This is a genomic window from Micromonospora noduli (assembly GCF_003264365.1).
In the GTDB taxonomy this organism is placed as follows: Bacteria; Actinomycetota; Actinomycetes; order Mycobacteriales; family Micromonosporaceae; genus Micromonospora; species Micromonospora noduli.
Map to the genome: position 1 here is coordinate 1 of NZ_PYAK01000038.1, position 53,897 is coordinate 53,897.

Below are 53,897 nucleotides of genomic sequence, written 5' to 3' on the forward strand. Positions count from 1 at the left end.
GCCGGTGCGGGCGGCCAGCGCGGCCGCGGCGGGGGTCGGCGGGGCGGGCGGTGGCGCGTCCAGCCCGAGGGCGCGGGCGACAGTGTCGAACCGGCCGCCCAGCGCCAGGGTCGCCGACGTGGCCACGACGGTGCGTTCGTCGTACAGGTGGGTGGCGAGGGTGCCGGCCACCGACAGCGGCGCGACCACCAGTGCCCGGCGGTTGCCGCTGTCGTTCTTCTCCACCCAGGCCACGTCGTGGTCGCCCTCCTCCAGTAGCCGCTGCGCGGTGGTGGAGAGCTCGTCCAGGGCGGCCTTGGCCTGCTGCTTGCGGACCGGGTCGGGGTCGTCGGCCTTGATGTCGCCGATCGCGTCCAGGGCGGAGCGGGTCGCCGCGTCAAGCAGCGTGCACGCCTCCCGCAGTGGCGTCGGCAGCCCCGCGGTGATCCGCCCGGCCGGCGCCTCGGCCAGCCCGACCGCCAGGGCGTCACCGGCGGCGGTGAGCGCCTCGGCGGTCTCCGGGCGCAGCAGCGTACGGGCCCGCCGGGTGGTCCGGTCGATCAGCTCCGGCACCAGCTCCGCCTGCGCGGCGGAGGAGACCCGGTCGGCCAGCTCGTGCGCCTCGTCGACGATGAGCAGCTTGTGCGGCGGCACGATGTGCCGGTCGGCGAGCATGTCGACAGCGAGCAGGCTGTGGTTGGTCACCACGATGTCAGCCTCCCGGGCGCGGGCCCGCGACGCCTCGGCGAAGCACTCCTGCCCGAACGGGCAACGGGCCGCGCCGACGCACTCGCGGGCCGGCATCGACACCAGCCGCCAGGCCTGGTCTTCGACGCCCGGGTCCAGCTCGTCCCGGTCGCCGGTGGCGGTCTTCTCGGCCCAGTCGCGCAGCCGCTCGACCTGCTTGCCCAGCCGGCCCGCCTCACCGAGCCACTTCGTCCCGCCGCCGGGGCGCGACGCGGGGGCGTCGAAGAGGGTGTCCTCCGGCTCCTCCTCGGTGGAGTTGTCCAGTCGGGCGAGGCAGAGGTAGTGATGGCGGCCCTTGAGCACGGCGAAGGTGGGCCGACGGCCGAGCACCGGCTCGACCGCGTCGGCGAGCCGCGGCAGATCGTGGTCGACCAGCTGGGACTGCAACGCCAGGGTGGCAGTGGAGACCACCACCGGGCCGTCCACAGTGAGAGCCGGCGCGAGGTAGGCCAGCGACTTGCCGGTGCCGGTGCCCGCCTGCACGAGCAGATGCTCGCCGCCGGCCACGCACTCCTCGATCGCCGTGGTCATCTGCAGTTGGCCGGGACGCTCCGCGCCGCCGGGCACCGCGCCGACCGCCGCCGCCAGCAGCTCCGTGCCACTGGGTCGGGCACCCCGCCGCCGGCCCTTGGCACGGGCCGACGGGGTGGCGGAACCGGTGGCGGTGCGGGGCGGAGTCACCGTGCGACGGTACCCGGCGCCGCCGACACCGGCCGCGCCCATCCGCCGCGTGGCGCGATGCCGACCGGGGCGGGCGTTGCGGCCGACCCCGTCCGGTTACGGCCGCGCTACGACGCGTGGGTGGTATCGGTTAGGGTGCGAATCATGCCGAGCGACATGGTCCGCGTGATCTACCGCAAGTACGACGGCAGCGCCCACCGCGACTACCCGGCCCGCCGGCTCACCGAGGACGATCTCGGCATCTGGCTCGGCGTGCCCGAGGGCACCGAGTCGGTCTACCACGGCCGGCCCTCGGTGGAGAAGATCCCGTTCGTGCTGTTGGTGCCACACCGCGCCTGGTGGACGGCCATGTTCAACCCCCCGCCCCGCACCAGCGAGGTCTACTGCGACATCACGACCCCGGCCCGCTGGGAGTCCGACGACACGGTCCACCTGATCGACCTTGATCTGGACGTCGTCCGGCGTCGGGCCACCGGCCTGGTGGAGCTGCTCGACGAGGACGAGTTCGCCGAGCACCGGGCCCGGTTCGGCTACCCGGACGACGTGGTGGCCGAGGCCGAGGCCGCGGCACAGCGGCTGTTCGGGGCCCTGGGTGACGGCACCGAGCCGTTCGCCACCGCGTACCGCAAGTGGTTGGCTCTGGTGGTCTGAGGCCGCCTGCCCGGTCGGGCTGGCTCACCAGCGTGGCGGCCAGCCGTCGTCGGCGTCCAGCGGCGGCAGGGCGGTGAGCTTCTCGGGGTTGAGCTGGTTGTAGATGGCGGTGATCCGGCCCTGGTCAACAGCGAACGCGGTGACCAGGCGGATCGGTCGCCCGTCGCTGTGCGTCGTCTCCAGCTGTAGGCCGAGAATGCCGTCGACGAGCACGGGCCGAGCCAGCACCCGGTCGACGTACCGGCCGGTCCGGCCGAACAGGCCGAGCGTGAGGCGAGCCACGGAGTCCGCGCCGAGCACCGGCCAGCGGGCGGCCGGGAAGTGCCCGCCCGAGTCGCCGACGAAGACCACGTCCGGCGCGAGCACCTGAAGCAGCTGGTCCAGCTCGCCGGACTCGGTGGCGGCGACGAACGCCTTGAGCACCCGGCGTTGCTCGGCCGGGTCGGCGGTGTGCCGGGGTACGTCCGGCGAGGTGACCGCCCGTCGGGCCCGGGAGGCGAGCTGCCGGGCCGCCACCTCGGTGGTGCCGAGCACCCCCGCGACCCGGGCGAACGGCAGCGCGAACACGTCGTGCAGCACGAGGGCGACCCGTTGCTCCGGCGCGAGCCGCTCCAGCACCACCAGCAGCGCCGTGCCGACCTGGTCGGTGCGCACCGCCCGTTCCGCCGGGTCGGGGGCATAGCCGTCGGCCGTCGGCCGGCCGTCCAACGGGCTCACCACCGGCTCCGGCAGCCACTGCCCCGGGTACGCCTCCCGGCGGACCCGGGCCGAGCGGAGCACGTCCAGGCAGATCCGAGCGCAGGTGGTGGTCAGCCACGCGGACAGGTCCCGGATCTCGGCGCGGGCCGCCGGGTCGGACAGCGCCCCGGCGTAGCGCAGCCAGGTCTCCTGCACCGCGTCCTCCGCCTCGCTGCGGCTGCCCAGCATCCGGTGGGCCACCGCGAGCAGTCGGCCCCGCTCGGCCTCGAACTCCGTCGCCAGCTCCCGCACGACCCACCACCCCTTCCGGTCGCCGTCCCGGCCTACATCCTCCCGCCGAGTCGGCCCGCCGGCAGCCCCGAAACGGCCCGGCAGACCGGTGCCTGCCGTGGGCGGAGGTCGGTCGGTGCCGATCAGCGGGCCCAGGTGCGGAGGTGGCTCTCGGCGGGCGGAACGGCGGTGGGTGGGCGATGATCCGTGCATGAGCGCACCCGAGCAAGGGCAGATCGTGGCACCGGACGGCGGTTCCGTGCGGGACCTGCTGCGGGTCACCGCGCCGGTGGATCTCAGCGCGATCGACCCGCGGTCCATGCCCGGCCTGCCGGAGCCCGCAGGCCGCGGCGAGCACCGTAAGACCTGGGCGCGGGAGCAGGTGGAGCTGCTCGGCGAGGAGTTGGGCCGGCAGCAGGAGATGCTCTTCGCGATGGCCAAGACCGGGTCGGAGCGGCCGGCGCACCGGGTGCTGCTGGTGCTCCAGGCCATGGACTGCGGCGGCAAGGACGGCACGATCAAGCGGGTGGCCGGCGCGATGAACCCGCTGGGCCTGCACATCCGCTCGTTCGGGCCGCCGACTCGCCAGGAGCTGCGGCACGACTTCCTCTGGCGGATTCGCCGGGAGCTGCCACCGCCGGGGTACGTGGGGATGTTCAACCGTTCGCACTACGAGGACGTGTTGATCGCCCGGGTCGGCTCGCTGGTGCCGGAGACGACCTGGCGAGCCCGCTATGACGAGATCAACTCGTTCGAGCGGGAGCTGACCGAGGGCGGCTTCACCCTGATCAAGGTGATGCTGCACATCTCGTACGCCGAGCAGGGCGAGCGCCTGATGGACCGGCTCACCGACCCGCGCAAGCACTGGAAGTACAACCCCTCCGACATCGACTCACGCGGGCACTGGGACGACTACCAGGCCGCGTACGCCGAGGCCCTGAGCCGGTGCGGCACGGACGCCGCGCCCTGGTTCGTGGTGCCGGCGGACCGCAAGTGGTACCGGGACTGGGCGGTGGCCCACCTGCTGCGTGAGACGTTCGACACGCTCGATCTGGGGTATCCGGCTGCCGATTTCGACGTGGCGCGGGAGCGTAAGCGTCTGTTGGCTGGGGGAGCGGGTGCGGGTGGGGCAGCCGAGATGAACGGCAGGTGAACGACCGGTGAATGGTGCCTGGCCAGGGGTGGGCCGGCGAATTCCCGGTTCTGCCGTTTTCTAGCATTCACCGAGCGGGCGCTCTCGGGCGCCGCCACCCTTCCACCGACGCGACGAGGTCTGTGCTGTGAAGTTTTCCTTCCGCCCCACCGAGGGCGCCTTCTACGAGCTCTTCACCAGGGCCGCGCAGAACCTGGTCCGGGGCACCGCGCTGCTCAACGAGCTGGCCCTGCCCGGCGTGGACGTGCAGTCGGTCAGCGAGCGGCTGACCGAGGTCGAGCACGACAGCGACCAGATCACCCACGAGCTGTACAAGAAGATCAACTCGACGTTCATCACCCCGTTCGACCGGGAGGACATCTACCGGCTCGGCTCGCTGCTGGACGACGTGATGGACCACCTGGAGGCGGTCGGCGACCTGCTCTACCTGTACGGGCTGACCGAGCTTCCGGCGCTGCCCCGCGAGTTGCACGAGATGGTCAACGTGCTCGACCAGCAGGCCAAGCTGACCGCCGACGCGATGCCCCGGCTGAAGTCGATGAAGGATCTCGAGGACTACTGGATCGAGTGCAACCGGCTGGAGAACGAGGGCGACCGGATCAACCGGCAGCTGCTCGTCCGGCTCTTCTCCGGTGAGTACGACGCGTTGACGGTGCTGAAGATGAAGGAGGTCGCCGACGAACTGGAGGCCGCCTGCGACGCCTTCGAGCACGTGGCCAACACCGTCGAGACCATCGCCGTCAAGGAGTCCTGAGCCGGTGTCCCCTGAACTCATCGCCGTGCTGGCGGTGATCGCGGTGGCCTTGGCGTTCGACTACACCAACGGCTTCCACGACGCCGCCAACGCGATCGCCACAAGCGTCTCCACCCGGGCGCTGACACCCCGGATCGCCCTCGGGCTCGCCGCGGTCGGCAACTTCGTCGGCGCCCACTTCGGCGCCGGCGTGGCCAAGACCGTCGGCGACGGTCTGGTCACCCTTCCCACCGGGGTGAACAGCCTCGGCGTGGTCTTCGCCGGGGTGCTCGGGGCGATCGCCTGGAACCTGATCACCTGGTACTTCGGTCTGCCCTCGTCGTCCTCGCACGCGCTCTTCGGCGGTCTGGTCGGCGCGACCCTGCTGTCCACCGGCGGCATTGTGCAGTGGGGCAACATCGGCGAGAAGGTGCTGCTGCCGATGGTGCTGTCGCCGATCGTCGGCCTCACCCTCGGTTACCTGCTGATGCTGGCCATCCTGTGGCTGTTCCGGAAGGGGCAGCCGGGCAAGCTCAACCGGGGCTTCCGCTGGGCGCAGACCGCCTCGGCGGCCGCCATGTCGGTCGGCCACGGCATGCAGGACGCCGCCAAGACCATGGGCATCGTGGTGCTGGCGCTCTACACCGGTGGTTTCCAGGAGAGCAAGACGCACATCCCGGGGTGGGTGTTCTGGACCTCGGCGACGATGCTGGCCCTCGGCACGTACGCCGGCGGTTGGCGAATCATCCGCACCCTCGGTCGCAAGATCATCGACCTGGGGCCGCCGGAGGGCTTCGCCGCCGAGACCGTCGCCAGCGCGGTGCTCTACTTCAACGCACTGGTGCTGAAGGCACCGATCTCCACGACCCACACCATCACCTCGGCGATCATGGGTGTGGGCGCGACCAAGCGACTCTCCGCGGTCCGCTGGAACGTGGCCGGCAACATCGTGCTCGCCTGGATCATCACGTTCCCGGCCGCCGCGCTGATCGCGTGCGTCACGTACCTGCTGGTCCGGCCGCTCTTCGGCTGAGTTTCCGGAAGGGCCCCCGGTCACGGTCTCGCCGTGGCCGGGGGCCCTTCCGCTGTTCAGATGTAGCGCACGCCGATCTGCTCGCGGACCGTGTCCAGCAGGGTCATCACCTCAAGGGTCGTGGTGTGCGGCACCACCGGGCTCTCGGTCAGGCCGGCGGCCAGGCAGCGCTGCACCTCGATCGCCTCGTACTGGTAGCCGTTGCCGGCCCCGTCGGCGACGATCGTCTCCGGCTCCGCGCCGGCCCGGTGCACTGTCACCGAACCCGGCCGGAAGAACGGCTCCGGCAGGTCGATCCGCCCCGTGGTGCCCGTTACCGAGGCGGTCTGCCCGCTCAACCCGACCATGCCGCAGCTCAGGGTCGCCAGGGCTCCGGTGTCATAGCCGAACAGCATGCCGGTGTTCTCGTCCGTCCCCTCCGGGCCGAGCTGCGCCCAGGACCGGATGTGCTGCGGCACCCCGAGCAGCAGGTGGGCCAGGCTGATCGGGTAGATCCCCAGGTCCAGCAGAGCACCCCCGCCCAGCGCCGCGTTGCGCATCCGGTGCTCCGGCGGGAACGGCCCGGCCACCCCGAAGTCGGCCCGGACGCCGGTCACCGTGCCGATCGCCCCGTCCGCGATCAACTCGACCACCCGCAGGATCATCGGATTCAGCCGCATCCACATGGCCTCCATCAGGAAGACCCCGGCGGCGCGGGCGGTGTCCACCAACTCCGTGCTGGTGGCCAGGTCGAGGGTGAACGGCTTCTCCAACAGCACCGCCCGCCCGGCGGTGAGGCAGGTCATCGCCGCCTCGTAGTGCGCGGAGTGCGGGGTCGCCACGTAGATCGCGTCCACCTCCGGGTCGGCGGCCAACTCCACCCAGGAGCCGTAGGCGCGCTTCGCGCCGAACGTGTCGGCGAAGCGCCTGGCGCTCTCCGCGGCGCGGGAACCGACCGCGACCAACTCGGCGTCCGGCACCAGCCGGAGGTCTTCGGCGAAACGGCTGGCGATGTGGCCGGTGGCCAGGATGCCCCAACGAGTCATGCCGGAACGCTAGCCGAGCCAGGTGAACCGCCCGCTGCCCGGCCTCCTGCTGCCGGGCTTGCTGGGGCCCGGTGCGCGCTACCCGGCCAGCTGGGGTCCCAGCTCGCTGGTTCCGGCTCGCACTGCCCGGCCATGCGCCCTGCCCCGACGCCATCTCGTTCGGCGGCGAGCGCGACCGCGCCCCGACCGGCGCGCGCCTCGGCCTTGCCACCCTGACGAGGGGTATACCTCTGAGGCATAAATATGCCCCAGAGGTATACCGCTCAGTCGTGGACCGGGCCGACCGGGTCTTGGACCGGGCTCGACGAGTCCTGGACCGGGCCGGCCGGGTCGTGGACCGGGCCCGACGAGTCCTGGACCGGGCCCCGACCGAGCCGACCGCTTCGTGGCTTGGCGCGCGGCAGGCAATCGCGCTGTCGGGAACTAGGCTCGCGGGCATGACGATCGACAGTGACGGCTTCGCCGCCCCGGCCGCCCTGGTCGAGCACGCCCGCCGGTTCCAGGCCGAGGGTGGCACCCCGGCGACGCCGCGGGTCGCGGCCACCGTGCTGCTGCTGCGTCCGACCGATGCCGACTTCGAGGTGTACGTCATCCGCCGGGTCGCCGCGATGACCTTCGGCGGGATGTACGCCTTCCCCGGAGGCGGGGTGGACCGCTCCGACTCGGAGGCGCACCTGGACTGGGCCGGCCCGACGCCGGGCGAGTGGGCGGACCGGCTCGGGGTGGCCCCGCAGGCCGCGCAGGCGGTGGTCTGCGCCGCCGCGCGGGAGGTCTTCGAGGAGGCCGGCGTACTGCTCGCCGGTCCGAACCGGGAGACCGTGGTGGGCGACGTCAGCGGCGACGACTGGGAGGCGGCCCGACAGGACCTGGAGGGCCGCCGGCTGGGCTTTGCGGCGCTGCTCGCCGACCGTCAGCTCACACTCCGGTCGGACCTGCTGCTGCCCTGGAGCCGGTGGATCACTCCCGAGTTCGAGCCGCGCCGCTTCGACACGTACTTCTTCATCGTCCTGTTGCCGGCGGGCCAGCGGACCCGCGACGTCTCCGGAGAGGCTGACCACACCCTGTGGATCCGGCCGGCGGACGCGCTGGCCCGCGCGCAGGCCGGCGAGCTGACGATGCTGCCACCGACAGTGGTCACGCTGGCCCAGGTGGCGGCGGCCGGCGACCTGGCCGGGGTGGCGCGGGCGGCGGCCGATCGAGACGCCGCCAGCCCGGTCACCCCGCGCCTGGACCTGCCCCCGGACGGCGAACCCCGCTTCGTCCTGGGCTGACCACGGGCCCTGCCGCAGCGCTGGACATGGCACCGGCGCCCACGCCGGGAGGCGGGGCGCCGGTGACCGGACGTGGTCGGCTCAGCCGAAGCGGCCGGTGATGTAGTCCTCGGTCTTCTTCACGCTCGGGTTGCTGAAGATCTTCTGGGTGTTGTCGTACTCGATCAGCCGGCCCGGGTCGCCGGTCTTCTCGATCGAGAAGAAGGCGGTCCGGTCCGAGACACGCGCTGCCTGCTGCATGTTGTGCGTCACGATGATGATCGTGAACTTGTCCTTGAGCTGGAACATCAGGTCCTCGATCGCCAGCGTGGAGATCGGGTCCAGGGCGGAGCACGGCTCGTCCATCAGGACGACCTGCGGCTCGACCGCGATGGTCCGGGCGATGCAGAGCCGCTGCTGCTGACCGCCGGAGAGGCCCGCGCCGGGCTTGCCCAGCCGGTCCTTGACCTCGCCCCACAGGTTCGCGGCGCGCAGGGCCTTCTCGGCCGCGTCCTCCAGGATCGACTTCTTGCGGACTCCGTTGAGCTTCAGCCCGGCCACCACGTTCTCGAAGATGCTCATGGTGGGGAACGGGTTCGGCCGCTGGAAGACCATGCCGATGGTGCGCCGGACCGCTGTGACGTCCACGTCCCGGTCGTAGATGTCCTGGTCGTCGATGGTCAGGCTGCCCTCGACCCGGGCCCCCGGCAGCACCTCGTGCATCCGGTTGATCGACCGCAGGAACGTCGACTTGCCGCAACCGGACGGCCCGATGAGGGCGGTGACCGTCTTCGGTTCGACCGTCAGGTTGATGTTCTCGATCGCCTTGAAGCCGCCGTAGTACGCGGTGACGTTCGAGGCGGAGACGCGCTTGGCCATGGTGGTACCTCCGGGGTTCATCGGCTGAGCCTGTTGCGACGGGCCAGCAGCTTCGCCGCGATCGTCAGGATGAGCACGAGGGCGACCAGGGTGAGTGCCGCGGTCCACGCCCGTGCCGGGGCGTATTTCGACGCGTCACCGGCCTGCTGGTAGACGAAGAGGGACAGCGACGACTGGTTGTTCTCGAAGGGGTTGGTGTTGATCGCGGCGCCACCGCCGGCGACCAGCAGCACCGGCGCGGTCTCACCGGCCGCGCGGGCGATGGCGAGCATGACGCCGGTGACGATGCCGGGCAGCGCCGTCGGCAGGACCACCCGCAGGATGGTCTTCCACTTGGGTACGCCGAGCGCGTACGCGCCCTCACGCAGTGGCGCCGGTACGAGGCGGAGCATCTCCTCGGTGGACCGGACGATGGTGGGCAGCATGAGCACGCTCAGCGCGAGCGCGGCGGCGAAGCCGGAGAAGCTGGGCCGACCGTCGTTGAACCACGGCGACACGATCAGCACCCAGAACGCCAGCACGAAGAGGCCGGAGACGATCGACGGAATGCCGGTCATCACGTCCACGAAGAACCGGATCGCGAAGGCGAACTTGCCGCGCCCGTACTCGACGATGTAGATCGCGCAGAGAACGCCGAGCGGGACGGTGATCAGGGTGGCGATGCCGACCTGCTCCAGCGTGCCGACGATCGCGTGGTACGCGCCGCCGTTGGCGTCCCGGGCCCCGATGTTGTTCATCGAGGTCTGGAAGAAGTTGACGTCCAGTCGGTCGGCGCCCTTGCTGACCAGCGTCCAGACCACCGACACGAGCGGCAGTACCGCCAGCACGAAGGCGGAGTGGATCAGCGCGCTCCAGGTGCGGTTGCGGGCCGACCGGCGCCCCTCGACCGCGTTGGCGGCGGCGAAGAGCCCGACCAGGTAGAGGATCGCACCGAGGACGACCACGAGGACCGGGCCGCCGATGCTGGTGCCGTAGACGAGCACGGCGGAGAGCGCCAGGGCCGCCACGGCGATGGCCGGGGCGGCGTACCAGGGCAGCCGCTTGGCCCGCAGCGAGTCGGGTTGGGCCGGTGGCCGGGTGCGGTGGGAGGTGGCGGTTGTGGTCATGCGGCCGACTCCGTGAACTCCCGGCGGCGGTAGATGATCGCCCGCGCCGTGATGTTGACGATCAGCGTGATGGTGAACAGCACCAGGCCGGAGGCGATGAGCGCGCCCCGGCCGGTCTCGTTCGCCTCGCCGAACGCGTTGGCGATGTTGGCGGCGATGGTGTTGCCGCCGTTCTGGATCAGGTTGAACGAGATGCCGAAGGTGATGCCGAGGGTCAGCGCCAGGGCGATGGTCTCGCCGAGCGCCCGGCCGAGGCCGAGCATCATCGCGGCGATGATGCCGGGACGGCCGTAGGGCAGCACCGCGGTGCGGAGCATCTCCCAGCGGGTGGCGCCCAGGGCGAGGGCGGCCTCCTCGTTCGCGGTGGGGGTCTGGAGGAACACCTCGCGGGAGAGCGAGGTGATGATCGGCAGCACCATGATCGCGAGCACCAGGGCGCCGAGCATGACGGACGCCCCGAAGGGGCCGTCGCCGCCGAAGAGCGGGATCCAGCCGAAGTGCTGGTTCAGCCAGACCGAGAAGTCCCGGACGGGGCTGCTGAAGACGTCCCGCCCCCAGAGGCCGAAGACCACGCTCGGTACGGCGGCCAGCAGGTCGACCAGGAAGCCGAGCGCGGTGCCCAACCGGCGCGGCGCGTAGTGCGAGAGGTAGAGCGCGATGCCGAGCGCCACCGGCACCGCGATGAGCAGTGCGAGCGCCGAGCTGAGCACGGTGCCGAAGGCGAGCGCACCGATGCCGAACTTCGGCTCTGTCTCGTTGGGGGACCAGCCCTCGTAGGACCAGAAGTTTTCGGTGTTGGCGCGTAGGGCCGGCACCGCCTTGGCGACCAGGAAGATCGCGATGGCGGCGATGATGACCAGAACGGCGGTGCCGGCGGCCAGGGTGAGACCGCGGAAGGCCCGCTCGGCACCGAACTTACGGCTGCGCGGCAGCGCGCCGCCGCCGCCCAGCCCGGTGCCGCCCGGGGAACGGGTGCTGACTGGTGCCTCGGCCACACGCGCCGAGGCACCGGCGGGCCACTCGTGACTCTGGGTCACGCGCGTCCCGCCGGTGCCGGCGTCGGCCGAGCGGTGAGGGGTTTCACCCATCTGCTCGCTCGATTCGATTGCGGAGGTGTGGAATCGGGTCAGGAGAGGTTCTTGACCGCGGTCTCGACCTTGGTGCGGACCGTCTCCGGCAGCGGGGCGTAGCCCAGCTCGGTGAGAGAGGCCTGGCCCTCGGCACTGGCGGCGTGGCCCAGCAGGCCCTTGACCAGCTTCAGCTTGTCGGCCGCGAGGCCCTTGCTGCAGACGATCTCGTACGTCGCCAGGACGATCGGGTAGGCCCCGGCCTCCTTGGTGTTGTAGTCGATCTTCAGCTTGAGGTCGTCGCCCTGACCCTCGATGGCAGCGCCAGCGATGGTCTTGCCGGCCGCCTCGGCGGTCAGCGCGGCGAACTCGCCGTTGCCGTTGCCGATCTTCGACATCTTCAGACCGGCGTTCTCGGCGAACGACCACTCCATGTAGCCGATGGAGCCGTCCGCGCCCTTGACCCGGCTGGCCACGCCGTCCGAGCCCTTGGCGCCGGTGCCGCCCGGTGCCTTCCACGCCTTGGCGTTGCCCAGGGTCCAGTCGCTCTCAGCGGTCTTCGAGAGGTACTTGGTGAAGTTGTCGGTGGTGCCCGACTCGTCCGAACGGTGGACGGTCTGAATCGTGGTCGCCGGGAGCTTGGCGTCCGGGTTGTCGGCCTTGATCGTGGCGTCGTCCCACTTGGTGACCTTGCCGGCGAAGATCTTCGCCAGGGTGGCCGGCTTGAGCTGGAGGTTGTCCACGCCGCTGACGTTGTAGGCGACGGCCACCGGGCCGATCACCATCGGCAGGTGGATGGCCTTGCCACCGACGCACTTGGCGTCCGCCTGCGGCTGCTCCTCCGGCTTGAGCGCGGAGTCGGAACCGGCGAAGTCAGCGGTCCCGGCGATGAACGCCTGGATGCCGGCGCCCGAGCCGGAAGCCTCGTAGTTGATCGTGGTGCCCTGGCACTTCTGCTGGTACGCCTTGATCCACTCGGCCATGGCGTTCTTCTGCGCCGACGAGCCCTGGGCGTTCAGCGTGCCGGTAGCGCAGTCGACCGCGGCGGCCGAGCCCGAAGCACTCGCGCCGGAGGCGGGCTCGTTGTTGTCCGAGCCGCATGCACTGAGGCCGAGCGTCGCGGCAAGAGCGAGGCAGGCAATAGTGCCGTACCGCTGGAGCTTCACCTGAGGGGTTTCCCTTCGCGTCTGACTTGGCGCCCCGATCCCGGGGCCCGAGGACCGGCACTGACCGGCTGACACGAAAGTTAGAAGTGCCAGGTAGCCGGTTCGCCGGTCGCAAGTGAACGCAAGGTGAACACGTACGGCCCCTGAGGTGACCGCTTGCCGAGGGTGAGTTGTCCGTTAAATGAACCCGGGTACACCTGTCGGAAGTATGGGCATATTTCCGGTTCGGCGTTATCCCGCCGACGCTCGGCCGTTACCCGTCGGTGACGCGCTCGGAGCGGCGGCCGACGGTCAGCCCAGGTGGTAGTTGATGTGCGCGGACCAGCGGGCGAAGCCCAGCCGCTCGTAGAGCGCGACGGCCCCGGTGTTCGAGTCGTCCACGAAGAGCATCACCCGGTCGAGGCCACGCTTGTCCCGCAGGTGTGCCAGTCCGGCGGTGGTCAGGGCCCGGCCGAGCCCGCCACCGTGCGCGGTCGGCTCCACCCCCAGGACGTACACCTCGCCGATCCGGGCCGACCCCGGCCGCTCGTGCACCTTGGTCCAGTGGAAGCCGAGCAGTCGGCCGGTCGCGCTCTCCTCGGCGAGCAGGAAGCCCGCCGGGTCGAACCACGGCTCGGCGAGGCGGACCCGCAGGTCGTCCGACGTCCACCGGCCCTGCTCGGGGTGCTCGGCGAAGGCCCGTGCGTTGAGGGCCAACCAGGCCGCGTCGTCCACCCCGGGCCGGAACGCACGCAGCGTCACCCCGTCGGGCAGGCGCGGCTCACCCAGCGGGGCCGCCAACGGCCGGCGCAACTGCCAGAGCACCCGGGCGCGGGCGAAGCCGAGGTCGACGGCGAGCGCGGCGGCCGAGGGGTGGTCGCCGTGCGCCCACGCCCGCAGCGGCCCGGTGGCCGAGGCGAGGACGCCCCGGGCGAGCGCCCGCCCGGTGCCCCGCCGCCGGTACGCGGGGTGCACCACCAGTTCGACCCCGATCCCGCCGACCGGGTCGGTGGTGTCCAGGTGCGCGTACCCGGTAAGGGTGCCGTCGTCGGCGCGGGCGATCAGATGAACGGCGGGGGCGTCGGGGTCGCGCAGCCGCAGCAGGACGTGTTCGTCGAGCGGGTCCGCTCCGTCCGTGTCACCTGCGGCGCTGGCGAGGGCGAGTACGTCGGCGATCTCCGTCGGCGCCAGTTGGTCGCTCCGGGTCACCTGGTCGCTGGTCGGCTCCGCGCTGCTCATCCCGCCACCGTATCCGTTGCGTGTCGTGACGCCCGGAGCGTCGCCGTAAAGCTGCGGCTCACGTCGGGTCGGTGGGGAGTGCCTCCAGATCGAACCGGGCGGTCAGGTCGGGCAGGATCCGGCGCAGTGCCTCCACCGTGCCCTGCCGGTCCCCACCGGCGTCGTGCAGCAGCACCACCGAGCCCGGTTCGGCCTGGCTCAGCACCGTCGCGGTGATCTTGTTGGCGCCGGGTAGCTCCCAGTCCGACGGATCGACTGACCAGTGCAGCGGGGTCATGCCGAGCTGCTGCGCCACCGACACCACCGGGTACGTCCAGGCTCCGCCCGGCTGGCGGTACCAGACGATCGGGGCGTTCGGCACCGCCGCCCGGATCGCCGCGTTGGTGCGCAGGAGGTCGGAGCGGATCGCGTCGGCCGACCGGGCGCCCAGGCCGACATCGTGGTGCCAGGAGTGGTTGCACAGGGTGTGCCCGGCGTCCACGATCGACTGGACCAGTTCGGGGTGGTTCTGCGCGTTCTCGCCGACCACGCAGAACGTGGCCCGCACGTCGTATTCGCGCAGGAGGTCGAGGACCTGCGGCGTGTAGCGCGGGTCCGGCCCGTCGTCGAATGTCAGCGCGAGCCTCGGGGTGCCGGTCGTGGCGTGCGCGCCGAACAGGTTGTCGTCTCCGGCGTTCCGTCCGGACCCGTCCTGGCCGGCTTCGGCTGGGCCGGTCTCAGCCGCGTTTGCGCTGGCGCTCGGGGCTCCGCCCGGCTCGCCAAGGCCCGGTTGGTCGGCGTAGTGCGGTCCGTCGGCGCTCGTGGTGACACCGGTGGACTGCCGAGGCGTCTGGTCGGGGACGAGGCTGCGGCCCAGCACGTACGCGGAGCCGAGCAGCCCCGCCACCACCAGCGTCACGATCCCCGCCGCCCGCGCGGTGGAGCTGCCCCGCGTCACGACTTCCGCCTGGCTTGCCGGTTACGCCGGCCCGTCGCCCCCGTGTGCAGTGCGCGCACCATCGCCCCTTTCTCCGACAAACCCGGCAGTCAGAATAGAGCTGCCAAGCTGCGCAAAAAGGGCATATGGGAAATCGCCCGTAGTGGTCTTTGGATCAGACCGGCAGGGGCGCGTGCTCCGCCTCGGGAAGCGACCGCGACGGCGGAACGACGAACTTGTAGCCGACCTGGCGGACGGTGCCGATCATCGACTCGTACTCCGAGCCGAGCTTGGCGCGCAGTCGCCGGACGTGCACGTCCACCGTGCGGGTGCCGCCGAAGTAGTCGTAGCCCCAGACCTCGCGCAGGAGCTGGTCCCGGGTGAACACCCGGCCCGGGTGCTGGGCCAGGAACTTCAGCAGCTCGAACTCCTTGTAGGTGAGGTCGAGCGGACGGCCCTTGAGCTTGGCCGCGTAGGTGTCCGGGTCGATGGTCAGCTCGCCGGCCCGGATCGAGCCACCCGCGCCAGCGGTCGCGTTGCTGAGCCGGCCCACCGCCAGCCGCAGCCGTGCCTCGACCTCGGCGGGGCCGGCCGAGGCGAGGATGACGTCGTCGACGCCCCAGTCGGCGTTGAGTGCGATCAGGCCGGCCTCGGTCACCACCGCGACCAGCGGCACGCCGAGCCCGGTGGCGTGCAACATCCGGCAGGTCGCACGGGCCTCGCTCAACTCCGATCGGGCGTCCACCATCACCGCGTCCGGGCTGGGGCCCGCGACCAGGGTGCGAACATCACGCGGCGCGGTGCGGACCGAGTGCGGCAGCAGGTCGAGCGCCGGCAGTACAGCCGACGGTTCTCCTGCGCGTGCGGTCACCAGCAGCAGGATCTCCACGATCACCTCCGTCCCGGCGGCGCGAGGCCGCACGCGACCAGTCGCACTCATCAAGGAGTGCGCTGAGAAATTGCGTGGTCCCGGCGTCGCTGACGGGCGGGTAACGCGTTGAGCCTAACCGATCGCCTCGGCCGCGCCGTCAGGCCATTTCCCGTTTGTCTACCTTGCCCCTGATCGTGGCCCGGATTTTAACGTCGCTGAAACCCGTGACCACCGCGTCGGGCCGTCGGTCTGGCACGATCGGGTCGTGTTTCCCTCCACCTCGCCCGAGGCCGGCCGCGAATCGTGGCCCGCAGGGCCCCAACCGGGTCCGGCCGCCGCAGCGACGCGCGGCCAACCGCCCGCGCCGCGTACCGGTCCGGCCACCACCGATGGCGACCGTCGCGAACGGGGTGGGCCTCGCCGTGCCCGTCGCGCCGGCGAGCCGGCCCGCCGATCCGAAGAAGAGATCGACGAGCCCGAAGAGGAGGTCATCCCCCCGGTCGCGGTGCACCGTCAACTGGCGCTGACCATCGCCGGCTTCGCCGCGCTGCTCGGTGTCGGCCTGGTGCTCGGCGCGCAGACGTCGGGCCCCGGTCACCGGCTGCCGTTCGCCTTCATCATCTTCGGCGTCCAACTGCTGTTCGTGCTCGCCTGGACGATGGCCATGCGTCCGCCCGCGCTGTTGGTGGTCGCCGGGATCAGCGCCGTGGTCGCGGCGCTGGCCGACATCGCCGCGGTGCAGACCGACGTCGCCGGCCTGGCGCCACTGGGCTACCTGGCCGCCGGCGGGTTCCTCGCCGCCGTGCTCGGCCAGCTGGTTCGTCGGGTCGACCGGGTCCGGGTCACCGACTCCCTCGGTGCCACGCTGCTCATCGTGGTCGGGGTGGTGGCCTTCGGCACCCTGATCGTGCTCAGCCGGATCCCGGCCGGCACCCAGGCGATAACCGTCTGCCTGACCGCGAGCGGTGTCGCGCTCACCGTCGCCCGGCTCACCGACGCCGTACTGCCCTGGCCCCGGCTCGCCCCGCAGGTGCCCCGGGGCGCCGCAGGCGTGGTGGCCGGCGCGATGGTCGGCACGCTGACCAGCGCCCTCCTCGGCAGCTACCTGGTGGCTCCCTTCACGCCGACCCGGGCCGCCGTGATCGGCCTGGTCGCGGCGGTCACCGCCGTCCTCTCCGACCTCGCCGTGGGGTACGCGGAGGCGGGCCGGTTGATGGCCGGCGAACCGCCCACGATGTGGGTGGCCCGGCACATGCAGGGCCCGCTCGGCGGCTTCGCCCTGGCGGCGCCCGCCGCGTACGCCATGTGCATGCTCTTCCTCTGAGTCACGGTTGAGCGCTGAGCCGGCCGGGTACCTACGGATGCGCCGCCCTGCGGCGTCGGTACGAACGACCCGTCGCGGCGCGACGGGCGGAGACAGGAGGCGGCGTGGCGCAGGACTATCCGGTGGACCAGGCGCGACCCCGACGGCGTGGCCGCAAGCTGCTCATCGGGCTGTTCGTGCTGCTCCTGCTGCTGGCGGCGTTGCTGGTGGTCGCCGATCGGGTGGCGGTCGGGGTCGCCGAGCGGATGATCGGCGACCGCGTACGCCAGGAGATCGCCAAGCAGGGCGCGCAGTCCGCCCCACCTGAGGTGGAGGTGGGCGGAACCCCGTTCCTCACCCAGGTGCTGGATGGCCGTTACCAGCGGATCACCATCAACCTGCGGGACGTGCAGGCCTCGGTCGAGGGCGACGCCGTCCGGCTGCCGGTGCTCGACGTGACCGCCCGCAACGTTCGGGCCTCGCTGGACACCCTGCGCACCGGCCAGGGTGACGTCGTGGCGGACACCGTCAACGGTGCCGGCACGATCAGCTACGAGAGTCTGGCCGCGCTGCTGAACCGCCCGGGTCTCACCCTCGGCGAGCAGAACGGCAAGCTCACCGTCAAGGCCCCGGCCGACATCCTCGGTCAGAAGCTCACCATCAGCGGCACCGCCGACGTCACCGTCGCCGACAACGGCGCTGTCGCCCTGCGGTTCAACGACCTGGACGCCGCGGGTCTGCCGAACCTGCCGCTGGCTCGTGCCTTCCTGAGCAACTACGCCAAGAGCATCTCCATCGACGTTCCCCTGCCGGAGTTGCCGTTCCAGCTCGCGGTCCGGGAGGTCCGTCCACTGCCGGAAGGGCTGGCGGTCACCGCCGACGCGAAGAACGTGCCGATCAACTCCGCTGGCTGACGCCGGAGGCGTGGTGGGACGCCGAAATCCTCGGCGATCCCGGCGATTCCCGGATGGTGGTCGGCCCAGTGGCAGCACGGTCACTGGCTGGTAGGCTCCCTGGCCATGGGGACCCACCTCACCAAACGGCGCGCGGTCGACCTGTGCCGCGTGGCCACCTGCCTGTGTCGCCCCGTCATCTGACGGCGGGGCTGTCTCCGGCCGCCTGACGGCGGCCACCGGCACAGGGTTCTCGCACCCTCCGGTTATCCCACCGAACGCCCGGCAGCGGCGCCGTCGCACGAACCCGTGATCCCGTCCTTCCGCTGGGTCCCGCGCGTGGTGCGACAGTTACACCCATCGATTCGCGCGCGTTGGCTCACCATCCATCCTCACCAGGGAGTGATTCGATGAGTCGCGACACCGCACTCGTTTCGGCCGAGTGGGCCGAGAAGAACCTCGACGCCCCGGGCGTCGTCTTCGTCGAGGTCGACGAGGACACCTCGGCCTACGAGACCGGCCACATCGCCGGTGCCATCAAGATTGACTGGAGGACCGACCTCCAGGACCAGGTTCGCCGGGACTTCGTCAACAAGACGCAGTTCGAGGCGCTGCTCTCCGAGCGGGGCATCAGCAACGACGACACCGTCATCCTGTACGGCGGCAACAACAACTGGTTCGCTGCGTACGCCTACTGGTACTTCAAGCTCTACGGCCACCGTGACGTGAAGCTGCTCGACGGCGGCCGCAAGAAGTGGGAGCTGGACGCCCGCCCGCTCGTCACCGACGCGGTGTCCCGCCCGGCGACGCAGTACGTCGCGCAGGAGCCGGACACCTCCATCCGGGCCTTCCGCGACGAGGTCGTCGCCGCGATCGGCACCAAGAACCTGGTCGACGTGCGCAGCCCCGACGAGTTCGCCGGTCGCCTGCTCGCCCCCGCCCACCTGCCGCAGGAGCAGGCGCAGCGGGCCGGCCACATCCCCACCGCCATCAGCGTGCCGTGGTCCAAGGCGGCCAACGAGGACGGCACCTTCCGGTCCGACGACGAGCTGCGCAAGATCTACGGCGACGCGGGGCTCGACGACGGCAAGGAGACCATCGCGTACTGCCGGATCGGTGAGCGCTCGTCGCACACCTGGTTCGTGCTCCAGGAGCTGCTGGGTCACCGCAACGTCAAGAACTACGACGGCTCCTGGACCGAGTACGGCTCGCTGGTCGGTGTGCCGGTCGCGCTCGGCGACGAACCCGGGGAGGCCTGATCATGACTCTTCCCACCGCCGCAGGTTGCGCCGCACCGGACCAGGCCGCGCCGCTGCCGGCCAGCCTGGACCTGGAGAAGGAAACCGTCATCACCGGCATCGTCCGTTCCGCCGAGGCCGAGCCGGTGCCGGGCGCGTACGTCCGGCTGCTCGACTCGACCGGTGAGTTCACCGCCGAGGTGGTCACCTCGGCTGCCGGGCAGTTCCGGTTCTTCGCCGCGCCGGGTTCCTGGACACTGCGGGCGTTGTCCCGGCACGGCAACGGCGACACCGCTGTCACTGCCGGCCGAGGCGTCAACGAGGTTGCCGTCACCGTCGCCTGACCCACTGCTCTGATCGACCGGGGCCGGTCACCCTCCCGGGGGTGGCTGGCCCCGGTCGTTTCTTCGTAGCGCGCCGGCACGCCGGGGCGGGTGCCGAAATCCATCGGCATACGTCACTATCTACTGGTGGATTTCAGGGATGAAAGCGGCGGGTCCGACGAAGCGGTCCCCATCGTCCTCTGCGTGGGCACGGACATGTCGCTGCGGGAGCGGGTGCTGAGCCAACTCGACGGGCGCGCCCCGGTGCACAGCTGTTCCGATCTGACCGAGCTACGCGAGCTGTTGTCGTCGCCGACGGGCTCGGCGCCGGTCAGTTCCACAGTCCTTCCGCTCACCGAGGCGCGGGGCCTGGTGAAGTGGGGTGAGCTGGTCGTCGACCGGGCCAGACACCGGGTCACCTGGCGCGGCGAGGTGCTCCCGCTGACCCCCACCGAACGGGACTTGCTCACAGTGCTCATCGGCCCACCGCTGGTGGTGTGGAGCTACGAGCGGCTCTGCGTCTCCGCGCTGGGCGGTGCGGACACCGCGGCGCTGCAATCCACCATCAGACGGCTTCGTCGCAGGCTGCGGGGCCTCCCGGGCGGACCGCAGGTGCACACCGTGCGAGGCATCGGCTACCGGCTCGACCCGCCGCCCCGGCTGAACGACCACTGACCCGCAGTCGCTGCATCGGGCCGACCGCCTCCGCTGCCGGCCCGGCGGCGGGCGCGTGACACCATGGCCGGGTGAGCGGTGCTGTCCAGACGGGTTGGGCCTCTTCGGCCGGCCCTGCCGCGCCGACACCGGCCCGGTCTCGGCGGCGTTGGCTGCTGGCCGTGACAGTGGCCTGGGCGGTGCTGCTGGGCGGGCTGACCTGGGCATCGGTGCGGAACGACCCGCCGACCGTGCGCGAACAGCGTTCCCTCGATCAGGCCGGCCCGGTGGTCGACCGGGCGGTCGGCGAGTTGGCCCGTGCGGCAGGTGCGGCCGGTCTGCTGGAACTGGGCCCCGCGCGGGTCGCGTCCGGCTGCCGGGTAACCCCGTTCGCCGACGGGGCAAGGCTGCGGCGCGAGGTAGGGGTGCTCGCGTCCGCCGGTGACGAGCGGGCCGTGCTGGCCGGCATCGCCGAGCGGTTGCCGGCGAGCTGGCGCGCCGGGGTCGGGCCCGGCGTGGACGGCCCCGAGCTGCGCGCCGACGCCGGTGAATTCGTGGCCGTCGAGGGCCGGCCGACCGTCGACGGCCGGGTGCGACTGGTCGTCGACACCGGTTGCCGGCCGGTCGGCGCCGGCTACACGCCGCCCCCGGCCACCGTTGGCGGCCCGGAGACCGCTGCGCTGACAGCCGCGTTGCGGGCCCTCGACCGGCCGGGCGACGTCGCGTCGGAGCTGGTCATCGCGCCCTGCCCGGGCGGCGGGCTCGCCCGTACCGCATGGTCCGCGAACGGTCCCGGGCCGGCGGCCTCGACGGCCGCACTCGCCCCGCTGGCCGGCAACGCCCCACTGCTGGACCAACCCCCGGTGTACGCGTACCGCAGCGGTGCCGTCACGGTGCTGGCCGAGATCAGCCCGGACGCCACCCGACTGGCCGCCACCGTCGGCTGCCCGGGCTGAGCCGGGCGGCCCGCTCGGGTCAGCCGTCGTCCGGCTGGTCCTCCGGGTCACGGCTGCGGCCCAACGCGTCGACCATGCCCCACCGGCCGGGGATGTCCAGCAGCTCGACCCGGCCCATCCCCGGTGGCACGGCCGGGTCGATGATCAGGTGCTCGCCCTGCGGCTCCAACCCCAGCATCACCCGCAGGAGCAGCAGTGGGGTGCCTGTCGACCAGGCCTGCGGGCTGCACGCGGTCGGGTACTCCACCGGGTAGTCGGTGAGGTCGCGGGCGTAGCCGGCGAACGCCTCCGGCAGCCGACCCTCGAAGTACCGGGACGCGGCCAGCATCGTGTCGCAGAGCAACCCTGCCTCCTCCCGGAAGCCGTACCGCCACAACCCCCAGGCGATGATCGAGTTGTCGAACGGCCAGACGGTGCCCACGTGGTAGCCGATCGGGTTGTACCGCCCTTCGTCCGCGGCGAGCGTCCGCACCCCCCAGCCGGAGAACAGTCGTGGCCCGAGCAGATGCTCGACCACCTTGCCGGCGCGCGACTCGTCCACGATGCCGCTCCACAGCAGGTGCCCGATGTTCGAGGTCAGCGCGTCCACCTGCCGGCCGTCGGCGTCCAGCGCGAGCGCGTAGTACTCGCGGTCGGCGATCCAGAAGTCCCTGTCGAACCGCCGTTTGAGGTCGGCGGCCTGCCGCTCCAGCTCGTCGGCGAACTCCGGATCGTTCCAGAAAGTCCGGGCCAGCCGGGCGGCCCGGACTTTCGCGTCGTACGCGTAGCCCTGCAACTCACAGGTGGCCCGGGGGAAGCCGGGCAGCTGACCGTCGGCGTACGAGATGGCGTCCCAGGAGTCCTTCCAGCACTGGTTCTGCAGGCCGGTCTCGGGGTTGCGGGTCTGGTACCAGAGGTAGCCGGTGCCGAGCAGGTCACCGTAGGTGTCGATCCACTGCAACGCCGCGCGGACCTGCGGCTCCAGCTTGCGGACGAGTGCGATGTCACCGGTCCACCGCTCGTACTCGTCGAGCAGGATGATGAACAGGGGAGTCGAGTCGGCCGACCCGTAGTACGGCGAGTGAGGTTGCTCCTCGAAGCCGGCGGTCTCCCCGTACCGCAGCTCGTGCAGGATCTTGCCGGGCTCCTCGTCCCGGAAGTCGTCCACCCGGTGCCCCTGCAACCCGGCCAGCATCAGGATGGTCGGCGGGACCAGCTCCGGCAGGAACGGCAGCACCTGCAACGAGGTGATGATGCTGTCCCGGCCGAACAGGGTCATGAACCAGGGGAGTCCCGCGGCGATCAGCCGTACGCCCAGGGCGATCGACTCGTAGCGCAACGCGGCCAGGTCGTTGAGGCTGCGCCGGTACGCCCCGGCCAGCGGCTCGCAGTCGCAGCCGAGCTTCGGCGCCCGGTCGATCAGCTCCTGCTGCTCGGCCCGGATGGCGTCCGCGCTGCGGCTGCCGCCGTAGGGGAGGGTGGCCCGGATGTCCTCGCCCCGGGCCCCGAAGACGACGCTGGACACGTGCAGCCGGGTGCTCCAGCTGTCGTTGCGGGCGATCCGGATCCGGAAGGTCATCCCGGTGTCGTCGACCTGCGCCGGCGCGGTGCTGCTGACCACCATCTCCCGGTGGAACGCCTCCCGCCGGTAGGTCAACCGCAGCTCGTTCTCGGCGACCGTGACGGTGGTCCGACCCCGCTTCTGCCGAGAGTTCTTGATCTCGAACAGGTCGGCGAAATCGGCCCCGATCTCGATCCGGAGGGTGCACTCGACCTCCGCGCCGAGGTGGTTCAGCACTGTCAGCTCCTCCTCGAAGCTGCCCACGATCGCCCGGCTGCGGATCACCGACGCCTTGGCGTCCAGATAGTGCGTGGGTTCGCCGGGGGCGAGGAAGAACTTGGTGCGGTACGACTCGACATCGTCGACGGAGAGGGCGTGCAGCCGTTCGCCGTCCAGGGTGAGCACCCACTTGGACAGGAAGCGGGTGTCGAAGGAGAACAGCCCGGTGGGGAAGTCGTAGGACGGTTCGATGTCCCCACGCCGGTCGCTCACCAGGAAGGTGTTGCCGTCCAGAATGCTGACGAGGTCCTTCACCTGAGTCGCCCGGCTGCTCGACGGGCCGTTTCGCGGGGGTCGCGGGTGCCGGGCGGGTTCGGAAAGAACCGGCGGAAGGCGAGGAAGAGCACCACGTTCCCGCTGAACGTGCTCTCGTTGCGCAGCACCGCCGCGACCCCCTGGGCCTCACCGCTGATCAGCCGGTCGAAGAGGGCGGCGCTGCTGTACCAGATCGCGTCGGCCGGGCCGCGTCCCCGGCTGACCTGCACCGACCCGGGCCGCATCCGGACCAGCCAGTGTTCGGTGCGGTGGTCCTCGCCGAGGTCGATCTGGAGGGTGCCGTCGGCCAGGCCGCCCAGGACCTCGGCGGCGCGCGACGGCAGTGCCTCGAAGAACCTCTCCGCCGCCTCGGTCACATCCGAATCGTAGGCAGCCGTCCGAGATGTCGGGTCGGTATCGGCACTCCGCTCGGATCGACCCACCGCCGCCGTGCGGTCAGTAGACGAGTGCCTGCGCGCCCTCGGCCAACGCCTCCTCGACGAAGACCGCGGCACCGGCGATCCGGACCCCGGGGAGTACGTCGTCCGGGCCGATCTCCCGTCGGGCCGCGCACTGCGTGCAGGCGGTCACCCGGCCGCTGGTCAGGATGACGTGCAACAGCTCGGCCAGGGGCGCGGAGTGCGGCAGGTCGAACTGCTGGGCGCGACCGGGCAGCGCGAACCAGGTGGACTCACCGGTCAGCCAGAGCGAGACGTCCACCCCGGCCGCTACCGCCGTCGCGGCGACGGTGAATGCCTGCGCGCACCGCTCCGGGGCGTCCGCCCCTGCGGTGGCCTTGACGACGAGAGTGCGGGCCATGTGGCCCAGCATAGGATGGCCGGGATGGTTACCGAGATCGGGTTTGTCAGCCTGCTGGTCGCTGGCCTGGGCGGGCTCGCCGGTGGCCTGGTCTACCTTGCCGTACGCATTTCGAGAGGACGCTGGTGAGCGCGAGGAGTGAGCCGGGCCTGCGAGCCCCGCAGTCGCGAACGAAGGTGGCCCTGTGAGCGAGAACCCGCTGCAGCCGCCGTGGCTGAACGCGCCGCCGGTCGAGGAGTACCCGTTCGAGGAGAGCCACGACCTGCGGGTCGGGCCGAAGCTGCACCCCGCGCTGGATGCCCTGCTGCCGTACATCGGTCTGTGGCGCGGTCGGGGCAAGGGCGGTTTCCCCACCATCGAGGATTTCGACTACGCGCAGGAGATCCGGATCAGCCACGACGGCCGACCGTTCCTGCACTACGAGTCGCGTGCCTGGATCCTCGACGAGCAGAGCAAGCCGGTCCGTCCGGCCGGCCGCGAGGTGGGCTGGTGGCGGCCGGTGCTGGTGGATGGGCGGGCGACCGACGAGCTGGAGGCGCTGCTGACCACCCCGACCGGGGTGATGGAGCTGCACCTGGGCAAGCGCACCGGCACGCAGCTCGAGTTCGCCACCGACGCGGTGATCCGGACTCCGACCGCCAAGGAGGTCACCGGCGGGCACCGGCTCTTCGGCATCGTCGAGGGTGCGCTGCTCTACGCCCAGGAGATGGCCGCCATGGGGCACGGGCTCAGTCCGCACCTCTCCGCCCGACTCGTCCGGGTCGGCGGCTGACCTCGACGGTCGGTGGCCGGCTAGACGGGGAAATTCAGCAGGGCCTGTAGGGCTGGGGTACGCGGGCAGCGAGCCCGCCGTACCCCGTCCAGCGTGTGGACCTCGGCGGCTCCGCGCAGCGACGAGGTGAACCACACGCCGTCCGCCGCGTGCAGTTCGGCGGCGCTGACCATCCGTTCGGCGGCGCCCAGGCCCAGCTCGCTCGCGTGGGCGAGCAGCCAGGCCGCGGTGGTGCCGGCGAGGATGCCGGTGCTGGCGGCCGGCACCGTGCAGAGCGTGTCGTCGGTGAGCCACACCACATTCGCGGTGGGGCCCTCCAGCGCGTACCCGTCTGAGGAGATCCAGAGCACGTCGTCCACGCCAGCTCGGCGGGCCCAGCGGCGGGCGGCGCTGCTGACCGCGTACGACGTGGACTTGATGCCGACCGGCAGCCAGGTCAGCCCACTGCGGGCGGCGGCGGGCAGCCCCAGCGGCAGGGTGGCCACAGTGATTCCGTCCCGCCGGGCGGCCCTGGAGGCCGCCGGCACCGGGGCCAGCGTGGCGTAGATGGTGGGCGGACCGCCGGCCTCCGGGCCTCGGGTGCAGACCAACCGAAGTGCCCCCTCCACAGCTGCTGGCCAGCCTGTCCGCACCTGATCCAGCAGGTCGATCAGGGCGCTGGTGGGGGGCATTGGCAGCTCGACGGCGGCGGCCGCCGTGGCCAGGCGGGCCAGGTGTTCGTCGCGCAGCCACGGTTGGCCGCCCCGCAGGTGCATGGTCTCGAAGAGGCCGTCGCCGTGCAGCACCCCGAGGTCGTCACCCCGAAGCACCGGGTCGCCGGGCGGCACCGGGCCACGCCCCAGGACGGCGATCCGCGCGGGCGGGTCGGCCGCGTTCTTCCCGACGGACGACCTCACCATGACCGTCGAGCGTAGCGGCGATCGATCGCGGTGGGGGGAACAGCCTGGTGGCCGAACTATGATCGGACGGTGTCCGAATCCTCCCTCGCGGAAATGCTGCGGGCCCGTGGGCTGCGGCTGACGGCCCAGCGGCAGCTCGTCCTCCAGGCGGTGCTCGATCTGGGCCACGCCACCCCGGAGCAGGTGCACACCGCGGTCCGGGAGGTCGCCGCCGGCGTCAACATCACCACCATCTACCGCACGCTCGAGCTGCTGGAACGGCTCGGTCTGGTCACCCACACGCACCTGTCGCACGGCTCACCGACCTATCACGCCGCCGGTGAACACCAACACGTCCACCTGGTCTGCCGGGAGTGTGGCGCGATCGACGAGATCGATCCGGAGCTGCTCCGCCCCCTCGCCGACCAGTTGGCCGCGCAGCGCGGGTTCCGGGTGGACATCGGGCACGTGTCACTCTTCGGCGTCTGCGTACGCTGCGAGAACGGGGACGAAAAATGATCGACATCGCGGGTGCGGTGGCCGTCGAGAGCATCGACGAGGCCAGCCGTGATCAGCCGGATCCGGCGCACGTCGCGGCCGGGGTGCGAGGGGTGGCCGCGCACTACGGCGACCCGCTGCGCGAGCAGCGCACCCTCGACACCGAGGTTGGTCTGGTCGACCGGTCGCATCGAGGGGTCATCGCGGTGCCCGGGGAGGAGCGGGCCAGTTGGCTGCACACGGTCACCTCGCAGCACCTGAACGCGCTGGCAGCCGGTGAGGGCACCGAGTTGCTGGTGCTGTCCCCGCACGGCCACATCGAGCAGCACGCCATGGTCGCCGAGGACGGCGAGACCACCTGGCTGGACACCGAGCCCGGCGCCACCCAGGGCCTGCTGACCTACCTGGAGAAGATGCGGTTCTTCAGCAAGGTCGAACCACGCGACGCAACGGCCGAGCGCGCGCTGTTGTCGCTGGTCGGGCCGGCGGCCATGGAGGCGCTCGGCACGCTCGGCGTGACCGGGCTCGCCGCACCGGACGTGGTCGCGGTGCCGGGTCCGAAGTTCCCGCACGGTGCCGTGCCATCCCGGGCGAGCGCTCGGTACGACGTGCGACCGCTGTCGATCGGCGGCTGGGCCCGACGTGGTCCGCTCGGGGTGGACCTGCTGGTGCCCCGGTCGGCGATGGACCAGGTGGTGGCGGAGCTGCGCGGCGCCGGTGTGCCGGTCGCGGGACTGTGGGCGTACGAGGCGATCCGGGTGGCGGCTCGGCAGCCGCGGGTCGGGGTGGACACCGACCACCGGACCATTCCGGCCGAGGTCGACCTGATCGCCCCGGCGGTGCATCTGGACAAGGGTTGCTACCGGGGGCAGGAGACTGTGGCGCGGGTGCACAACATGGGCCGGCCGCCGCGTCGCCTGGTGCTGCTGCATCTGGACGGGGTGACCACGGATCAGCCGCCGGTGGCCGGTACGCCGGTGACCCTCGACGGCCGGGCGGTCGGCTTCGTCGGCACCGCCGTGCTGCACCACGAGCTGGGCCAGGTCGCTCTCGCGGTGCTGAAGCGGAACGTCCCGGACGATGCCGCGTTGCTGATCGGCGAGACCGCGGCGGCGATCGACCCGTCCTGAGCGGGCCGTCTAGGATCGCCGGCATGACGACAGGGACGTTGATCACGGTGGCCCCGACCGGCGCTGAGTCGGCCAAGGCGGAGGTGCCGGCGCTGCCGGTGACCCTCGACGAGTTGCTGCTCACCGCCAAGGAGTGCGAGGCGCTCGGCGCCGCCGTGATCCACGTCCACATCCGCGACGACGAGGCCCGACCGACGCTCGACCCGGTGCGGCTGGCCGACACGGTGGCGGCGCTGCGGGAGAGCACTGACCTGATCGTGCAGCTCTCCTCCGGCGGCGCGGTGACCGACCCGGAGGCCGCCCGGCTCGCCGTGCTCGACGCCCGTCCGGACATGGCCTCCTGCACCATGGGCACTGTCAACTTCGGCGACGACGTCTTCCTCAACCGCTGGGAGTTCATCGTCGACCTGCACACCCGGATGCAGGAACGCGGAATCGTGCCGGAGTACGAGATCTTCGACCTCGGCCACCTGTCCGCGTTGCAGCGGTTGCTCGGCAAGTACGGGCTGCCGGCCGGCGGGCACGTGCACGTCGACTTCGTGATGGGAGTGCCGGGCGGGATGCCGGGCAACACCGAGACCCTGGTCGCGGCCCACCGGATGCTGCGGGACCTGCCCGAGGGCACCACCTTCTCGGCCACCGGCGTCGGCCGGAGCACCATCGCGGTGCTGCTGGCCTCGCTGTCCACCGGCGGGCACCTGCGGGTCGGCATGGAGGACACGGTGACGTACGCGAAGGGCCGCCCGGTGGAGTCCAACATGCAGTTGGTCGCCCGCGCTGTGGGTTTCGCCCAGCTCGCTCAGCGCCCGCCCCTGACCACCACCGAGGCCCGCGAGCTGCTCGGGCTGTAAGGCCGGGTCTGTCCCGCGCCCCTGTCACCCGGGCGGTGGACCTCCTGGTCACCCCGCCGCCGGGCACCCCCGGACCGTCGGTACCGTCCAGCGCGTGACGAAGACGTACGAGGGCGGCGCGCCGCTCGCCGAGGTGGTCCGGTCCGGGTTCGTGGAGGGTGCGCACCGCGGCTCGGTGGTGGTGCTGGACGCCGCCGGTGTCGCGGTGGCGTCCGCCGGGGACGTGACCTCGCCGATCTTCCCCCGCTCGGCCAGCAAGCCGATGCAGGCGATCGGGATGCTCCGGGCCGGCCTGGCCCTGACCGACCCGGCCGACGTGGCGCTGGTCTCGGCGAGCCACGCTGGCGAGGAATTCCACCTGGCCCGGGTCGGTGCGCTGCTGGAGCGCGCCGGGTTGGACGCGTCGGCGCTGCACTGCCCGCCCGACCTGCCGGTGGGGGCCGCGGCCCGGGAGGCGGTGCTCCGGGCCGGTGGTGGCCCGAGCCGGGTGCAGATGAACTGCTCCGGCAAGCACAGCGGGATGCTGTTGACCTGCGAGGCCGCCGGTTGGTCCCGGGAGGGCTACTGGCGGCCGGAGCACCCGCTTCAGCAGCGGCTGCGGGCCGCCATCGAGGAGTTCACCGGCGAGCAGGCGGCGGCGGTGGGGGTTGACGGTTGCGGCGCCCCGGTCCTCGCGGTCTCACTGGCCGGTCTGGCCGGGGCGTACCTCCGGCTGGTCGACGCCGAGCCCGGCTCGGTGCCGCGCACGGTGGCGGACGCGATGCGGGCGTACCCGGAGATCGTGGGTGGCACCCAGGCCGACGACACCCGGCTGATGCGGGGTGTCCCGGGGCTGCTGGCCAAGGTCGGTGCCGAGGGCGTGATCGCCGTGGCGCTGCCGGGCGTCGGCGCCGTCGCACTGAAGATCGACGACGGCGCCGACCGGGCCCGGATGCCGGTCCTGGTGTCCGCGCTGCGCCGGCTCGGCGTGGACGCTCCGGTGCTGACCGAGTACGCCGAGGTGCCGCTCTTCGGTGGCGGGGTCCCGGTCGGGGCGGTCCGCCCGCTCTGGTGACACCGTCGGCGGCGGTGGCGGTTAGCTCAGGAAGTCGAGCAGCGCGGCGTTGACCGGCTCCGGACGCTCGAGCGGCAGCAGGTGCGCGGCGTCCGGCACGTCGGGCAGTCGTACCGCGCCGGGGACCTCGGCGGCGATCCGGTCGGCGAGCCGACTGATGTCCGGCACGTCCGCGGCGCCGGCGGTGACCAGGACGGGGATCTTCAACTCACCGAGACGACCGATCGCCGGTGGCGACAGCTCTCCCACCTCGACCGCGCCGAGCGCCAGCTCGGCGGCGAGGGCACGCTGGTCCATCTCCTGCGCGAACGCGACCAGCTCCGTGTCGACGTCCTCCGGCTGGCGGCGCGGGCCGACCACCCAGAACCGCACCTCACCGGCCGCGCCGGCGACGAAGTCGTCCGGGTCGACCTCGCCGACCAGGCCGTCCCAGAGGTCGTTCGCCTCGTCGGACCACTCATTGCCGGAGACCGCCGTGTCGAACAGTGCGAGCGCGCTCACCCGGTCGGGGTGGGCCAGCGCGGTGTCGATGGCGACCGCCCCGCCGAAGGAGCAGCCGACCAGGGCAGCCCGGGGCAGGTCGAGCGCGTCCAGCAGCCCGGCCACGTCGTCGTGGTGCGTGAACGGGGTCGGCGGGAGCTCCGAGTCTCCGTAGCCGCGCAGGTCCGGGACGATCACCCGGTGCCGGGCGGCGAGCGCGGGCACCTGCCCTCGCCACATCCGCCGGTCGGCGATTCCGGCGTGCAGCAGAACGACGGGCGAACCGGTGCCGGCCTCGTCGTACGCGATGCTTGCTCCATTGACTGTGATCTTGTGCACGGACGGACCGTACGGATCGGCCGAGCGGCGCGCAAACGGGGTCCTGAGACTTTGCTAACTATGGTTAGCGTTTTGCTTGCAACAGCTAGCGCGGGCGGTTAGCGTCGCTGCCATGGCCACACCCAAGGACCTTCCCGACGTCGGCGGGTTCATCCGCGATCTGCGGCGCAACGCCAAGATCTCGCTTCGGCAGCTCGCCGAGCAGGCGGGGGTCAGCAACCCGTACCTCAGCCAGATCGAGCGAGGCCTGCGCAAACCCAGCGCCGAGGTGCTCCAGCAACTGGCGAGCGCGCTGCGGGTCTCCACGCCGGCGATGTACCTGCGCGCCGGTCTGCTCGACGACAAGGAAGGCCACGGGGTGCTCGCCGCAATCGCCGTGGACGCCGACCTGACGATGGCGCAGAAGCAGTCGCTCAGTCAGATCTACGAGACGTTCCGCCGGGAGAACACCCGGCTGGCCGAGGCCCAGGCCGAAGCCGAGGCGGCGCAGGCCGACCAGCCCGCCAGCCAGGCTGCGGACCTGGCCAATGTGGCCGCCACCGGCCCCACCACCGTGGGCGGCACCCCGACCGAGGCCGTGCTCGAGTCGGTCGCCGTCACCGAGGCGGGCACCGCCCCCGCCCCGGGCAGCACCACCATCCCCCAGAAGAAGAAGGCCGCCGAGGCGGCCGAAGAGGAGACGTCATGAGCGAGCCGAAGACCAACCGCATCCCCGCCCCGATCTACGCCGCAGCCGGCGCCGGTGAACTGGCCATCGAGCAGCTGCGCAAGCTGCCGGCCGTGGTCGGCGTCCTCAGCACCCGGGTCGTCGCCGACCTGGGTGGCCGGGCAGTGCTGACCGGCTTCGAGCTGAAGCAGAAGGCCACCGAGACGCTGCGCACCGCCAACGAGACCGCCGACCTGGCGAAGCTGCGCGAGGTGGCCGACATCGACAAGCTGCGCGCCGCCGCAACCCGTAACGCCGCCCTGGTGGTCGCGGGCGCCCAGGTCGCCCAGGAGCGCGCGTTCGCCGCGTACGGCGCGCTCGTCGCCCGGGGCGAGCGGGTCGTCGGTGCCGGCGTGCTGGAGGCCGCCGAGACGGTCAACGCCGACATCGAGGCCACCGAGGCCGTGACGCCGGCCACCACCGCGGCTGCCACCACCCCCACCGTTGCGGCCCCCGCCGACGCGCCGACCCCGGCCGACGTGGCCGAGATCGCCGAGGCCAAGCCCGCTGCGGTCAAGAAGGTCGCTCGCGCGCCGAAGGCTGCCAAGCCGGCCGTAACCCCGTCGGCGAAGCTCCCCCGGGCCACCAAGCGGACCCGCCCGGCCGCCGAGTAGCTCGTCGGGTCGACGACCCCGGCGGCGTCCTTGTCGGACGTAGCCGGGGTCGTGGACATAAACTGGCCGACATGGCCAACGCCGCGCCGATCTTCGCGTTCGAAGTCCGCTACGTGATCGAGCTGATCCTGCTCGTCTTCGCGCTGATCATCCAGGGTGTCGCGCTGGTGCACGCCGTCACGCAGCGCTCCGACGCCTTCCCCGCCATCGGGACGCTGCCCAAGGGCGGCTGGATCGCCATCCTGGCGGTCTGCCTGGTGCTCACCCTGCTCGGTTTCGGTCCGATCAGCCTCTTCGGACTGATCGGCATCGCCGCCGCGCTCATCTACCTGCTCGACGTACGGGTCGGTCTGCGCGACCTGAGTGACGGCAAAGGGTTCTGGTGAGAGGTTTTCGCTGGCCGCCCCCACCCGACAGCGGGCCCCGCACCTGGGGGCCCGGTCCGGGTGGGCCGCGTACCGGCAGGCCGGCACTGCCGGAGCCGGAGACCGAGCTGGTCACCACCCCGCACGGCGTACGGCTGGAGCGGCTGGTCACCGGCACCGGTGATCCGGTCACCGTGTTCGCGCACGGGCTGGGCAACGGGATCGCCACCACCCGCCCGTTCGGCAGTGGGGTGAACGGCCGCAAGGTGTTCTTCCAGTTCCGCGGGCACGGCCGATCCGTTGCCCCGGACGGGCCGTGGGACTACCTGGACCTGGCCCGGGATCTACGGGCGATCGCCGACCTCGGCGGCGCCAGCCGGGCTTTCGGCGCCAGCCTCGGCGCGGGTGCCCTCTGCCGACTCCTCGTGGAGAGCCCGGAGCGTTTCGACAAGCTGGTCTTCTTCCTGCCGGCGGTCCTCGACGAGCCACGCGGGCCGCTCGCCCGCGAGCGCGTCACCGACCTGCTGGAGGCGGTGGAGAGCGGGGACGCCTCGGCGGTCGCCGACATCGTCACGCTGGAGTTGCCCCCGGCGGTGCGCAACACCCCGGCCGGCTGGGCCTACCTGCGACAACGGCTCGACCAACTGCTCCGCGACGGTCTGGCCGACGGTCTGGCCACGCTCACCGACCAGATCCCGCTGCGCCAGATCGGTGACCTGACGGCGGTCACCGCGCCGGCGTTGGTGATCGGTTGCGCGGGCGACGACCTGCACCCGGTCGAGGTCGCCGAGCGGCTCGCCGTCGCGCTGCCCCAGGCCACGCTGCACGTGTACGACCGGCCCGGCGTGCTCTGGTCGGAACGCGCCGATCTGCGCGACCGCATCTCCGGCTTCCTGAACGAGTAACCTGCCCTGTCATGGGCGTCACACAGCACGGCCGGACGCACCGGCTGGACCTTGCCGACCCGACAGTGCGCGAATGGACGTGCACGGTCCTGCACTCCGATGCCGAGCAGGGCATCGTGCTGGACCGTTCGGCGTTCTATCCGGGCGGCGGTGGTCAACCACCCGACCACGGCGTCCTGCTCTGGCAGGGCGTGCAGACCCGGATCGTCGGCACCCGCAAGGGCGACGACCCCTACCTGATCCCCGCCGAGGGTGACCCGCTGCCGCCGGTCGGCACCGAGGTCGTGGGCGCTGTGGAGGACGAGCGCCGCACCCGGTTGATGCGTACCCACTCCGGGCTGCACGTGCTCTGCGGTGTGGTGTTCCGCGACTTCGGCGCGCTGGTCACCGGCGGCAACATGGAGCCGGGCGAGGCCCGGATGGACTTCAACCTCCCCGAGGTGCCCCCGGACTTCAAGAGCCGCATCGAGGAGCTGGTCAACGCCGAGGTGGCCGCCGACCGCTCGGTCGCCACCCGGGTGCTGCCGCGCACCGAGGCGCTGGCCCTGCCGGACATCATCCGTACCCAGTCCAACCTCATCCCGGCGGATGAGCAGGAGGTCCGGATCGTCGACATCGTCGGGCTGGACGTGCAGGCCGACGGCGGCACCCACGTCGCCTCCACCGCCCAGATCGGCAAGGTCCAGGTGGTCAAGGTGGAGAGCAAGGGCCGGGCCAACCGCCGGGTCCGGGTCCGACTGGCCGATTAGATCGAGTACTGAATTCGGACGTCGGTTGTCAGGTATTCCTGACAACGTCGCAGGCATGACACAACCGCTCACAGGAAAGATCGCGCTCGTCGCCGGCGCCACCCGTGGTGCCGGGCGCCAGATCGCCGTTCAGCTCGGCGCGGCCGGTGCCACGGTCTACGCCACCGGTCGCAGCACCCGGGCCGGCCGCTCCGAGATGGACCGACCGGAGACCATCGAGGAGACGGCCGAGCTGGTCAGCGCGGCCGGCGGCACCGGCATCGCCGTCCAGGTCGACCACCTGGTGCCCGAGCAGGTCCGCGACCTGGTGGCCCGGATCGACGCCGAGCAGGGCCAACTCGACGTGCTGGTGAACGACATCTGGGGCGGCGACCCACTGGTCACCTGGGAGAAGCCGGTCTGGGAGCAGCCGCTCGACGCCGGCTTCCGTACCCTGCGACTGGCCGTCGACACGCACATCATCACCAGCCACTTCGCCCTGCCGCTGCTGATCCGCAAGCCCGGCGGCCTGGTGGTGGAGATGGGCGACGGCACCAAGGCGTACAACGACAAGAACTACCGGCTGTCGGTCTTCTACGACCTGGCCAAGGTCTCGGTCAACCGGCTCGCCTTCAGCCAGGCGCACGAGCTGAAGCCGCACGGCTGCACGGCCGTGGCGCTCACCCCCGGCTGGATCCGTTCCGAGGCGATGCTGGAGCACTTCGGCGTGACCGAGGAGAACTGGCGCGACGGTGCCGCCACCGACCCGAACTTCCTCATCTCGGAGACCCCGGCCTTCGTCGGCCGGGCGGTGGCCGCGCTCGCCGCCGACGAGGAGAAGACCCGCTGGAACGGCGAATCCGTCGACGCCGGCACGCTGTCCAAGGTGTACGGCTTCACCGACCTCGACGGCAGCCAACCCGAGGGTTTCCGCTACATCACCGAGGTGGTCGACGCGGGCAAGCCGGCGGACGTGACCGGCTACCGGTAGAGCGCGGCGAGCCGGTCGGCGCTCTCCGCGAACAACCGCCGCAGCTCGGGTGGGTCGATCACCTCGACCTCGGGGCCGAGCCCCAACAGTTGGTGGTACGCCACCTGGACCGACTCGACGGGCAGCCGCGTCACCACCCAGCCCTGCCCGTCGGGCGGGCTGGCGGCGGCGACCAGTTCGTCGTACACGAAGGGGGCATCGACCAGGTGCCGGAGCTGGCGCAGGCCGGCGGGGCTCAGCCGGACGGCGACCTCGGCCCGCAGCATGGTCCGCAGGAACGACCCGGCCTGCTCGCGCCAGTGCCCGGCCAGGTCGAAGCCCTCGTCGCGGTCGAAGTGCTCGTCGCCCACCTCGACCCCGGTGACCCGGTCCACCCGGTAGGTGCGCACGTCGTCGCCGACCCGGCCGACCAGATACCAGACCCCGCTCTTGAGCACCAGGCCGTACGGCTGGATCCGGCGGGTCGCCTCCCGGTCGCCGCGTCGGTAGCGCAGCTCCACCACCCGGTCGCCCCAAACCGCCCGGGCCAGCTCCGGCAGCCAGACCGGTGGCGCGGTCTCCCGGAACCAGCCCGGTACGTCCAGGTGGAACCGCTGTCCGGCACGGGCTGGCGCGTCGCGCAGGGCGGGTGGCAGCGCGGCGAGCACCTTCAGCTCGGCCGACGCGACCGCGTCGGCGAGCCCCATCTCCCCGGCCGGCCCGGGCAGCCCGGCGAGGAAGAGCGCCTCCGCCTCGTCCCGGGTCAGCCCGGTCAGTCGGGTGCGGTACCCGCCGAGCAGGCGGTAACCGCCGGCCCGCCCCCGGTCGGCGTAGACCGGCACGCCCGCCGCCGAGAGCGCCAAAACGTCCCGGTAGACGGTCCGCTCGGAGACCTCCAGCTCCTGAGCCAGCTCGCTAGCGGTCATCGACCCGCGCGACTGCAACAGCAACAGCAACGAGATCAGTCGGGACGCGCGCACCCGCCCATCCTGCCCGGTGCCGCTCACCGCCCGCCGGGCGTCAGCAACCCCCGGTCGTACGCGGTGGCCACCGCGGCGGCCCGGTCGTTGACCCCCAGCTTGGCGTACAGGTGCAGCAGGTGCGTCTTGACGGTGGCCTCGCTGATGAACAGGCGGGCCGCCGCCTCCCGGTTGGAGGCACCCCGGGCCACCAGGGTGAGCACCTCCAGTTCCCGTTGACTCAGCGGCTCCTCGGCGGGAGCGCGCAGCCGGCCCATCAGCCGGCCGGCGACGCTCGGCGCGAGCACCGACTCACCCCGGGCCGCGGCTCGGACCGCCCGGACCAGATCCTCCCGAGGTGTGTCTTTGAGCAGGTAACCGGTCGCGCCGGCCTCGATCGCCGGCAGCACGTCCGCGTCCGTGTCGTAGGTGGTGAGCACCAGCACCCGGGCGGCGCTGCCGGCGCGAGCCAGCCTGCCGATGGCGGTCACCCCGTCCATGCCGGGCATCCGCAGATCCATCAGCACCACGTCCGGCCGCAGCGTCGCGACCAGGACCAATGCCTCCGAGCCGTCCGCCGCCTCGCCCACCACCTCGAAATCGGGGTCGCCGGTGAACATCCCCCGCAGGCCGTCCCGCACCACCGGATGGTCGTCGACGATCAGCAGTCGAACCGGGGCGGTCAACCGGCACCTCCGGGTAGCGCGGGGACGGACGCCGAGATGGCGGTGCCGCTGCCCGGCTCAGATTCGACGGCCAACTCGCCACCGACCCCTGTCACCCGTTGCCGCATGGCGGTCAGCCCGTACCCGCCGCCCGGCTCACGGGGCAGCGGCTGGTCGGTGAGGTCGAAACCCGCCCCGTCGTCACGGACGTCGAGCGTGACCACGTCCGCCATGTACGACAGGGTCAGCCCGACCCGTGACGCGGCGGCGTGCCGGGCCACGTTGGACAGCGCCTCCTGGGCGGCCCGTAGCAGGGTCACCTCGACCTCCGGGTGCAGTGGGCGGGGCGTGCCGGTGGTGGCCACGTCGGCCCGTACCCCGTTCAGGGCCGACCAGCGTCCGCCCAGCTCGACGAGGGCGTCCGGTAGCCGGGCCGTCTCCAACGGTTCCGGACGGACCGCCTGTACCGAACGGCGGGCCTCGGTGAGGCTCTCCCGGGCCAGGGCGAGCGCGTTGTCGACGTGCCGGCGCCAGTCGGCGGACCGGTCGCGGGTCTGCTCGGCCGCCTCCAACTGGGTGATGATGCCGGTCAACCCCTGCGCCAGGGTGTCGTGGATCTCGCGCGCCATCCGTTGCCGTTCGTCCAGCACGCCGGCCTCCCGGGCCTGGGTGAGTAGTTGGGCGTGCAGCCCGGCGTTCTCACTGACCGTCTCGGTGAGTTGGCGGTTGGCGTCGCCGAGTTCCGCCACCAATCGCTTGCGTTTGGCGTCCTCCTGTTCGGCGATCATCGCGAACCAGGTCACTGAGCCGGCGACCACCAGATTGAACAGCACCAGCACCAGCCAGAGCGGCCAGTGCGACACCGCCACCGACAGACCACCGCCCTGAGAGGTGGCGACGAGGGCGGCCGTGGTGACCACGCCGACGACCCGCCAGCGCCCGGGCAGCACCGGAAAGGCGTGGATGTAGCCGATCCAGGCGAAGAAGCCGTACCACGGGCTGGCGGCCACCAGCGCGGCGGCGAACGTGAGCAGCCCGGCGTAGTAGACAGCCATCAGCGTGCGCCGGCTCTGCCAGCCGGGGTGCACTGTGACGAACCAGGCGACCCAGCATCCGGCCGCCACGGCGACGGCAAGGGTGGGCAGCGCCCCGAGGTGCTGGGGTGCCGGTGCGACGAGGGCCAGCAGGGTGCCCAGGGTCAGACCGCCGAAGGGGAGCACGCGATAGAGGGCCGCCTCGCGCTCTCGCCAACTGGTCAGACGGTCGTGCCCACCGTTGCAGGTCATCCCATCTCCGCTCACTCCCAGCGGAACAGTTTCGCCGCGCCGGCGCCGGCCGACACGGCGATCACCGCCATTATCGCCAGGTGCAGCGGTTGCGGCGACGTGCCGGTCCAGGCGTCGAGGAGCGCCTGCACCCCGGGCGGCGTGTAGTCGCCGATTCGCGCCACGACGTCCGGGAGCAGGAATCGGGGCAGGTAGACCCCGCCGAAGAACATGGTGACCAGGAACAGCGGCACGGCCAGGGCCTGTGCCGCCTTCGTCGTCCGGGCCACGGCGGCGACCAGCAGGCCGAGCGACAGCAGGGCGGCCGTGCCGAGGATGAACGCCAGCGTGAAGCCGAGCGGGTGCCGGGGGAACGGCACCCCGAATGCGAGCCGGGCGACCACGATGAGCAGCAGCGCGCTGGCCAGGATTCCGGCCAGGGCCAGCACCAGTTGGGCGGCGAGCAGAGCCGCCGGGTGCGCCGGGGTGGTCGCCAGCCGACGCAGCACGCCGCGTTCCCGGTAGGTGGCCAGCACCGAAGGCAGGGTGTTCACCCCGACCATGGCGAGGGTGACCACCAGCAGCGACGGGGCGAAATAGCTGACGAAGGTCTGCCCGTCGAAGGTCGGATCCGGCTTGCGGAGCGAGGGGATCAGCCCCAGCACCACCAGGATCAGTGTGGGCAGCCCGATCGTGGTGAGAAGCGTCGGCAGGTCTCGCAGGTAGAGGCGCGCCTCGGTTCTCAGGATGTTGCGAAAGGCGTGCATGCTGGCTCCCTCTCAGTTGGCGGGTCGGTGCCCGGTCAGCTCGACGAAGGCGTCGTCGAGGGTGGACTGCTCCAGCCGCAGGTCCGCGGCGACGATCTGGTGGCGGGCGAGCACCGAGGTGACCGCGTGCAGCAACTCACCGGTGCCGGTCACCACCACCTGGCTGCCGGTGCGCTGCACGGCGGACACCTCGGGCAGGTCGGTGAGGAGCCGGTCGTCGACCGGAGCCGAGGGCCGGAACCGGATCCGCTGCTCCGGAGCCACCGTCGACACCAGGCCCGCCGGGCTGTCCAGGGCGACCACCCGACCCCGGTCGATCACCGCGACCCGGTCGCAGAGCCGCTCGGCCTCCTCCATGAAGTGGGTGACCAGCACGATCGTCACCCCGCTGTCGCGGACCTGTTCGATGAGGCCCCAGGTGTCCCGGCGGGCTTGCGGGTCCAGCCCGGTCGTCAGCTCGTCGAGAATGGCGATCTCCGGGTTACCCACCAGGGCCAGCGCGATGGAGAGCCGCTGCTTCTGACCGCCGGAGAGCTTCTTGTACGCGGTGTTCCGCTTGTCGCCGAGGCCCAGCTTGTCGATCAGCTCGGCCGGGTCGGCCGGGTTGCGGTAGAACGAGGCGTACAGCTCCAGTGCCTCGGCCACCCGCAACCGGTCCGGCAGTTGACTCTCCTGGAGTTGCACCCCGACTCGCTGGCGTAGCTGGGCCGCGTCCCGGCGGGGGTCGAGCCCGAGGACCGACACCCCGCCCCCGTCTGGGACACGCAGCCCGGCGACACACTCCACGGTGGTGGTCTTGCCGGCGCCGTTCGGACCGAGGACGCCGAAGATCTCCCCGGCCTCCACGGCGAGCGACACGTCGTCCACCGCCACCAGGTCGCCGTACCGCTTCTTCAGGTGGGTCACCTCGATGACCGGCATCGTGCCGCCTTTCGCCGCCGCTGACTTCGTACCCTCCAAGGGTTGTCGGGGTGGCTCGCCGGCGAATCGACCGGTCGGCGACGAACCTCGGCGTCTCCGGTGGATCACTGCCGTCCGTCAACCGGTTGATGTGCATGTGGTGAGTCGCTGCTAGCGCTCCGCCCGGCGGATCCGGTCACGGCTGGTTAGGCTGCTCGATCGTGGATGCCAGCAGAATCGCCAGCCCGGTGACCGGGGTCGTCGGACGCTTCCTCGCCGGGGCGGGGCTGCTCCTGCGCGGGCTGGGCCTCTACGTCCGCAGCCCGGGGCTGATGCTGCTCGGCATCGTGCCGGCGCTGATCTCCGGCGTCCTCTTCCTGGCCGCGCTCGCCACGCTCGTGTACTTCGTGGACGATCTCGCCGCGCTCGTCACCCCGTTCGCCGACGACTGGTCGAGCACCGGCCGCAGCCTGGTCCGGGTGATCGCTGGGCTGGCCTTCCTGGGGCTCGGCGGCCTGCTCGGCGTGCTCACCTTCACCGCTGTCACCCTGGTCATCGGCGACCCGTTCTACGAGAAGATCTCCGAGCAGGTCGAGCAGCGGTACGGCGGCACGCCGGGCGCGGTGGACGTGCCCTTCTGGTCGTCGCTGCGCCGCAGCCTCGCCGACTCGGTACGCCTGGTGGCGCTCACGGCGCTGGTCGGCATTCCGCTCTTCGTCGCCGGCTTCATCCCGGTGGTCGGCCAGACGGTCGTCCCGGTCATCGGGGCGGCCGTGGGCGGCTGGTTCCTCGCCGTGGAGTTGGTCGGTGCACCCTTCTACCGACGGGGGATGCGGCTGCCGCAGCGCCGGACGATCCTCAAGGCCGACCGACCCACAGCGCTCGGCTTCGGAGTGGCCGTCTTCCTCTGCTTCCTGATTCCGCTCGGCGCCGTGCTGATCATGCCGGCCGCGGTCGCCGGTGCCACGCTGCTGGCCCGCCGCTCGATGGGTCAGCCGATCGAGGAGAGCTGACATGGAGATCACCCTGATCGAGGGGGACATCACCACACAGCGGGTGGACGCCGTCGTGAACGCCGCGAACTCGTCCCTGCTCGGCGGGGGTGGGGTCGACGGTGCCATCCACCGGCGCGGCGGGCCGGCGATCCTGGCCGAGTGCCGGGCGCTGCGTGCGTCCCGCTACGGCAGGGGTCTGCCCACCGGTCAGGCGGTGGCGACCACGGCCGGGGAGCTACCGGCCCGCTGGGTGATCCACACCGTCGGGCCGGTCTGGTCGGCCAGCGAGGACCGGTCGGCGCTGCTGCGCGACTGCTACGCCAACAGCCTCCGGGTGGCCGACGAGTTGGGTGCTGGCACCGTGGCCTTTCCGCTGATCTCCGCCGGTATCTACGGGTGGCCGGTCGACGACGCGGTCGGTCAGGCGCTGGCGGTGCTGCGCGCGGCCACCCCGGCCACCGTCACCGAGGCCCGCCTGGTGCTCTTCGGCGCCGACACCCACGCCGTCGCCCGCCAGGTCTTCGACCTCCATGCCCGCTCTGGTGGGAGTGTCGCTGGTGAGCCGTATACCTGAGAGTCATATTTATGCCTCAGAGGTATATCGCTCACCGAAGCGACACCGCCCCGCCGGACGCGGAGGCCCACGGGTGGTTGGCGGTCAGGTCAGGTCGGCCAGGCAGCTCCACTCGGCTGCCACCGGGCGGTAGCCCAACCGGGTGTTGATCGCGAGCATCGGCCCGTTCGCCTCGTCGTTCGAGGTGTACGCGACGCGCACACCGTTCGCGGCGGCCCGGTGCAGCGCGGCCGTCTTGGTGAGCCGGGCGAGGCCCCGCCCCCGGTGCGCCGGGAGACTGCCGGTGAAGTCCGACCACATCCGGTCCCCGTCCCGCTTCACCAGGCTGAAGGCGGCGACCTCACCATCGACTACGGCGGCGATGCTTGCCGCCTTGTCCAGACCGAGGTTGTCCCAGACGTCGTAGTGCCAGCTCTCGTAGCTGATCGAGTCGACCGGCACGTCGCCCGGCTCGTCGACGGATGCGGCCACGTCGGCCGCGTACAGCAGATGCGGGTCGAGGTCGGAGATCGGGAGCAGCCGTACGCCCGGCGGCGGGTCGGGCAGCGCGGGTGCCGGATTCAATTCGAGCGCAGAGAAGCGCAGCTCACGACTGGGCTCGTAGCCGTGCCGACGGGCGAACGGCAGCGCGTCCGGCTGGGCGAAGGCGCGGAGCCGGCGGACCCCCAGCGGAGCGAGGTGACCGGTCGCGGTCGTCAGCAGCGCGGTGCCGATGCCGCGCCGCCGGTGCTCGGGGTGGACGTGCAGGAGAGTGATGTCACCGAAGTTCGCCGTCGAGGTCGAGGCGTTGCGTTGGGCCGTCACCCAACCGACGACCTGGGCATCGACCTCGGCCACGAAGGCGACCCAGTCCCTGCCCGGTACCGGTTCGGCGATCATTTTCCGGGTCGACTCGACCCCGCGCACCTGGTACGGGTAGACGATCGCCCGCAGGGCCACCACGCCCGCAGCGTCGTCCGGCTGCGCCACCCGAATACGCATGTCAGGCCCCCATCCGTACTGCCGTGACGGGTCGACACCTCGTGCTCGCGTCCTTCGGAGCTGATGTCGTAAATGAATCAGCCGGAGCGCCCCAACTGTCGGCGTCGCCCCGACCGCCGATGTCACCTGGGCCGCTGATGTCATCGCGGCCGCCGATGTCACCTGGGGCCTCGACCTCGAGCAGTTGGTCGGAACAGCTTGGCACGGGCAGCAGCGCGACAGGATCCGGCATGTGGGCGAGGCTAACCAAGATCGTCCGCCCGAGCGACGCATTAACCATGTGCTCCCGCGGCCTGCGACCGACCTGCAGGCAGCAACTTCAGGGAAATAGTGGCCTCCCGGCGCTCGGAGACCACTACTTCCCTGAAGTTGTGCGGATCTTGCAGGGCGGGGCGGCGCGGACCGGACCGGACCGCGGGGCGGGCGCGGAGGCGCGGTCAGGCGGAGGCGCGGCGGATCAGCTCGGTGGGGAGCATGACCGCCTGCTCGATGCTCTCCCCGGCGGCCAGCCGGAGCAGTTGGCGGGTCATCCGGCGGCCGAGTTCCACGATCGGCTGCCGGACGGTGGTCAGCGGCGGCTCGGTGTAGGCGGCGGTCTCGATGTCGTCGAAGCCGACCACCGCCACGTCGTCGGGCACCCGCCGACCTGCCTCGCGCAGCGTCCGCAGGGCGGCGTGCGCCATCAGGTCGGAGGCTGCGAAGACGCCGTCGAGGTCGGGATGCTCGGCGAGCAGGCGGCGCATCGCCGCCGACCCGGATTCCCGGGTGAAGTCACCGATGGCGATCAGCTCGGGCAGCCCCGCGTCGGCGACAGTGCTGCGGTAACCGCTGAGCCGTTCGATCCCGGCGACCATGTCCTGTGGCCCGGCGATGGTCGCGATCCGTCGACGACCGCTGTCGATCATGTGCCGGACGGCCGCAGTGACCCCGGCCACGTGGTCGACGTCGACGTACGGGACGGGCACGTCGCCGAGCGGGCGGCCGCTGACCACCACCGGGATGCCGAGTCGGGCAAGCGTGCCGGGCAGCGGGTCGGCACCGTGCAGCGACGCGAAGAGCACGCCGTCGACGTGCCGGCCGGTGGTGTACCGCTCGACCCGGTGGTGCCCGGCCGGCGAGCCGGCGAGCATCAGCACCAGTTGCTTGTCGGCCGCCTCCAGCTCCTGGCTGACGCCCCGGATGATGCCGGGGAAGACCTGGTCGTCGGAGAAGACCCGGGTGGCCGCCTCCGGCATGACCAGGGCGATCGAGTCGGTGCGCTGGGTGACCAGGCTGCGGGCCGCCAGGTTGGGGACGTACCCCAACTCGGCGACCGCCCGGGTGACCGCCTCGCGGATCGGTTCGGCGACGGTGGTGGAGCCGTTGACCACCCGGGAAACGGTGGCGCGGGACACCCCGGCCCGCGCTGCCACCGCTTCGAGCGTCGGCCGCTGCGCCGTCGTCATCGCGCTTTCCCCCCGCTCGTCACAGCCCGTTCCGGGAGATCACCTCCTGGTACCACCGGGCGCTGGCCTTCGGTGTGCGCCGCTGGGTCAGGTAGTCGACGTGCACGATCCCGAACCGCTTGCGGTAACCCTCCGCCCACTCGAAGTTGTCCAGGAATGACCATACGAGATAACCGCGCAGGTCCACGCCCCGGGAGATCGCCTCGTGCGCCGCACGGAGATGCCCGTCGAGGTAGGCGATGCGATCGGCGTCGATCACCTGCGTCGGGCCGTCGGGCGAGTCGGCGCCGGGCTTGTCGGGGAACGCCCCACCGTTCTCGGTAATCAGCAGCGGCACACCAGGGTAGTCGGCGGCGATCCGCTCCAGCAGCCGGGTGAGCCCGGCCGGTTCGATCATCCAACCCATGTCGGTGAGCGGCCCGGCCGGCGGCAGGAAGTGCACAGCTCCCTCGGTGCCCGGGTACGCGCCGTTGCCGGCACCATCGGGCCGACCGGCCACGTAACTCGGGGCGTAGTAGTTGATGCCGAGCAGGTCGATCGGGGCGGCGATCACCTTCTCGTCGCCGTCGCGGATGAACGTCGGCTCGACGATCCGGGCCACGTGCTCGCGGACGTCGTCCGGGTAGCCGCCGGCCAGCAGGGGGTCGAGGAAGATCCGGTTGTGCAGGCCGTCGACCAGGCGGACCGCGGCGGCGTCGGCCGCGCTCTGCGGGTCGGCCGGGCGTACGTCGGCCGGGTTGACGGTGATGCCCACGCTGCGCGCGCCGGCCGCCCGCAACGCCCGCGCCGCCAGGCCGTGCCCCAACAGCAGATGGTGTACGGCGGTGAAGGCCGCCGCCGGATCCTGCTCGCCCGGAGCGTGCAGGCCGTTGGCGTAACCGAGGTAGGCCGAGCACCACGGCTCGTTGAGCGTGGTCCACACGTCGATCCGGTCGCCGAGGCGGGCGTACACCGCGGTGGCGTAGGTGGCGAAGTGTTCGGCGGTGTCCCGGTTGGTCCAGCCACCCCGGTCACCCAGGGCCTGCGGCAGATCCCAGTGGTAGAGGGTGACGATCGGGTCGATTCCCCGGTCGAGCAGCGTGTCGGTGAGCCGATCGTAGAAGTCCAGCCCACGGGGGTTGGCTGGGCCGGTGCCGTCGGGTTGGATTCGCGGCCAGGCGACCGAGAACCGGTACGCCCGCAGGCCCAGCTCGGCCATCAGCGCCACGTCGTCGGCGTACCGGTGGTAGTGGTCGCAGGCGACGTCGCCGGTGTGGCCCTGGTAAACCTTGCCCGGCGTACGGCTGAAGGTGTCCCAGATGGACGGACCGCGACCGTCGTCGCGGGCCGCACCCTCGATCTGGTACGCGGCGGTGGCCGCCCCCCAGAGGAAGTGTTCGGGAAACCGGATCTCGTTGCTGGACCGGTTGGTTGGCTCGCTCCGCTCGTTCACGCCTTGACCGCACCTTCCATGATTCCGCCGATGATCTGCCGGCCGAACAACACGAAGACCAGTAGCAGGGGCAGCGTCGCGATGGCCGTTCCGGTGAACACCTGCGACATGTCCTGGTAATACCCGTCCGACAGTGCTCGTAGGGACAGCTGCACTGTCGGATTCGCCGGATCGTTCAATACAGCGTACGGCCAGAGGAAGTCGTTCCAGGTGGTCATGAAGGTGAGCAGACCGAGGACTGCGGCGGCGGGACGCAGGGCGGGCACCACGACGTGCCACCAGATCCGGGCGGTGCCACAGCCGTCCATCCGGGCGGCCTCGATCAGCTCGTCGCTGATGGCCTGGCCGGCGTACTGCCGCATCATGAACACCCCGAACCCGGTGACCAGCACGGGGACGATGACCGCGGGCAGCCGGTCGTTCCAGTGCAGCTTGGTCATGAGCAGGTAGAGCGGGATCACGCCGAGCTGCGTCGGCACCATCATGGTCGCGATGATCACCAGCAGCATGGCGTTGCGGCCACGGAACCTGAGCTTGGCGAAGGCGAACCCGGCCAGACTGGAGAAGAACACCACGGAGACGGTGACCGTGGTGGCCACGATCGCCGAGTTGATCAGGCCGGTCAGGAAGTACGCGTCGGTGTTGTCGAACAGGCGGGCGATGTTGGCGCCCAGGTTGCCGCCGGGGGTGACCGGGGGTGGCAGTTGGCCCATCGCGTCGTTGCTGCGGCTGGCGACGACGAACATCCACCAGATCGGGAAGACCGACAGGCCGGCGGCGACGACCAGGGCGAGGTAGGTGAGCGGGCTGGCCCGCCAGAGTCGGCTCATCGCGCCGCTCCCTTCTGCGGTCGATTCCCGCCGCCGAGTCGGCGCAGGATCAGCACGTTGACCGCCGCGACGATCGCGATGAGCGCGAAGAGCAGCCAGGCCACGGCCGAGCCGTACCCGAAGTTGTAGTGCGGGGCGAAGGCGTTCTCGAACATGTACATGGTCAGGGTCTGCGACTCGCGCAGCGGTCCGCCCCGGATCGGGTTGGTGCCGGAGTGGAACATCCGGGGCTCGGTGAAGAGTTGCAGGCCGCCGATGGTGGCGATGATCGTGCAGAAGATGATCGTCGGTTTGAGTAGCGGCACGGTGACCGACCAGAACTGGCGGGCCCGGCTGGCGCCGTCGATCGCCGCCGCCTCGTACAGGTCGCGGGGGATGGCCTGCATGGCGGCCAGCAGGATCAGCGCGTTGTAGCCGGTCCACCGCCAGTCGACCATGGCAGAGATGGCCACCCAGGAGGCGAACCGGTTGGACTTCCAGCCGATCGGATCCATCCCGACCAGGTCGAGCAGCCAGTTGATCATGCCGAACTCGCGGCCGAAGAGCACCCCGAACACGATCGCCACCGCGGCGGTGGACGTGACGTTGGGGACGAGCACCGCCATCCGCCAACCGGTGCGTGCCCGCAGGCCGCGGTTGAGCAGGTTGGCCAGCCAGAGCGCGGCGAGCAACTGCGGCACCGTGGAGATCACGAAGATGCCCAGCGTGTTGACAAGCGCGTGCCAGAAGTCGGTGTCGGCGAGCAGCCGGGTGTAGTTCTCCGCCCCGATGAAGGGGTGGTCGGCACCGAGCAGGTCCCAGTCGTGCAGCGACACCCAGAAGGTGTACGCCAGCGGGTACGCCCCGAAGATGCCGAAGATCAGGAAAAACGGGGCGATGTAGAGGTACGGCGAGAAGCGGGTGTCGAATCGACTGAGCCGACCCGAGGATTGGCGGGGGCTACCGCTTGCCGGTGTGACCGGCGGACGGGCGTCGAGCTGGACGGTCATGCCCGAGGACTCCTTTCCGTCGTGCGGGCGGGACCTCTGCTTCCGAGGCCCGCCCGCACGCTCGCTCGGGGCTACTTGGCGGCGGCCTTCTTCGCGTTGGTCACCGCGTCGGTCCAGCCCTGCGCGGGGTTGCGCTGACCCAGCTCCACGGTCCGTACGGCGTTCTCCACCTCGGTCCGTACGGCCTGGTTCTTCGGGCCCATGTAGACCGGCTTCAGGCTCTTCGCGCCGGTGCCGAAGATGGCGCCGACCGGTGCCCCCGAGAAGTACGCGTTGGTCGCGCCGGTGATCGCCGGGTCGTCGAGCGCCTGCGGCGAGGAGGGCAGCGGACCCTTGGCCTTGAACGCCCCGATCTGCCCCTTGGCGCTGGTCAGGAACTTGGCCAGCTTGATCGCCTCGGCCTGGTGCTTGCTCTGCTTGGGAACGGCGAGGTGCGATCCACCCCAGTTGCCGCCGTTACCCGGCACCCGGGCGATGTCCCACTTGCCCTGTGCGTCAGCGCCGGCGTTGGCCTCGATGACGCCGGTCATCCAGGCGGGGCAGGCGATGGTGGCGAACTTCGACTGCTTGAAGGCGGACACCCACTCCTCCGACCAGGAGCCGTATTTGCCGGAGAGGCCCGAGTCGATGATGTCCATAGTGGTGTCGTAGGCCTGCCGCACGGCCGGGTTGCTGTCGACGACCAGCTTCTCGCTGGTGTCGTAGTAGCTGTAGCCGGTCGTGTTGCCGGCGGTCTGCAACAGGATGGTGTTGAACGTGTTGGTGGCCCCGTCGAGGAAGGACGCGCCGGTCTTCGCCGCGGTGAACCGCTCGCCGGTGGCGATGTAGTCCGGCCAGGTGGGCCAGAGCTTCGAGACCGCGTCCCGTTCGGTGGGCAGGCCGGCCTTCTGGAAGAGGTCCTTGCGGTAGCAGATGGCGATCCCGCCGACGTCGGTGCCGAGGCCGATGAGCTGCTTGCCATCGGCGGTCAGGCCGGCGTTCCACTTCCACTCCAGGAAGTTGCCCTTGAGGTCGGCGGCGCCGTGGTCCAGCAGGTTGACGAAGTTCGCCGGATTGGCCTTGTACTCGACCAGCAGACCCTCCTCGATGGCCACCACGTCGCCGGCGCCCCGGCCGGCGGCGAGCCACTGCGTGAGCTTCGGCGAGTACTCGTCGAGGTTGGTGCCGGTGCCGCGCTCGACGATCTTCACGCCGGGGTTGGCGGTCATGTACTCCTGGTAGAGCTGCTCGTAGCCGAACTGGCCGAAGACGTCGACGGTCAGGGTGACCGGTCCGTCGCCCGGCTCGTCACCGCCGCCGCAGCCAGCGGTGACGAGCAGGGCGGTGGCGGCGGCGAGGGCCACCGCGGCGAGGCGGCGGCGCGGGAAGACAGCCATGGTTTATCGACCTCTCTCAAGGCGGGCGGGTGATGGCAGATGGCTAAGAGAGCGCTCTCACGACAGGGTGGTGGGTCGTCAACCCGCTGTCAAGAGAGCGCTCTCTCAGCGTTGTGGTCCCGTGATGGACGGCCGCCGGAGCACAGCGCGCCCAGTACGCCGAACGCCGACGAGGGCGCCACCCCCGCCGGGGTGACGCCCTCGTTCGTGGTGCGTCGGTCAGCCGGTGCGCAGACCGTCCAACAGGGTGCGGTCACCGACGACGTCCAGCGTCTCGAAGCTCACCCGCCCCCAGAGCGCCAGCAGCAGGTCGCTCGCGGTGCCGCTGACCTGGGCGCGGGCGTGGTGATCGTCGTGGTCGAAGATGGTAGCGGTGTCGAGCAGCGCCACCCCCTCGCCGCGCAGCCGCAGATACCACTCCTGGGCCGCGTCGGTCGCGCAGAGCTGCACCACCCCGTGCCAGTCACCCGGCACCTGCCGCCGGCCCGCCGGCAGCCAGGTGTCCAGCACCTCACTCACCCCGTCGGCCGCGAGCTTCGCCTCGACCGGATCGCCAGCCCCGATGGCGAGCTGGGCGTCCCAGCGGTGCACGGCCGTCTCGTGCGCCATCCGACGCGGCCAGAAACCGGCCTTCTTCGGCTGCGGGGCCCAGTTCCACGCCGGTGCCTCCGGGTCGATCCCGTCGAAGAGGGTCATCACCCGGTCGTAACCCTGCTGCCACAGCTGGAGCGCGTTCACGCCCGGGTCGGCCTCGATCTTCTCCCGCCGAGGCGGCTGGCTGGTCTGGCCGGAACCGGCGAACGACGAAACCCAGTGGTAGATGCCGGCCATGTGCAGTGTGACGTCGTTGACCGTCCAGCCCGGACAGGACAGCACCGGTGTCTCCGGCGGCGCCTCGGCCACCGCTGCCGCGAAAGCCGGACCCTCCGTCCGGAGCGCCCCGATCCAGAAATCCTTGCTGCCCTGCAGTCTGCTCATCGCCATCCTCCCGGGGGTGCCGGGCGACCAGTGGGTGCCACGGCTACTTGTCAGCCTAAGGTGAAGGGCGTGCCAGACGCCTCCGCCCAGCCGACAACCGACGCCGATCGTGCCATCCCCGGTCCACTCGCCGGCTACACCACCCTCCGAACGGGTGGGCCGGCTGAGCGGATCGTGGCCGCCGGCAGTGCCGACGAACTCGTCCAGGCGGTACGCGCCGCGGCGGAGCCGGTCCTGATCCTGGCCGGGGGCAGCAACGTGGTGATCGGCGACGCCGGCTTCCCCGGCACCGTCGTGCTGGTGCGCTCCCGTGGCATGCGGGTCATCGCCGAGGACGCCACCTCGGTCACCGTACGGGTCGACGCCGGCGAGCCGTGGGACGACCTGGTCGCCGCCACGGTCGCCAACGGCTGGGCCGGGCTGGAATGCCTCTCTGGCATCCCCGGCTCGACCGGTGCCACCCCGATCCAGAACGTCGGCGCGTACGGCCAGGAGGTCGCCGAGACGATCACCGGCGTCGAGGTGTACGACCGGGTCGAGGGCACCCGTCAGGTCATCCCCGCCGCGGACTGCGGCTTCGCCTACCGGGGCAGCATCTTCAAGTACGTGGACCGCTGGGTGGTGCTCTCCGTCGACTTCCGACTCACCAGGTCTCCGCTCTCCGGGCCGGTGCGCTACGCGGAGCTGGCCCGAGCCCTCGGTGTCGAGGTGGGCGACCAGGTGCCGCTGGCCGACGCCCGAGCGGTGGTGCTGCGGCTGCGGGCGGGCAAGGGGATGGTGCTCGACGCCAACGACCCGGACACTCGCTCGGTCGGCTCCTTCTTCACCAACCCGGTGCTCGACCGTGCAACGTACGAACAACTCCTGGAACGCTCCGCCGAGCTGGGCGACCCGCCCGCCTGGCCGGGGGCGGACGGTCTGGTCAAGGTGAGCGCCGCCTGGCTGATCGACAAGGCCGGCTTCGCCAAGGGCCACCCCGGCGAGGGTGGGGTGGCCATCTCCAGCAAGCACACCCTGGCCCTGACCAACCGCAGCGGCACCGCCCACACCAGCGACCTGCTCACCCTGGCCCGCACCATTCGCGATCAGGTCCACGCCCGCTTCGGCGTAACCCTGCACCCCGAACCAGTCCTCATCAACTGCACCCTCTGACCCTGCGGGGTCAGGGGAGGGGCCAGGTGAGGGTCAGTTCGCCCTGACGCCAGCGGGTGGGGTTGTCGTGGACGGGCCAGCCGGTTTCGCGGAGACGGGTCACCGCGTGCAGCCAGCGTTGGCGGGGGCCGAAGGTGGCGTACGGGGCGGCGGCCTGCCAGGCGTCGTCCAGGGCGCGAATCAGCGCGTGCACCGGCTCACCGGGAACGTTGTGGTGGATCAGCGCCTTGGGCAGCCGCTCGGCCAGCTCGGCAGGGCTGCCCAGCGTGGTGAGCTTCGCGGCCAGGGTCAGCGTCCGAGGGCCGTCGGCGTCGATCAGCAGCCAACTGGCGAGCCGCCCCAACTCGTCACACGTGCCCTCGACGAGCACTCCGCCGGGCGCGAGCGCGGCGGTCATCGTCTGCCAGGCTTCGGCCACCTCGCTCTCGTCGTACTGTCGCAGCACGTTGAACGCGCGGACCAGCACCGGCCGGAGCCCGGCCAACTCGAACCCACCCCGGGCGAACGTCAATCCGGGTGGGTCGGCGGCCGGCGCCGCGGCCGCCACCCGGGCCGCGTCGATCTCCAACCCGACCAGCCGTACGTCCGGACGAACCCCGGCCGCCAGTCGAGCGCGCAACTCCACAGCGGTCACCGGGGTGGCGCCGTAGCCGAGGTCGACCACCAGGGGGTCGTCCGCCGCCAACAGCCGGTCGGCGCAGGTGGCGACGATCCAGTTGTCCACCCGACGGAGCCGGTTCGGGTTCGTCGTGCCGCGGGTGACCACGCCGACCGGCCGGCGCCGCGCCGCAGGGCTCATGTCGACCTCCGGGCCAATCTCCGTTCGCGACTGCGGGGCTCGAAAACCCGGCTCACTTCTCCCTAGACCCGGTGCACCTTGTGCTGGGCGGCCTGTGCCCGGGGCCGGACCACCAGCCGGTCGATGTTGACGTGCTCGGGGCGGGTGGCGCACCAGGCGATGCAGTCGGCGACGTCCTCGGCGACCAGCGGCCCCGGCACCCCGGCGTAGACGGCGGCGGCCCGTTCCGCGTCGCCCTCGAAGCGGACCAGCCCGAACTCGTCGGTCTTCACCATGCCCGGGTCGATCTCGATGACCCGCAGCGGCCGACCACACAGCTCCAGGCGCAGCGTGCCGGCGATGGCGGTCTGCGCGTGCTTCGCGGCGGTGTAGCCGCCCCCGCCCTCGTACACGGTCAGGCCGGCGGTGGAGGAGACCACCACGATGGTGCCGGAGCCGGATGCTTCCAGCGCCGGCAGCAGCGCCTGGGTGACCCGCAGGGTGCCGAGCACGTTCACGTCGTACATCCACTGCCAGTCGGCGACCGAGCCGGACTCCACCGGGTCCAACCCGCGCGCTCCGCCGGCGTTGTTGACCAGCAGGGTGACCGGCCCGGGTGCCTGGGCGGCGGCCTCGGCCAGCCGGGCCACCGACTCGTCCGAGGTGACGTCGCAGGTCACGGCGGTGGCCTGCCCACCGGCGGCGGTGATCTCGGCGACCAGGTCGGTGAGCCGTTCGGCGCGACGGGCGGCGGCGAGCACGTGGAAGCCCTCGGCGGCGAGCCGGCGGGCGGTGGCCGCGCCGATCCCGCTGGACGCTCCGGTGACGATGGCGACTGAGGTCATCCCGACATTGTCACCCTGGGCGTACGAGCCGCCCCGACCGGGCGTAGGGCAGCCGTCGGCGGGCGTTCGGTGATGAGGTCCGTCACGCCGAGGGGCCGCGCTGGGGAATTTCCGAAGCCCGATGGGGAAGATGACATCCGGCGTACAGGTTGACCGAGAAGCGCCGGTCGTGCGAGACGGCATCAACCGTGATGAAGGAGCGGATGTGGCGGAAATGCACACCGGTGTCGGGCGTCAGCGAGGTGCCCGACCGTGGCCTCGGCCGCGCCGCATCGCCACCCTGTCGGTACACACCTCCCCCCTGCACCAGCCCGGCACGGGTGATGCCGGCGGAATGAACGTCTACATCCTCGAAGTCGCCCGGCGTCTCGCCGAGGCCAACGTGGAGGTGGAGATCTTCACCCGGGCCACCTCCGGTGACCTCCCCCCGGTGGTCGAGATGGCGCCCGGCGTGCAGGTCCGGCACATCACCTCCGGCCCCCTGGAGGGCCTCACCAAGGAGGAGCTGCCCGGTCAGCTCTGCGCCTTCACGGCCGGGGTGCTGCGTGCGGAAGCGTCCCGCCCGCCCGGCCACTACGACCTGATCCACTCCCACTACTGGCTCTCCGGCCAGGTCGGTTGGCTGGCCAAGGAGCGTTGGGGGGTGCCGCTGGTGCACACCGCGCACACCCTGGCGAAGGTCAAGAACGCCCAGCTCGCGGCCGGTGACCGGCCGGAGCCCAAGGCCCGGGTCATCGGCGAGGAGCAGGTCGTCGCCGAGGCGGACCGGCTGGTCGCCAACACCCGGGTCGAGGCCAGCGACCTGCTCGACCGGTACGACGCCGACCCGACCCGGGTGTCCGTCGTGCAGCCGGGCGTCGACCTCGCCCGGTTCCGGCCCGCGCCGGGCGACAGGTCCGCGGCCGCCCGCCAGGCCCGTCGCCGGCTGGGGCTTCCAGTCGACGGGTACGTGGTTGCCTTCGTCGGTCGGATCCAGCCGCTCAAGGCCCCCGACGTGCTGATCCGCGCGATCGCCGCATTGCGGGAGCGCGACCCGGCGCTGGCCGACAAGGTGACAGTGGTGATCTGCGGCGGGCCCAGCGGCAGTGGGCTGGACCGGCCGACCGCCCTGATCGAGTTGGCCGCCAGACTCGGGGTCGGCGACGGGGTGCGGTTCCTGCCGCCGCTCACCGGGGACGACCTTCCGGCCCTGTACCGGGCGGCGGATCTGGTCGCGGTGCCGTCGCACAACGAGTCGTTCGGGCTGGTCGCCCTGGAGGCGCAGGCCTGCGGTACGCCGGTGCTGGCCGCCGCCGTCGGAGGGCTGGTCACCGCCGTCCGGGACCAGGTCAGTGGCGTACTGATCGACGGGCACGACCCGGTGGACTGGGCCCGTGCGATGGGCAGCCTGCTGCCGAACCGGGCGCTGCGGTCGGTGCTGGCCCGAGGTGCCGAGCAGCACGCCCGGCACTTCTCCTGGGACCGCACCGTCGCCGGCCTGCTCGGTGTCTACGGCGAGGCGATCGCCGGGCACCGCGCCCGGCTCGCGGCCGACCTGGCCGGTGACCCGGCGCTCTCCTGCTCCTGGTGACCCGCGGCCCGTTGTCACCCGGTGCGCGAGCCGGGTCGGTCGTAGAGTGGGTCCGGTGAGCCCGAAGAGCGATCTTGCGACCCTGATCGAGTCGGTCTGCGCCGAGCGGGACCTGGCCTGGGAGTCGACCGGCCCCGGCTCGTACGCGGTGACGCTGCCGGGCATCCACAAGCTCAAGACGATCTGCAACCTGATCGTCGGCGAGCACGCGCTGCGGATCGAGGCGTTCGTGATGCGCCAGCCGGACGAGCGCCGCGAGGAGCTGTGGGCCTGGCTGTTGCAGCGCAACGCCCGGATGTACGGCGTCTCCTTCTCCACCGATGCGGTCGGCGACGTGTACCTGACCGGTCGGGTCAACCCGGCCGGCGTGGACGCCGACGAGTTGGACCGCCTGTTCGGCGCTGTGCTCACGTACGCCGACGAGTCGTTCGACACGATGCTGGAGATCGGCTTCGGCAGTTCGATCCGGCGCGAGTACGAGTGGCGGGTGAAGCGGGGCGAGTCGACCGCCAACCTGGCCGCCTTCGCCCACCTCTTCGAGCCCTCCGGCGCCGGCCCCGATCCAACCTGACCCACCGACGCGGCGACGCCACTCGATCCTGGCTCCAGTACGAGCATGGCGAGTTGACTGTGGTTCGGAGTGCTCCTGACGGGTATGCCGCACCGCGCGGTGCGGCAAGGGACCCCCGCGCGCCGATGACGGAGTGCCAAGGAGCGGAGCGTCCCATGGCTCAGCGGAACAGCTCAGGTCGCGGCGCGACTGCGACCAGGACGAAGCGACAGGCCGGCAACCAGACGCCGGGTACGCCCGGAGTCTCCGAGTCGGAGATTTCCCGGATGCGGGTGGACGACATCCGCGGGCAGCTGCGTAAACGGGGGGTCTCCGGGATCTCCGCACTGCGCAAGCCCGAGCTGGTGAAACAGCTGGTGCGCTCGATGCGGGCCGGCGCGGGTCGGAGCAGCACCGGCCCGTCGGGCCGGGCCGCCGGCACCAGGGCGTCGGCGGGTCGTGCCGCCGCCACCAAGAAGTCGGCGGCCAGGCCGGCGTCGAGCCGCGCGAAGGCCGCGCCGGCGAACAAGAGCGCGCCCGCGAAGCGGGCCGCCGCAACGAAGGCGACCGCCGGGCGGAAGTCGACGGCGGCGGCGAAGAGGGCGCCGGCGAAGAAGGCGACCGCCGCGAAGAAGACCACAGCGGCGACGTCGACGGCCGCCCGCAAGAGCACGGCCGCGAGCAGGACCACCGCCGCCCGGAAGACCGCCGCAGCGCGGAAGACCACGGCGGCCCGTAAGACAGCGACGGCGCGTACGGCGCCCGCGCGGAAGGCGCCGGCGAAGAAGGCGCCGGCGCGACCGGCGGCGAAGCGCGCGGCGCCGGCCAAGAGCGCGGCGGCCAAGCGCACGG

The 53,897-nt window shown here is 71.6% G+C and carries 59 protein-coding genes; 29 read left to right on the forward strand and 30 right to left on the reverse strand.

Annotated elements, in window-relative coordinates; all coding sequences use genetic code 11:
• The coding region (locus tag GUI43_RS23615; RefSeq protein ID WP_211326752.1) for an ATP-dependent DNA helicase at nt 1-1,449 on the reverse strand (1,449 nt) is incomplete at its 3' end.
• Between the two features lie 102 nt (nt 1,450-1,551).
• Between GUI43_RS23615 and GUI43_RS23620 the strand changes: the two genes are divergently transcribed.
• Nucleotides 1,552-2,058, forward strand: a complete 507-nt coding sequence (locus GUI43_RS23620) for a DUF402 domain-containing protein (protein WP_112674113.1) — start codon at nt 1,552-1,554, stop codon at nt 2,056-2,058.
• A gap of 24 nt (nt 2,059-2,082) precedes the next feature.
• Here GUI43_RS23620 and sigJ read toward each other — a convergent pair whose 3' ends face one another.
• A complete protein-coding gene (sigJ, locus tag GUI43_RS23625; protein ID WP_112699811.1) occupies nt 2,083-3,048 on the reverse strand; it encodes an RNA polymerase sigma factor SigJ in 966 nt (321 codons plus the stop codon).
• A 190-nt stretch (nt 3,049-3,238) separates the two neighbouring features.
• On the opposite strand from sigJ, the gene GUI43_RS23630 reads away from it, so the two are divergent.
• The 3 genes from GUI43_RS23630 (at nt 3,239) to GUI43_RS23640 (ending at nt 5,946) form a co-directional block, all read left to right on the forward strand.
• Complete coding sequence (locus tag GUI43_RS23630) at nt 3,239-4,180, forward strand: PPK2 family polyphosphate kinase (RefSeq protein WP_112699812.1); 942 nt, start codon at nt 3,239-3,241, stop codon at nt 4,178-4,180.
• 127 nt (nt 4,181-4,307) lie between these two features.
• A complete protein-coding gene (locus GUI43_RS23635; protein WP_030327784.1) occupies nt 4,308-4,934 on the forward strand; it encodes a DUF47 domain-containing protein in 627 nt (208 codons plus the stop codon).
• A 4-nt stretch (nt 4,935-4,938) separates the two neighbouring features.
• Nucleotides 4,939-5,946 (forward strand): inorganic phosphate transporter, encoded by a 1,008-nt coding sequence (locus GUI43_RS23640; protein ID WP_091402868.1) that lies wholly within the window; start codon nt 4,939-4,941, stop codon nt 5,944-5,946.
• A 56-nt stretch (nt 5,947-6,002) separates the two neighbouring features.
• Here GUI43_RS23640 and GUI43_RS23645 read toward each other — a convergent pair whose 3' ends face one another.
• Complete coding sequence (locus GUI43_RS23645) at nt 6,003-6,971, reverse strand: Gfo/Idh/MocA family protein (protein ID WP_112699813.1); 969 nt, start codon at nt 6,969-6,971, stop codon at nt 6,003-6,005.
• 437 nt (nt 6,972-7,408) lie between these two features.
• Here GUI43_RS23645 and GUI43_RS23655 point away from each other — a divergent pair, with 437 nt between their 5' ends.
• On the forward strand, nt 7,409-8,242 hold the full coding sequence (locus GUI43_RS23655) for an NUDIX hydrolase (protein ID WP_112699827.1): 834 nt from the start codon (nt 7,409-7,411) through the stop codon (nt 8,240-8,242).
• An 81-nt stretch (nt 8,243-8,323) separates the two neighbouring features.
• On the opposite strand, the gene pstB is transcribed toward GUI43_RS23655, so the two are convergent.
• From pstB to GUI43_RS23690, 7 genes are all read right to left on the reverse strand, one after another.
• Nucleotides 8,324-9,100 carry a phosphate ABC transporter ATP-binding protein PstB gene (gene pstB, locus GUI43_RS23660; protein ID WP_112584183.1) on the reverse strand — a complete coding sequence of 259 codons (777 nt, stop codon included), beginning with the start codon at nt 9,098-9,100 and terminating at the stop codon, nt 8,324-8,326.
• A 17-nt stretch (nt 9,101-9,117) separates the two neighbouring features.
• Complete coding sequence (pstA, locus tag GUI43_RS23665; RefSeq protein WP_112584184.1) at nt 9,118-10,206, reverse strand: phosphate ABC transporter permease PstA; 1,089 nt, start codon at nt 10,204-10,206, stop codon at nt 9,118-9,120.
• The gene (gene pstC, locus GUI43_RS23670; RefSeq protein WP_112606114.1) at nt 10,203-11,294 is read right to left on the reverse strand and encodes a phosphate ABC transporter permease subunit PstC; all 1,092 of its coding nucleotides are present in this window, start codon (nt 11,292-11,294) and stop codon (nt 10,203-10,205) included. Before pstC ends, pstA begins: the two co-directional genes overlap by 4 nt.
• A gap of 38 nt (nt 11,295-11,332) precedes the next feature.
• Entirely contained in the window at nt 11,333-12,439 is a 1,107-nt protein-coding gene (gene pstS / locus GUI43_RS23675; protein ID WP_112584186.1) for a phosphate ABC transporter substrate-binding protein PstS, read from the reverse strand.
• A 291-nt stretch (nt 12,440-12,730) separates the two neighbouring features.
• Complete coding sequence (gene mshD, locus GUI43_RS23680) at nt 12,731-13,657, reverse strand: mycothiol synthase (protein WP_112606117.1); 927 nt, start codon at nt 13,655-13,657, stop codon at nt 12,731-12,733.
• A gap of 58 nt (nt 13,658-13,715) precedes the next feature.
• Nucleotides 13,716-14,594: a polysaccharide deacetylase family protein gene (locus GUI43_RS23685; RefSeq protein WP_112606120.1), complete on the reverse strand. Its 879-nt coding sequence runs from the start codon at nt 14,592-14,594 to the stop codon at nt 13,716-13,718.
• 154 nt (nt 14,595-14,748) lie between these two features.
• Nucleotides 14,749-15,468, reverse strand: coding sequence for a winged helix-turn-helix transcriptional regulator (locus tag GUI43_RS23690; protein ID WP_181518701.1), 720 nt, complete (start codon nt 15,466-15,468; stop codon nt 14,749-14,751).
• A 241-nt stretch (nt 15,469-15,709) separates the two neighbouring features.
• Here GUI43_RS23690 and GUI43_RS23695 point away from each other — a divergent pair, with 241 nt between their 5' ends.
• The 7 genes from GUI43_RS23695 to GUI43_RS23720 all read left to right on the forward strand — a co-directional run bounded on the left by GUI43_RS23695 (nt 15,710) and on the right by GUI43_RS23720 (nt 20,811).
• Nucleotides 15,710-16,768, forward strand: coding sequence for a hypothetical protein (locus GUI43_RS23695; RefSeq protein WP_112584189.1), 1,059 nt, complete (start codon nt 15,710-15,712; stop codon nt 16,766-16,768).
• Nucleotides 16,769-16,872: 104 nt separating this feature from the next.
• Nucleotides 16,873-17,661 carry an LmeA family phospholipid-binding protein gene (locus GUI43_RS23700; protein ID WP_112606123.1) on the forward strand — a complete coding sequence of 263 codons (789 nt, stop codon included), beginning with the start codon at nt 16,873-16,875 and terminating at the stop codon, nt 17,659-17,661.
• A gap of 105 nt (nt 17,662-17,766) precedes the next feature.
• A complete protein-coding gene (locus tag GUI43_RS35035) occupies nt 17,767-17,844 on the forward strand; it encodes an Ms5788A family Cys-rich leader peptide (RefSeq protein WP_310503780.1) in 78 nt (25 codons plus the stop codon).
• Between the two features lie 206 nt (nt 17,845-18,050).
• Nucleotides 18,051-18,899, forward strand: coding sequence for a sulfurtransferase (locus GUI43_RS23705; RefSeq protein WP_112584191.1), 849 nt, complete (start codon nt 18,051-18,053; stop codon nt 18,897-18,899).
• A gap of 2 nt (nt 18,900-18,901) precedes the next feature.
• Nucleotides 18,902-19,222: a DUF1416 domain-containing protein gene (locus GUI43_RS23710; protein WP_091402852.1), complete on the forward strand. Its 321-nt coding sequence runs from the start codon at nt 18,902-18,904 to the stop codon at nt 19,220-19,222.
• Between the two features lie 195 nt (nt 19,223-19,417).
• Nucleotides 19,418-19,876: a winged helix-turn-helix domain-containing protein gene (locus tag GUI43_RS23715; protein ID WP_112699814.1), complete on the forward strand. Its 459-nt coding sequence runs from the start codon at nt 19,418-19,420 to the stop codon at nt 19,874-19,876.
• A 71-nt stretch (nt 19,877-19,947) separates the two neighbouring features.
• The gene (locus tag GUI43_RS23720; protein WP_112606128.1) at nt 19,948-20,811 is read left to right on the forward strand and encodes a hypothetical protein; all 864 of its coding nucleotides are present in this window, start codon (nt 19,948-19,950) and stop codon (nt 20,809-20,811) included.
• A 19-nt stretch (nt 20,812-20,830) separates the two neighbouring features.
• Here GUI43_RS23720 and GUI43_RS23725 read toward each other — a convergent pair whose 3' ends face one another.
• The 3 genes from GUI43_RS23725 to GUI43_RS23735 all read right to left on the reverse strand — a co-directional run bounded on the left by GUI43_RS23725 (nt 20,831) and on the right by GUI43_RS23735 (nt 23,716).
• Entirely contained in the window at nt 20,831-22,885 is a 2,055-nt protein-coding gene (locus tag GUI43_RS23725) for an amylo-alpha-1,6-glucosidase (RefSeq protein WP_112699815.1), read from the reverse strand.
• Nucleotides 22,882-23,262, reverse strand: coding sequence for an SCP2 sterol-binding domain-containing protein (locus GUI43_RS23730; RefSeq protein ID WP_112584196.1), 381 nt, complete (start codon nt 23,260-23,262; stop codon nt 22,882-22,884). The genes GUI43_RS23725 and GUI43_RS23730 overlap by 4 nt, the downstream gene beginning before the upstream one ends.
• Before the next feature lie 79 nt (nt 23,263-23,341).
• Complete coding sequence (locus tag GUI43_RS23735) at nt 23,342-23,716, reverse strand: DsrE family protein (protein ID WP_112584197.1); 375 nt, start codon at nt 23,714-23,716, stop codon at nt 23,342-23,344.
• A 12-nt stretch (nt 23,717-23,728) separates the two neighbouring features.
• Between GUI43_RS23735 and mtfM the strand changes: the two genes are divergently transcribed.
• Both mtfM and GUI43_RS23740 read left to right on the forward strand, forming a co-directional pair.
• Nucleotides 23,729-23,833: a small membrane protein MtfM gene (mtfM, locus tag GUI43_RS34965; protein ID WP_030327764.1), complete on the forward strand. Its 105-nt coding sequence runs from the start codon at nt 23,729-23,731 to the stop codon at nt 23,831-23,833.
• 55 nt (nt 23,834-23,888) lie between these two features.
• The gene (locus GUI43_RS23740) at nt 23,889-24,476 is read left to right on the forward strand and encodes a heme-binding beta-barrel domain-containing protein (protein WP_091402847.1); all 588 of its coding nucleotides are present in this window, start codon (nt 23,889-23,891) and stop codon (nt 24,474-24,476) included.
• Between the two features lie 20 nt (nt 24,477-24,496).
• On the opposite strand, the gene GUI43_RS23745 is transcribed toward GUI43_RS23740, so the two are convergent.
• Nucleotides 24,497-25,375, reverse strand: coding sequence for an aminotransferase class IV (locus tag GUI43_RS23745; RefSeq protein WP_112699816.1), 879 nt, complete (start codon nt 25,373-25,375; stop codon nt 24,497-24,499).
• A 69-nt stretch (nt 25,376-25,444) separates the two neighbouring features.
• Between GUI43_RS23745 and GUI43_RS23750 the strand changes: the two genes are divergently transcribed.
• From GUI43_RS23750 to GUI43_RS23765, 4 genes are all read left to right on the forward strand, one after another.
• Nucleotides 25,445-25,873 (forward strand): Fur family transcriptional regulator, encoded by a 429-nt coding sequence (locus GUI43_RS23750; protein ID WP_091402843.1) that lies wholly within the window; start codon nt 25,445-25,447, stop codon nt 25,871-25,873.
• A complete protein-coding gene (ygfZ, locus tag GUI43_RS23755) occupies nt 25,870-26,982 on the forward strand; it encodes a CAF17-like 4Fe-4S cluster assembly/insertion protein YgfZ (protein WP_112584200.1) in 1,113 nt (370 codons plus the stop codon). The genes GUI43_RS23750 and ygfZ overlap by 4 nt, the downstream gene beginning before the upstream one ends.
• A 23-nt stretch (nt 26,983-27,005) precedes the next feature.
• Nucleotides 27,006-27,833, forward strand: coding sequence for a beta-keto acid cleavage family enzyme (locus GUI43_RS23760; protein ID WP_091402837.1), 828 nt, complete (start codon nt 27,006-27,008; stop codon nt 27,831-27,833).
• Between the two features lie 94 nt (nt 27,834-27,927).
• On the forward strand, nt 27,928-28,887 hold the full coding sequence (locus GUI43_RS23765; RefSeq protein ID WP_112584201.1) for an asparaginase: 960 nt from the start codon (nt 27,928-27,930) through the stop codon (nt 28,885-28,887).
• 21 nt (nt 28,888-28,908) lie between these two features.
• On the opposite strand, the gene GUI43_RS23770 is transcribed toward GUI43_RS23765, so the two are convergent.
• Nucleotides 28,909-29,706, reverse strand: coding sequence for an alpha/beta fold hydrolase (locus GUI43_RS23770; RefSeq protein WP_112699817.1), 798 nt, complete (start codon nt 29,704-29,706; stop codon nt 28,909-28,911).
• Nucleotides 29,707-29,818: 112 nt separating this feature from the next.
• On the opposite strand from GUI43_RS23770, the gene GUI43_RS23775 reads away from it, so the two are divergent.
• The 6 genes from GUI43_RS23775 (at nt 29,819) to GUI43_RS23800 (ending at nt 34,015) form a co-directional block, all read left to right on the forward strand.
• A complete protein-coding gene (locus GUI43_RS23775) occupies nt 29,819-30,394 on the forward strand; it encodes a helix-turn-helix domain-containing protein (protein WP_112584203.1) in 576 nt (191 codons plus the stop codon).
• Nucleotides 30,391-31,026: a hypothetical protein gene (locus GUI43_RS23780; RefSeq protein WP_112584204.1), complete on the forward strand. Its 636-nt coding sequence runs from the start codon at nt 30,391-30,393 to the stop codon at nt 31,024-31,026. Before GUI43_RS23775 ends, GUI43_RS23780 begins: the two co-directional genes overlap by 4 nt.
• A gap of 71 nt (nt 31,027-31,097) precedes the next feature.
• Entirely contained in the window at nt 31,098-31,412 is a 315-nt protein-coding gene (locus GUI43_RS23785) for a DUF2516 family protein (RefSeq protein WP_030327754.1), read from the forward strand.
• Nucleotides 31,409-32,296: an alpha/beta fold hydrolase gene (locus GUI43_RS23790; RefSeq protein ID WP_112699818.1), complete on the forward strand. Its 888-nt coding sequence runs from the start codon at nt 31,409-31,411 to the stop codon at nt 32,294-32,296. Before GUI43_RS23785 ends, GUI43_RS23790 begins: the two co-directional genes overlap by 4 nt.
• An 11-nt stretch (nt 32,297-32,307) precedes the next feature.
• Nucleotides 32,308-33,045 carry an alanyl-tRNA editing protein gene (locus GUI43_RS23795; protein WP_112584206.1) on the forward strand — a complete coding sequence of 246 codons (738 nt, stop codon included), beginning with the start codon at nt 32,308-32,310 and terminating at the stop codon, nt 33,043-33,045.
• 55 nt (nt 33,046-33,100) lie between these two features.
• Nucleotides 33,101-34,015 carry an SDR family oxidoreductase gene (locus tag GUI43_RS23800; protein ID WP_112699819.1) on the forward strand — a complete coding sequence of 305 codons (915 nt, stop codon included), beginning with the start codon at nt 33,101-33,103 and terminating at the stop codon, nt 34,013-34,015.
• Here the strand turns inward: GUI43_RS23800 and GUI43_RS23805 are convergent.
• The 5 genes from GUI43_RS23805 to GUI43_RS23825 are packed head-to-tail and all read right to left on the reverse strand — an operon-like array spanning nt 34,006 to nt 38,571.
• Nucleotides 34,006-34,974: a helix-turn-helix transcriptional regulator gene (locus GUI43_RS23805; RefSeq protein ID WP_112699828.1), complete on the reverse strand. Its 969-nt coding sequence runs from the start codon at nt 34,972-34,974 to the stop codon at nt 34,006-34,008. The genes GUI43_RS23800 and GUI43_RS23805 overlap by 10 nt on opposite strands.
• Nucleotides 34,975-34,997: 23 nt before the next feature.
• Nucleotides 34,998-35,639, reverse strand: a complete 642-nt coding sequence (locus GUI43_RS23810; protein WP_112699820.1) for a response regulator — start codon at nt 35,637-35,639, stop codon at nt 34,998-35,000.
• Nucleotides 35,636-36,904, reverse strand: a complete 1,269-nt coding sequence (locus GUI43_RS23815; protein ID WP_170158781.1) for a sensor histidine kinase — start codon at nt 36,902-36,904, stop codon at nt 35,636-35,638. Before GUI43_RS23815 ends, GUI43_RS23810 begins: the two co-directional genes overlap by 4 nt.
• Before the next feature lie 11 nt (nt 36,905-36,915).
• Nucleotides 36,916-37,650, reverse strand: a complete 735-nt coding sequence (locus tag GUI43_RS23820) for an ABC transporter permease (protein ID WP_112584210.1) — start codon at nt 37,648-37,650, stop codon at nt 36,916-36,918.
• Nucleotides 37,651-37,662: 12 nt separating this feature from the next.
• Entirely contained in the window at nt 37,663-38,571 is a 909-nt protein-coding gene (locus tag GUI43_RS23825; protein ID WP_112584211.1) for an ABC transporter ATP-binding protein, read from the reverse strand.
• Between the two features lie 200 nt (nt 38,572-38,771).
• Between GUI43_RS23825 and GUI43_RS23830 the strand changes: the two genes are divergently transcribed.
• Together GUI43_RS23830 and GUI43_RS23835 are read left to right on the forward strand one after the other, a co-directional pair.
• The gene (locus GUI43_RS23830; RefSeq protein WP_112674072.1) at nt 38,772-39,563 is read left to right on the forward strand and encodes an EI24 domain-containing protein; all 792 of its coding nucleotides are present in this window, start codon (nt 38,772-38,774) and stop codon (nt 39,561-39,563) included.
• 1 nt (nt 39,564) lies between these two features.
• Nucleotides 39,565-40,119, forward strand: coding sequence for an O-acetyl-ADP-ribose deacetylase (locus tag GUI43_RS23835; protein ID WP_112699821.1), 555 nt, complete (start codon nt 39,565-39,567; stop codon nt 40,117-40,119).
• Between the two features lie 84 nt (nt 40,120-40,203).
• Here GUI43_RS23835 and GUI43_RS23840 read toward each other — a convergent pair whose 3' ends face one another.
• The 7 genes from GUI43_RS23840 to GUI43_RS23870 all read right to left on the reverse strand — a co-directional run bounded on the left by GUI43_RS23840 (nt 40,204) and on the right by GUI43_RS23870 (nt 48,150).
• Nucleotides 40,204-41,100, reverse strand: coding sequence for a GNAT family N-acetyltransferase (locus GUI43_RS23840; RefSeq protein WP_112699822.1), 897 nt, complete (start codon nt 41,098-41,100; stop codon nt 40,204-40,206).
• A gap of 437 nt (nt 41,101-41,537) precedes the next feature.
• Complete coding sequence (locus tag GUI43_RS23845; protein WP_112584215.1) at nt 41,538-42,545, reverse strand: LacI family DNA-binding transcriptional regulator; 1,008 nt, start codon at nt 42,543-42,545, stop codon at nt 41,538-41,540.
• A gap of 19 nt (nt 42,546-42,564) precedes the next feature.
• On the reverse strand, nt 42,565-43,977 hold the full coding sequence (locus GUI43_RS23850) for a GH1 family beta-glucosidase (RefSeq protein ID WP_112699823.1): 1,413 nt from the start codon (nt 43,975-43,977) through the stop codon (nt 42,565-42,567).
• Nucleotides 43,974-44,807: a carbohydrate ABC transporter permease gene (locus tag GUI43_RS23855; protein ID WP_112699824.1), complete on the reverse strand. Its 834-nt coding sequence runs from the start codon at nt 44,805-44,807 to the stop codon at nt 43,974-43,976. The genes GUI43_RS23850 and GUI43_RS23855 overlap by 4 nt, the downstream gene beginning before the upstream one ends.
• Nucleotides 44,804-45,796: a carbohydrate ABC transporter permease gene (locus GUI43_RS23860; RefSeq protein WP_112699825.1), complete on the reverse strand. Its 993-nt coding sequence runs from the start codon at nt 45,794-45,796 to the stop codon at nt 44,804-44,806. Before GUI43_RS23860 ends, GUI43_RS23855 begins: the two co-directional genes overlap by 4 nt.
• A gap of 71 nt (nt 45,797-45,867) precedes the next feature.
• Complete coding sequence (locus GUI43_RS23865) at nt 45,868-47,172, reverse strand: ABC transporter substrate-binding protein (protein ID WP_112584218.1); 1,305 nt, start codon at nt 47,170-47,172, stop codon at nt 45,868-45,870.
• A gap of 219 nt (nt 47,173-47,391) precedes the next feature.
• Nucleotides 47,392-48,150 carry a maleylpyruvate isomerase family mycothiol-dependent enzyme gene (locus GUI43_RS23870; RefSeq protein WP_112584219.1) on the reverse strand — a complete coding sequence of 253 codons (759 nt, stop codon included), beginning with the start codon at nt 48,148-48,150 and terminating at the stop codon, nt 47,392-47,394.
• Nucleotides 48,151-48,219: 69 nt separating this feature from the next.
• Here GUI43_RS23870 and GUI43_RS23875 point away from each other — a divergent pair, with 69 nt between their 5' ends.
• Nucleotides 48,220-49,302, forward strand: coding sequence for a UDP-N-acetylmuramate dehydrogenase (locus GUI43_RS23875; RefSeq protein WP_181518674.1), 1,083 nt, complete (start codon nt 48,220-48,222; stop codon nt 49,300-49,302).
• A gap of 10 nt (nt 49,303-49,312) precedes the next feature.
• Here GUI43_RS23875 and GUI43_RS23880 read toward each other — a convergent pair whose 3' ends face one another.
• Both GUI43_RS23880 and GUI43_RS23885 read right to left on the reverse strand, forming a co-directional pair.
• Nucleotides 49,313-50,101 (reverse strand): class I SAM-dependent methyltransferase, encoded by a 789-nt coding sequence (locus GUI43_RS23880; RefSeq protein WP_112584221.1) that lies wholly within the window; start codon nt 50,099-50,101, stop codon nt 49,313-49,315.
• Between the two features lie 62 nt (nt 50,102-50,163).
• Nucleotides 50,164-50,925: an SDR family oxidoreductase gene (locus GUI43_RS23885; protein ID WP_091402775.1), complete on the reverse strand. Its 762-nt coding sequence runs from the start codon at nt 50,923-50,925 to the stop codon at nt 50,164-50,166.
• A 205-nt stretch (nt 50,926-51,130) separates the two neighbouring features.
• On the opposite strand from GUI43_RS23885, the gene mshA reads away from it, so the two are divergent.
• On the forward strand, nt 51,131-52,495 hold the full coding sequence (gene mshA / locus GUI43_RS23890; RefSeq protein ID WP_112605244.1) for a D-inositol-3-phosphate glycosyltransferase: 1,365 nt from the start codon (nt 51,131-51,133) through the stop codon (nt 52,493-52,495).
• A 55-nt stretch (nt 52,496-52,550) separates the two neighbouring features.
• The gene (locus tag GUI43_RS23895) at nt 52,551-53,066 is read left to right on the forward strand and encodes a type III secretion system chaperone family protein (protein WP_112699826.1); all 516 of its coding nucleotides are present in this window, start codon (nt 52,551-52,553) and stop codon (nt 53,064-53,066) included.
• A 160-nt stretch (nt 53,067-53,226) separates the two neighbouring features.
• Here the strand turns inward: GUI43_RS23895 and GUI43_RS33965 are convergent.
• Nucleotides 53,227-53,897: hypothetical protein (locus GUI43_RS33965; RefSeq protein WP_170158782.1), on the reverse strand; the 671-nt coding region annotated here is incomplete at its 5' end.

Bases quoted from the DNA above. Each gene is read 5' to 3' on its own strand.
- GUI43_RS23655 (WP_112699827.1), top strand. From the start codon at position 7,409: ATGACGATCGACAGTGACGGCTTCGCCGCCCCGGCCGCCCTGGTCGAG.
- GUI43_RS35035 (WP_310503780.1), top strand. From the start codon at position 17,767: ATGGGGACCCACCTCACCAAACGGCGCGCGGTCGACCTGTGCCGCGTG.
- GUI43_RS23870 (WP_112584219.1), bottom strand. From the start codon at position 48,150: ATGAGCAGACTGCAGGGCAGCAAGGATTTCTGGATCGGGGCGCTCCGG.
- GUI43_RS23835 (WP_112699821.1), top strand. From the start codon at position 39,565: ATGGAGATCACCCTGATCGAGGGGGACATCACCACACAGCGGGTGGAC.
- GUI43_RS23785 (WP_030327754.1), top strand. From the start codon at position 31,098: ATGGCCAACGCCGCGCCGATCTTCGCGTTCGAAGTCCGCTACGTGATC.
- GUI43_RS23735 (WP_112584197.1), bottom strand. From the start codon at position 23,716: ATGCTGGGCCACATGGCCCGCACTCTCGTCGTCAAGGCCACCGCAGGG.
- GUI43_RS23795 (WP_112584206.1), top strand. From the start codon at position 32,308: ATGGGCGTCACACAGCACGGCCGGACGCACCGGCTGGACCTTGCCGAC.
- GUI43_RS23880 (WP_112584221.1), bottom strand. From the start codon at position 50,101: ATGAGCCCTGCGGCGCGGCGCCGGCCGGTCGGCGTGGTCACCCGCGGC.
- ygfZ (WP_112584200.1), top strand. From the start codon at position 25,870: ATGATCGACATCGCGGGTGCGGTGGCCGTCGAGAGCATCGACGAGGCC.
- GUI43_RS23645 (WP_112699813.1), bottom strand. From the start codon at position 6,971: ATGACTCGTTGGGGCATCCTGGCCACCGGCCACATCGCCAGCCGTTTC.
- GUI43_RS23800 (WP_112699819.1), top strand. From the start codon at position 33,101: ATGACACAACCGCTCACAGGAAAGATCGCGCTCGTCGCCGGCGCCACC.
- GUI43_RS23775 (WP_112584203.1), top strand. From the start codon at position 29,819: ATGGCCACACCCAAGGACCTTCCCGACGTCGGCGGGTTCATCCGCGAT.
- GUI43_RS23715 (WP_112699814.1), top strand. From the start codon at position 19,418: ATGTCGCTGCGGGAGCGGGTGCTGAGCCAACTCGACGGGCGCGCCCCG.
- GUI43_RS23885 (WP_091402775.1), bottom strand. From the start codon at position 50,925: ATGACCTCAGTCGCCATCGTCACCGGAGCGTCCAGCGGGATCGGCGCG.
- GUI43_RS23845 (WP_112584215.1), bottom strand. From the start codon at position 42,545: ATGACGACGGCGCAGCGGCCGACGCTCGAAGCGGTGGCAGCGCGGGCC.
- GUI43_RS23760 (WP_091402837.1), top strand. From the start codon at position 27,006: ATGACGACAGGGACGTTGATCACGGTGGCCCCGACCGGCGCTGAGTCG.
- GUI43_RS23705 (WP_112584191.1), top strand. From the start codon at position 18,051: ATGAGTCGCGACACCGCACTCGTTTCGGCCGAGTGGGCCGAGAAGAAC.
- GUI43_RS23820 (WP_112584210.1), bottom strand. From the start codon at position 37,650: ATGCACGCCTTTCGCAACATCCTGAGAACCGAGGCGCGCCTCTACCTG.
- GUI43_RS23865 (WP_112584218.1), bottom strand. From the start codon at position 47,172: ATGGCTGTCTTCCCGCGCCGCCGCCTCGCCGCGGTGGCCCTCGCCGCC.
- GUI43_RS23825 (WP_112584211.1), bottom strand. From the start codon at position 38,571: ATGCCGGTCATCGAGGTGACCCACCTGAAGAAGCGGTACGGCGACCTG.
- GUI43_RS23620 (WP_112674113.1), top strand. From the start codon at position 1,552: ATGCCGAGCGACATGGTCCGCGTGATCTACCGCAAGTACGACGGCAGC.
- pstA (WP_112584184.1), bottom strand. From the start codon at position 10,206: ATGACCACAACCGCCACCTCCCACCGCACCCGGCCACCGGCCCAACCC.
- GUI43_RS23855 (WP_112699824.1), bottom strand. From the start codon at position 44,807: ATGAGCCGACTCTGGCGGGCCAGCCCGCTCACCTACCTCGCCCTGGTC.
- mtfM (WP_030327764.1), top strand. From the start codon at position 23,729: ATGGTTACCGAGATCGGGTTTGTCAGCCTGCTGGTCGCTGGCCTGGGC.
- mshD (WP_112606117.1), bottom strand. From the start codon at position 13,657: ATGAGCAGCGCGGAGCCGACCAGCGACCAGGTGACCCGGAGCGACCAA.
- GUI43_RS23780 (WP_112584204.1), top strand. From the start codon at position 30,391: ATGAGCGAGCCGAAGACCAACCGCATCCCCGCCCCGATCTACGCCGCA.
- GUI43_RS23840 (WP_112699822.1), bottom strand. From the start codon at position 41,100: ATGCGTATTCGGGTGGCGCAGCCGGACGACGCTGCGGGCGTGGTGGCC.
- GUI43_RS23815 (WP_170158781.1), bottom strand. From the start codon at position 36,904: ATGACCTGCAACGGTGGGCACGACCGTCTGACCAGTTGGCGAGAGCGC.
- GUI43_RS23710 (WP_091402852.1), top strand. From the start codon at position 18,902: ATGACTCTTCCCACCGCCGCAGGTTGCGCCGCACCGGACCAGGCCGCG.
- GUI43_RS23860 (WP_112699825.1), bottom strand. From the start codon at position 45,796: ATGACCGTCCAGCTCGACGCCCGTCCGCCGGTCACACCGGCAAGCGGT.
- pstC (WP_112606114.1), bottom strand. From the start codon at position 11,294: ATGGGTGAAACCCCTCACCGCTCGGCCGACGCCGGCACCGGCGGGACG.
- pstB (WP_112584183.1), bottom strand. From the start codon at position 9,100: ATGGCCAAGCGCGTCTCCGCCTCGAACGTCACCGCGTACTACGGCGGC.
- GUI43_RS23745 (WP_112699816.1), bottom strand. From the start codon at position 25,375: ATGGTGAGGTCGTCCGTCGGGAAGAACGCGGCCGACCCGCCCGCGCGG.
- GUI43_RS23630 (WP_112699812.1), top strand. From the start codon at position 3,239: ATGAGCGCACCCGAGCAAGGGCAGATCGTGGCACCGGACGGCGGTTCC.